Origin of the sequence: Faecalibacter macacae (genome assembly GCF_003687725.1) — a bacterium.
Lineage (GTDB): Bacteria > Bacteroidota > Bacteroidia > Flavobacteriales > Weeksellaceae > Empedobacter > Empedobacter macacae.
Genome location: NZ_RDOJ01000015.1, coordinates 1 through 57,671, shown reverse-complemented (window position 1 = coordinate 57,671; position 57,671 = coordinate 1). Strand labels below are relative to the sequence as shown.

General features: G+C 28.2%; 56 protein-coding genes, 1 tRNA gene, 1 rRNA gene and 1 riboswitch (1 of these 59 running past the window's edge). Of the genes, 29 read left to right on the top strand and 29 right to left on the bottom strand.

Annotation, left to right across the window (positions count from 1 at the left end):
• On the top strand, positions 1-261 hold the final stretch of the coding sequence (locus EAH69_RS10735; protein ID WP_121935207.1) for a helix-turn-helix domain-containing protein. Its footprint begins 594 nt before the window's first position; only the last 261 of its 855 coding nucleotides appear in the window; the start codon falls outside the window, past its left edge; the stop codon is at positions 259-261.
• A 261-nt stretch (positions 262-522) separates the two neighbouring features.
• Positions 523-1,143, top strand: a complete 621-nt coding sequence (locus EAH69_RS10730; protein WP_121935206.1) for a hypothetical protein — start codon at positions 523-525, stop codon at positions 1,141-1,143.
• Between the two features lie 41 nt (positions 1,144-1,184).
• Here EAH69_RS10730 and ccoG read toward each other — a convergent pair whose 3' ends face one another.
• Entirely contained in the window at positions 1,185-2,648 is a 1,464-nt protein-coding gene (gene ccoG / locus EAH69_RS10725; RefSeq protein ID WP_121935205.1) for a cytochrome c oxidase accessory protein CcoG, read from the bottom strand.
• A gap of 182 nt (positions 2,649-2,830) precedes the next feature.
• Positions 2,831-3,715 carry an AraC family transcriptional regulator gene (locus EAH69_RS10720; protein ID WP_121935204.1) on the bottom strand — a complete coding sequence of 295 codons (885 nt, stop codon included), beginning with the start codon at positions 3,713-3,715 and terminating at the stop codon, positions 2,831-2,833.
• A 279-nt stretch (positions 3,716-3,994) separates the two neighbouring features.
• On the opposite strand from EAH69_RS10720, the gene EAH69_RS10715 reads away from it, so the two are divergent.
• On the top strand, positions 3,995-4,420 hold the full coding sequence (locus EAH69_RS10715) for an energy transducer TonB (RefSeq protein ID WP_121935203.1): 426 nt from the start codon (positions 3,995-3,997) through the stop codon (positions 4,418-4,420).
• A gap of 57 nt (positions 4,421-4,477) precedes the next feature.
• On the opposite strand, the gene EAH69_RS10710 is transcribed toward EAH69_RS10715, so the two are convergent.
• On the bottom strand, positions 4,478-6,253 hold the full coding sequence (locus tag EAH69_RS10710; RefSeq protein ID WP_121935202.1) for a MutS-related protein: 1,776 nt from the start codon (positions 6,251-6,253) through the stop codon (positions 4,478-4,480).
• A 108-nt stretch (positions 6,254-6,361) separates the two neighbouring features.
• Positions 6,362-6,458, top strand: a riboswitch (SAM-I-IV-variant riboswitch).
• 46 nt (positions 6,459-6,504) lie between these two features.
• Here EAH69_RS10710 and EAH69_RS10705 point away from each other — a divergent pair.
• Positions 6,505-7,116 carry a hypothetical protein gene (locus EAH69_RS10705; RefSeq protein WP_121935201.1) on the top strand — a complete coding sequence of 204 codons (612 nt, stop codon included), beginning with the start codon at positions 6,505-6,507 and terminating at the stop codon, positions 7,114-7,116.
• Here the strand turns inward: EAH69_RS10705 and EAH69_RS10700 are convergent.
• The 3 genes from EAH69_RS10700 to EAH69_RS10690 all read right to left on the bottom strand — a co-directional run bounded on the left by EAH69_RS10700 (position 7,100) and on the right by EAH69_RS10690 (position 9,624).
• Positions 7,100-8,023, bottom strand: coding sequence for a hypothetical protein (locus EAH69_RS10700; RefSeq protein WP_121935200.1), 924 nt, complete (start codon positions 8,021-8,023; stop codon positions 7,100-7,102). The two genes, EAH69_RS10705 and EAH69_RS10700, sit on opposite strands and share 17 nt — an antisense overlap.
• 31 nt (positions 8,024-8,054) lie before the next feature.
• Positions 8,055-8,378 carry a hypothetical protein gene (locus EAH69_RS10695; RefSeq protein ID WP_121935199.1) on the bottom strand — a complete coding sequence of 108 codons (324 nt, stop codon included), beginning with the start codon at positions 8,376-8,378 and terminating at the stop codon, positions 8,055-8,057.
• A 70-nt stretch (positions 8,379-8,448) separates the two neighbouring features.
• Positions 8,449-9,624, bottom strand: a complete 1,176-nt coding sequence (locus EAH69_RS10690) for a flagellar export chaperone FliS (RefSeq protein ID WP_147439135.1) — start codon at positions 9,622-9,624, stop codon at positions 8,449-8,451.
• 342 nt (positions 9,625-9,966) lie between these two features.
• Here EAH69_RS10690 and EAH69_RS10685 point away from each other — a divergent pair, with 342 nt between their 5' ends.
• The 4 genes from EAH69_RS10685 to EAH69_RS10670 all read left to right on the top strand — a co-directional run bounded on the left by EAH69_RS10685 (position 9,967) and on the right by EAH69_RS10670 (position 13,894).
• On the top strand, positions 9,967-11,199 hold the full coding sequence (locus EAH69_RS10685; RefSeq protein ID WP_121935197.1) for a hypothetical protein: 1,233 nt from the start codon (positions 9,967-9,969) through the stop codon (positions 11,197-11,199).
• A gap of 52 nt (positions 11,200-11,251) precedes the next feature.
• Positions 11,252-12,784, top strand: coding sequence for an MFS transporter (locus EAH69_RS10680; RefSeq protein ID WP_121935196.1), 1,533 nt, complete (start codon positions 11,252-11,254; stop codon positions 12,782-12,784).
• Positions 12,785-12,798: 14 nt separating this feature from the next.
• Positions 12,799-13,026, top strand: a complete 228-nt coding sequence (locus tag EAH69_RS10675; protein WP_121935195.1) for a DUF6814 family protein — start codon at positions 12,799-12,801, stop codon at positions 13,024-13,026.
• A gap of 139 nt (positions 13,027-13,165) precedes the next feature.
• Positions 13,166-13,894, top strand: coding sequence for a 3-ketoacyl-ACP reductase (locus tag EAH69_RS10670; RefSeq protein WP_230466784.1), 729 nt, complete (start codon positions 13,166-13,168; stop codon positions 13,892-13,894).
• Positions 13,895-14,429: 535 nt separating this feature from the next.
• Here the strand turns inward: EAH69_RS10670 and EAH69_RS10665 are convergent.
• Positions 14,430-15,983 (bottom strand): helix-turn-helix domain-containing protein, encoded by a 1,554-nt coding sequence (locus EAH69_RS10665; RefSeq protein WP_121935194.1) that lies wholly within the window; start codon positions 15,981-15,983, stop codon positions 14,430-14,432.
• 110 nt (positions 15,984-16,093) lie between these two features.
• On the opposite strand from EAH69_RS10665, the gene EAH69_RS10660 reads away from it, so the two are divergent.
• The 6 genes from EAH69_RS10660 to EAH69_RS10635 all read left to right on the top strand — a co-directional run bounded on the left by EAH69_RS10660 (position 16,094) and on the right by EAH69_RS10635 (position 22,114).
• Positions 16,094-16,333 (top strand): hypothetical protein, encoded by a 240-nt coding sequence (locus EAH69_RS10660; RefSeq protein WP_121935193.1) that lies wholly within the window; start codon positions 16,094-16,096, stop codon positions 16,331-16,333.
• Between the two features lie 672 nt (positions 16,334-17,005).
• Positions 17,006-18,235, top strand: a complete 1,230-nt coding sequence (locus tag EAH69_RS10655) for a phage integrase SAM-like domain-containing protein (protein WP_121935192.1) — start codon at positions 17,006-17,008, stop codon at positions 18,233-18,235.
• Positions 18,232-19,410 carry a hypothetical protein gene (locus EAH69_RS10650; RefSeq protein ID WP_121935191.1) on the top strand — a complete coding sequence of 393 codons (1,179 nt, stop codon included), beginning with the start codon at positions 18,232-18,234 and terminating at the stop codon, positions 19,408-19,410. Before EAH69_RS10655 ends, EAH69_RS10650 begins: the two co-directional genes overlap by 4 nt.
• A gap of 76 nt (positions 19,411-19,486) precedes the next feature.
• Entirely contained in the window at positions 19,487-19,765 is a 279-nt protein-coding gene (locus tag EAH69_RS10645; protein ID WP_121935190.1) for a helix-turn-helix domain-containing protein, read from the top strand.
• Between the two features lie 113 nt (positions 19,766-19,878).
• Positions 19,879-21,030 carry a VapE domain-containing protein gene (locus tag EAH69_RS10640; protein WP_121935189.1) on the top strand — a complete coding sequence of 384 codons (1,152 nt, stop codon included), beginning with the start codon at positions 19,879-19,881 and terminating at the stop codon, positions 21,028-21,030.
• 220 nt (positions 21,031-21,250) lie between these two features.
• The gene (locus tag EAH69_RS10635) at positions 21,251-22,114 is read left to right on the top strand and encodes a toprim domain-containing protein (protein WP_121935188.1); all 864 of its coding nucleotides are present in this window, start codon (positions 21,251-21,253) and stop codon (positions 22,112-22,114) included.
• A 179-nt stretch (positions 22,115-22,293) separates the two neighbouring features.
• On the opposite strand, the gene EAH69_RS10630 is transcribed toward EAH69_RS10635, so the two are convergent.
• Positions 22,294-23,499, bottom strand: a complete 1,206-nt coding sequence (locus EAH69_RS10630) for a hypothetical protein (RefSeq protein ID WP_121935187.1) — start codon at positions 23,497-23,499, stop codon at positions 22,294-22,296.
• Between the two features lie 474 nt (positions 23,500-23,973).
• Here EAH69_RS10630 and EAH69_RS10625 point away from each other — a divergent pair, with 474 nt between their 5' ends.
• The 8 genes from EAH69_RS10625 to EAH69_RS10590 all read left to right on the top strand — a co-directional run bounded on the left by EAH69_RS10625 (position 23,974) and on the right by EAH69_RS10590 (position 31,698).
• A complete protein-coding gene (locus EAH69_RS10625) occupies positions 23,974-24,720 on the top strand; it encodes a metallophosphoesterase (RefSeq protein WP_121935186.1) in 747 nt (248 codons plus the stop codon).
• A gap of 85 nt (positions 24,721-24,805) precedes the next feature.
• Positions 24,806-25,072, top strand: coding sequence for a helix-turn-helix domain-containing protein (locus EAH69_RS10620; RefSeq protein WP_121935185.1), 267 nt, complete (start codon positions 24,806-24,808; stop codon positions 25,070-25,072).
• 341 nt (positions 25,073-25,413) lie between these two features.
• The gene (dcm, locus tag EAH69_RS10615; protein WP_121935184.1) at positions 25,414-26,694 is read left to right on the top strand and encodes a DNA (cytosine-5-)-methyltransferase; all 1,281 of its coding nucleotides are present in this window, start codon (positions 25,414-25,416) and stop codon (positions 26,692-26,694) included.
• Positions 26,695-26,754: 60 nt separating this feature from the next.
• Positions 26,755-28,152, top strand: a complete 1,398-nt coding sequence (locus tag EAH69_RS10610; protein WP_121935183.1) for a Sau3AI family type II restriction endonuclease — start codon at positions 26,755-26,757, stop codon at positions 28,150-28,152.
• Positions 28,153-28,155: 3 nt separating this feature from the next.
• Entirely contained in the window at positions 28,156-28,392 is a 237-nt protein-coding gene (locus EAH69_RS10605; RefSeq protein ID WP_121935182.1) for a hypothetical protein, read from the top strand.
• Positions 28,389-29,195: a hypothetical protein gene (locus EAH69_RS10600; RefSeq protein WP_121935181.1), complete on the top strand. Its 807-nt coding sequence runs from the start codon at positions 28,389-28,391 to the stop codon at positions 29,193-29,195. The genes EAH69_RS10605 and EAH69_RS10600 overlap by 4 nt, the downstream gene beginning before the upstream one ends.
• A gap of 195 nt (positions 29,196-29,390) precedes the next feature.
• Positions 29,391-30,170, top strand: coding sequence for a hypothetical protein (locus EAH69_RS10595; RefSeq protein ID WP_147439134.1), 780 nt, complete (start codon positions 29,391-29,393; stop codon positions 30,168-30,170).
• A complete protein-coding gene (locus EAH69_RS10590; RefSeq protein WP_121935179.1) occupies positions 30,151-31,698 on the top strand; it encodes an ATP-binding protein in 1,548 nt (515 codons plus the stop codon). The genes EAH69_RS10595 and EAH69_RS10590 overlap by 20 nt, the downstream gene beginning before the upstream one ends.
• A gap of 292 nt (positions 31,699-31,990) precedes the next feature.
• Here EAH69_RS10590 and EAH69_RS10585 read toward each other — a convergent pair.
• Together EAH69_RS10585 and mce are read right to left on the bottom strand one after the other, a co-directional pair.
• A tRNA-Ile gene (locus EAH69_RS10585) sits at positions 31,991-32,064 on the bottom strand.
• A gap of 89 nt (positions 32,065-32,153) precedes the next feature.
• Complete coding sequence (gene mce / locus EAH69_RS10580) at positions 32,154-32,552, bottom strand: methylmalonyl-CoA epimerase (protein ID WP_121935178.1); 399 nt, start codon at positions 32,550-32,552, stop codon at positions 32,154-32,156.
• 76 nt (positions 32,553-32,628) lie between these two features.
• Here mce and EAH69_RS10575 point away from each other — a divergent pair, with 76 nt between their 5' ends.
• Positions 32,629-33,414 (top strand): tetratricopeptide repeat protein, encoded by a 786-nt coding sequence (locus EAH69_RS10575; RefSeq protein WP_121935177.1) that lies wholly within the window; start codon positions 32,629-32,631, stop codon positions 33,412-33,414.
• 58 nt (positions 33,415-33,472) lie between these two features.
• On the opposite strand, the gene EAH69_RS10570 is transcribed toward EAH69_RS10575, so the two are convergent.
• Positions 33,473-33,874 carry a putative periplasmic lipoprotein gene (locus tag EAH69_RS10570; RefSeq protein ID WP_121935176.1) on the bottom strand — a complete coding sequence of 134 codons (402 nt, stop codon included), beginning with the start codon at positions 33,872-33,874 and terminating at the stop codon, positions 33,473-33,475.
• 173 nt (positions 33,875-34,047) lie between these two features.
• Between EAH69_RS10570 and EAH69_RS10565 the strand changes: the two genes are divergently transcribed.
• The gene (locus tag EAH69_RS10565) at positions 34,048-34,386 is read left to right on the top strand and encodes a hypothetical protein (RefSeq protein WP_121935175.1); all 339 of its coding nucleotides are present in this window, start codon (positions 34,048-34,050) and stop codon (positions 34,384-34,386) included.
• A gap of 118 nt (positions 34,387-34,504) precedes the next feature.
• Here the strand turns inward: EAH69_RS10565 and EAH69_RS10560 are convergent, their stop codons facing one another.
• From EAH69_RS10560 to EAH69_RS10535, 6 genes are all read right to left on the bottom strand, one after another.
• Complete coding sequence (locus tag EAH69_RS10560; protein ID WP_121935174.1) at positions 34,505-34,891, bottom strand: hypothetical protein; 387 nt, start codon at positions 34,889-34,891, stop codon at positions 34,505-34,507.
• Between the two features lie 32 nt (positions 34,892-34,923).
• Positions 34,924-35,808 (bottom strand): tetratricopeptide repeat protein, encoded by an 885-nt coding sequence (locus tag EAH69_RS10555; protein ID WP_121935173.1) that lies wholly within the window; start codon positions 35,806-35,808, stop codon positions 34,924-34,926.
• A 182-nt stretch (positions 35,809-35,990) separates the two neighbouring features.
• Positions 35,991-37,022, bottom strand: a complete 1,032-nt coding sequence (locus tag EAH69_RS10550; protein ID WP_121935172.1) for an AMP-binding protein — start codon at positions 37,020-37,022, stop codon at positions 35,991-35,993.
• A gap of 1 nt (position 37,023) precedes the next feature.
• Positions 37,024-37,632: a DUF1684 domain-containing protein gene (locus EAH69_RS10545; RefSeq protein WP_121935171.1), complete on the bottom strand. Its 609-nt coding sequence runs from the start codon at positions 37,630-37,632 to the stop codon at positions 37,024-37,026.
• Positions 37,629-38,666 carry an o-succinylbenzoate synthase gene (locus EAH69_RS10540; RefSeq protein ID WP_121935170.1) on the bottom strand — a complete coding sequence of 346 codons (1,038 nt, stop codon included), beginning with the start codon at positions 38,664-38,666 and terminating at the stop codon, positions 37,629-37,631. The genes EAH69_RS10545 and EAH69_RS10540 overlap by 4 nt, the downstream gene beginning before the upstream one ends.
• 112 nt (positions 38,667-38,778) lie before the next feature.
• The gene (locus tag EAH69_RS10535) at positions 38,779-39,354 is read right to left on the bottom strand and encodes a GNAT family N-acetyltransferase (protein WP_121935169.1); all 576 of its coding nucleotides are present in this window, start codon (positions 39,352-39,354) and stop codon (positions 38,779-38,781) included.
• A 150-nt stretch (positions 39,355-39,504) separates the two neighbouring features.
• Between EAH69_RS10535 and EAH69_RS10530 the strand changes: the two genes are divergently transcribed.
• Entirely contained in the window at positions 39,505-41,901 is a 2,397-nt protein-coding gene (locus EAH69_RS10530) for an outer membrane beta-barrel family protein (RefSeq protein WP_121935168.1), read from the top strand.
• Between the two features lie 60 nt (positions 41,902-41,961).
• Here EAH69_RS10530 and EAH69_RS10525 read toward each other — a convergent pair whose 3' ends face one another.
• From EAH69_RS10525 to EAH69_RS10495, 7 genes are all read right to left on the bottom strand, one after another.
• The gene (locus EAH69_RS10525) at positions 41,962-42,621 is read right to left on the bottom strand and encodes a YggS family pyridoxal phosphate-dependent enzyme (protein ID WP_121935167.1); all 660 of its coding nucleotides are present in this window, start codon (positions 42,619-42,621) and stop codon (positions 41,962-41,964) included.
• Positions 42,622-42,623: 2 nt separating this feature from the next.
• The gene (locus EAH69_RS10520; RefSeq protein WP_121935166.1) at positions 42,624-43,871 is read right to left on the bottom strand and encodes a DUF1015 domain-containing protein; all 1,248 of its coding nucleotides are present in this window, start codon (positions 43,869-43,871) and stop codon (positions 42,624-42,626) included.
• Between the two features lie 18 nt (positions 43,872-43,889).
• Positions 43,890-44,840 carry a D-2-hydroxyacid dehydrogenase gene (locus EAH69_RS10515; protein ID WP_121935165.1) on the bottom strand — a complete coding sequence of 317 codons (951 nt, stop codon included), beginning with the start codon at positions 44,838-44,840 and terminating at the stop codon, positions 43,890-43,892.
• 71 nt (positions 44,841-44,911) lie between these two features.
• A complete protein-coding gene (gene serC, locus EAH69_RS10510) occupies positions 44,912-45,982 on the bottom strand; it encodes a 3-phosphoserine/phosphohydroxythreonine transaminase (protein WP_121935164.1) in 1,071 nt (356 codons plus the stop codon).
• Between the two features lie 162 nt (positions 45,983-46,144).
• Positions 46,145-47,404 (bottom strand): aminotransferase class I/II-fold pyridoxal phosphate-dependent enzyme, encoded by a 1,260-nt coding sequence (locus EAH69_RS10505; protein ID WP_121935163.1) that lies wholly within the window; start codon positions 47,402-47,404, stop codon positions 46,145-46,147.
• A gap of 78 nt (positions 47,405-47,482) precedes the next feature.
• Entirely contained in the window at positions 47,483-48,523 is a 1,041-nt protein-coding gene (locus EAH69_RS10500; RefSeq protein ID WP_121935162.1) for a PLP-dependent cysteine synthase family protein, read from the bottom strand.
• A gap of 134 nt (positions 48,524-48,657) precedes the next feature.
• A complete protein-coding gene (locus EAH69_RS10495) occupies positions 48,658-49,803 on the bottom strand; it encodes a GlmU family protein (RefSeq protein WP_121935161.1) in 1,146 nt (381 codons plus the stop codon).
• A gap of 178 nt (positions 49,804-49,981) precedes the next feature.
• Between EAH69_RS10495 and aroB the strand changes: the two genes are divergently transcribed.
• The 4 genes from aroB to EAH69_RS10475 are packed head-to-tail and all read left to right on the top strand — an operon-like array spanning position 49,982 to position 53,197.
• Entirely contained in the window at positions 49,982-51,034 is a 1,053-nt protein-coding gene (gene aroB / locus EAH69_RS10490; protein ID WP_121935160.1) for a 3-dehydroquinate synthase, read from the top strand.
• A 25-nt stretch (positions 51,035-51,059) separates the two neighbouring features.
• Positions 51,060-51,470: a peptide-methionine (R)-S-oxide reductase MsrB gene (msrB, locus tag EAH69_RS10485; protein WP_121935159.1), complete on the top strand. Its 411-nt coding sequence runs from the start codon at positions 51,060-51,062 to the stop codon at positions 51,468-51,470.
• A gap of 40 nt (positions 51,471-51,510) precedes the next feature.
• On the top strand, positions 51,511-51,885 hold the full coding sequence (locus EAH69_RS10480) for a hypothetical protein (protein ID WP_147439133.1): 375 nt from the start codon (positions 51,511-51,513) through the stop codon (positions 51,883-51,885).
• A complete protein-coding gene (locus tag EAH69_RS10475) occupies positions 51,863-53,197 on the top strand; it encodes an MATE family efflux transporter (protein WP_121935157.1) in 1,335 nt (444 codons plus the stop codon). The genes EAH69_RS10480 and EAH69_RS10475 overlap by 23 nt, the downstream gene beginning before the upstream one ends.
• A 28-nt stretch (positions 53,198-53,225) precedes the next feature.
• Here EAH69_RS10475 and EAH69_RS10470 read toward each other — a convergent pair whose 3' ends face one another.
• From EAH69_RS10470 to rrf, 5 genes are all read right to left on the bottom strand, one after another.
• Positions 53,226-54,038: a GLPGLI family protein gene (locus tag EAH69_RS10470; RefSeq protein WP_121935156.1), complete on the bottom strand. Its 813-nt coding sequence runs from the start codon at positions 54,036-54,038 to the stop codon at positions 53,226-53,228.
• Between the two features lie 81 nt (positions 54,039-54,119).
• Positions 54,120-54,809, bottom strand: coding sequence for an SDR family NAD(P)-dependent oxidoreductase (locus EAH69_RS10465; protein WP_121935155.1), 690 nt, complete (start codon positions 54,807-54,809; stop codon positions 54,120-54,122).
• Positions 54,778-55,761 carry an ABC transporter ATP-binding protein gene (locus tag EAH69_RS10460; protein WP_121935154.1) on the bottom strand — a complete coding sequence of 328 codons (984 nt, stop codon included), beginning with the start codon at positions 55,759-55,761 and terminating at the stop codon, positions 54,778-54,780. The genes EAH69_RS10465 and EAH69_RS10460 overlap by 32 nt, the downstream gene beginning before the upstream one ends.
• The gene (locus EAH69_RS10455; RefSeq protein ID WP_121935153.1) at positions 55,761-56,753 is read right to left on the bottom strand and encodes an iron ABC transporter permease; all 993 of its coding nucleotides are present in this window, start codon (positions 56,751-56,753) and stop codon (positions 55,761-55,763) included. Before EAH69_RS10455 ends, EAH69_RS10460 begins: the two co-directional genes overlap by 1 nt.
• 656 nt (positions 56,754-57,409) lie before the next feature.
• A 5S ribosomal RNA gene (rrf, locus tag EAH69_RS10450) occupies positions 57,410-57,517 on the bottom strand.
• Positions 57,518-57,671 lie beyond the last annotated feature (154 nt).

Here is a 57,671-nt window from a genome sequence, read left to right as displayed (position 1 = left end):
TTTGCTGAAAAACTAAACATAACCCCTAAGCATTTAATTAGTTCAGTAAAAACAATTACAAAAGAAACTCCGCGTAAAATTATTGACAAAATGATTTTAAGTGAAGCTAAAAAAACACTTCAAAAAAACGAACTAACAATTCAAGAAATCGCAGATTTATTAGGCTTTTCGGACGCTTCTTCATTCACTAAATTCTTTAAAAGAAACCAAGGAGAAACACCAAAAAGTTACAAAAGAAAATCTAATCGTAAGGTTAATTAAAAACCATTTTAACCGATGTTTAAACTACTTAAAACAAAATTTTAGCCTTAATTTTGGCAATAATATTTTCCACAAACTATAAAACAATAATCATTTAAAAAAATCAACCTATATAAATGATTACAACCCCAAAACCTATTAACTAAAAAAAACATTTACACAATACATAACAGCTTATTTTTCAATAGGCCGCACTTTCATGCGTCTTATTGAAAAGTAAAACTGTCTACTATTTTAGTATAAAAATTAAGAAATATAAGGATGAAATTTACATTTTTAAGGTACGCTATTTATGCAGCTTTAACTTACGGATTAATGGAGTTAATGAGATATGACGGAATGACAACAACAGATGATGTGAAATTTGCTGAAAGTAGTTTAGTTGAACAAGCACAAAACATTTTTTTAATATTATCATTAATCTCACTTACGTTTACAAGAGGATATCAAGCAATAAAATATATACTAATATTAATTTTAGGATTGTTTTTTATTCGTGAACAAGACGCTTTCTTAGACAGTGCAATTGCAGAACATTCATGGAAATTCATTTGTATTATTTTTGCAAGTTTAGTGGGATATAAAATCTTTCAAATTAGAAAAACTATTGTTTCTGAAATTGAAGAATTTATTAAAACGTCATCATCAGGAATATTATTTTTAGGTTTTACAACTTTATTAATCTTCTCTAGAATGTTTGGACGTAAAAAATTCTGGAAAGTAGTTGAAGGAACTGAAGATTATACTCGAAATGTAAAAAATGCAGCGGAAGAATGTACCGAATTATTTGGGTATTTTTTAATACTAATTGGTATTATAGAATTTTACGTATATGTTTCTTCTAAAATTAGAGATAACAAAAATATTTCATTAGCGGAATAAAAAAAGCACCTCAAAATTGAGGTGCTTTCTTATTATAACTATTATTGAATACCAATATCAAATGGAGCCATAAAGCTAATTTCGTATTGATCAATTGGATTATTTTTTTCATCGATTAATTCGATACGAATCAATTCTTTATAAGACTCTAATTCTGCACGTGGAATTTTCACTTTAATAAATCCTTGCTTCAATTCGCCAGCATTAATATCGATTGTTTTATTACGATCTGAAATCAATTCAATTTCACTTTTAGGATGAGACAAAATCACAGCTTTTAATTTGTGCGGTTGATTAGTCTTATTCATCAAACTATATTGCAATGTATTGACAATAAATACTCCTTCTTCCCTATAATCACTTCCTGGAATTTGTAAAAACTTAGCTTCTACATCACTTCTATTCATCACAAATACAGATAAACCTGCAATCATAGCAATAAGTATCACAGAAAAAGAAACCATACGAAATGAAACTCTAAAAGGTGTACCCTCGCTAATATTTTCTTCTGAAGCGAAACGGATTAAACCTTTTGGTAAATTAATTTTATCCATCACTTCATCACACGCATCCATACAAGCTGTACAATTTACACACTCTAACTGTGATCCATTTCTAATATCAATTCCTGTAGGACAAACGGCAACACATTGTCCACAATCAATACAATCTCCTTTACCTGCAGCTTTACGATCTTCATTTTTACGGAATTTAGAACGTCCTTCACCTCTTTTAAAATCATATGAAACTTGCATAGAATTTTTATCAATTAAAACACCTTGCAAACGACCATATGGGCAAACTAACGTACACGCTTGTTCTCTAAACCATGCAAAAACAAAGAAGAATAACCAGCTAATAATAAACATCCCGATGAATTTGCCGATATGATCAGAAGGAGAATCTGTATACATCGATTTCAAAAAATCCATTCCAACGATATAGGCCATCAAAATATTAATTATAACAAAAGAAATCAAGTAATAAATAAACCACTTAGCTCCTTTTTTCATTATTTTTTCTTCGTCCCACTCTTGCTTATCTAAACGAATTTGTTTGTTACGATCTCCTTCAATTAAATATTCAATTTTACGAAATATAAACTCTAAAAATATTGTTTGAGGACAAAACCAACCACAGAAAATTCGACCATAAACCGTTGTAAATAAAATAACAAATACAACACAAATAATCATCCCGAAAGCCAACAAAAAGAAATCTGTTGTAAAGAATGGATATCCAAATAACACAAACTGCGTATTAAAAACATCAAATTTGAAAATTGGATTTCCGTTAGGTAAAGTTATAAACGGTAAAATAAAAAGTAAAGCTAAAAGTAAAATCGAAACAATCGAACGATAATTTGTATACTTACCCGCAGGCTTTTTTGCATAAACCCATTTTCTTGTTCCATTTTTCTCCATAGTAGCAACAGCATTACGAAAGGCTTCGTTTTCCTGTGCATAATCCCATGAAAAATGTTCTTCTTTTTTATTATTATTCATATGACATCTAATTGTACAACAAAATTAGATAGTCCATAAAGCACAATAATTGTGTTATTCGCTGATAATATGGTACTTTTTACTGATAATATTAGAAGCAAAAAAACAATAATATAAACAAATGAAAATCAATTATTTATTATTTTATTTTGAGTATAAATAAGTTCTAAATTGGGATGAAATTACAAATAATATTGTTTTCTGAATTGTTCTGGAGTAAGATGAGTGTCTTTTTTAAAGAATTTCACAAAATAGGACACATCTTGAAAATTTAATGCATAAGCCACCTCACTTACAGTGATATTTTTATTAACCAATAAGCGCTTAGCTTCTAAAATTACACGATTTCGAATTAATTCGCCAGCTGAAATTCCTATAACATCTTTACATAACGCATTTAGATGATTAGGTGTGATGTACAACATTTCGGCATATTCTTTCGGCAATCTCTTCTCTTTAAAAAATTGCTCGATCAAATCTTTAAAATTATGAATTAATACTGATTGATATTCATTTATAGAAGATTCTGCCGGATTAAAGAAACGATTTACATCAATAAATAATTGCAGAAGTAATGTAGCTATTTTTAGATTAGAAGTAGAATCATTTAAAGCATGTTCTTGCAAAATTTGTTCAAAAATTGAAACAACTTCAACTGATTGATCATTTGTAATCATCGTTACTTGATGCTGTAATTGCATACTTTTAAAAAACGAAAAATGATTTAGTATTCCAGAATGAATACCTAACCAATCAAAAAAATTCGCACTAAAATTAATTACATATCCATCGTATTTATTTTGAAATCGCCATTGATGAACTTGCCCCGGACGCATAAAATACATCATCCCAGATTGCACTGGAAAACTTTCAAAATCTATAATATGCTCACCGCTGCCTTCAGTAAAATAAACTAAGTGATAATAGTGATGATTATGCATTTGTTTTAGATGAGGATTACTATCTACATAACCCTTGAAACGATCAACAGAAAATAATTCGTTGATATTTTTATCCGTATTTAAATTACAAATATCAAATGTTGGAAATTCCTGTTTGTCATTCATTTCAATAGCTTTTAAACTTCTTGCTAAAGGTAAAAATTTGCATTAGAATATATGTTGAAATTTAGAAAATAAACATTGTTGAAGATTAAAATTATAAGTTTTTTCTCATTCTTATATTAGATGAACAAATATCTGAGAACGGTTTTTCAATAAAAGAAACTCTTTTCTTGAAGTACTTTTTATTATTTATAAATATTAATTTAACAAAAAAATTAACAATCTAATAAATCTATTCAAACACATAAATAACTATTTTTAAATAAATTAAACACTTTACATATGAAAGCACTTACATTAACTTTAAGTTTATTTATCGCACAATTTGCATTTGGACAACAAATTTACACTGGAGACCAAGTAGATCAACACGCTATTTACCCTAAAAACTGCGAGAAAGAAAAATCAGTAAAAGATTGTTTCTCTAAAAGTATATCGGTTGATTTAGGAGATTTAATGGGAGATGTAGCAGAACAATTTAAAGAAAAAAGCTACGTAACAAGAGTTAACTTTGTTATAAATGAAGATGGTTCTATTTCTGACATTAGATCATCAACTAATGATGAGTTTGGACAAAAAACTGCAAAAGTATTAGAAATGGTTTTTGCAAAAAATGAATTAAGTGATAAAAAAATTCAGCCAGCTGTATTAAACGGTAAAAACGTTAAAATGAGTTATTCATTACCTGTTAGATTACAAAATATGTAAAATATATAATTAAAAAAAGACCATTTTACAGATTGTAAATGGTCTTTTTTATTGTGATTAATCTATAATCTGATATTGTTTTAAAAGATAAATTGCATTCATCATTTTAGTCGTTCCTTTTCTTAATTTATAATCCGAAAAATAATTCTCGTCTACATTTTTTAATTCGAAACAATAGTTAATGATATGATTCGGATATTCATCTTCCATTTTTGTCAATTCTAAATCATGCGTTGCAATAAAACATGTTAAATTTGTTTTAGAGTTCATCAATTTTTCTAAGAATTTTTGCGAACCAATTAATTTATCTTCTGAATTTGTACCTTTCAAAATCTCATCTAAAATTATGTATTGAGGTTTACCTTCTTCTAAACGATCAATTAAAATTTTCAACTTATTAATCTCGTTTTTAAAGTACGAATCTCCAGAAGAAAGATTATCAACTGTACGGATGCTTGTATAAATATCCATCGGATAAAAAATCATCTTTTCAGCACTTACATTTGCTCCATTCATTGCTAAAACAAGATTTGTCCCAACAGTACGCAAAAATGTACTTTTACCAGCCATATTAGCTCCTGTTACAATTGCAATATTATTCTGACGATTGGATTCGAAATCATTTTTTACCGCAATTTCTTCACTTAATAACGGATGAAAAGCGTTTTTTAAACTTAATTCAAACGGTTGATTAGAAACAATTGGTTTTGAAAATGTATCGAATTTATCATTAAAAATAGCAAACGAAATATACGCTTCTAACACTGAAAGTTTAATGATCCAATCTTGATTATTCTTGATTGCCGTTCCAACTCTATTTTCTAACTGAATGGTGTGAAACAACTTCCAAAGCGTAAAACAATTCAATAAAAAACCTGCAATAGGAATTCCTAAAGCAGAAAAACCATCCATTGTAGATTTTATACCTTTTAATTGCTCTGAGGCTTTAACACCTTCGTTAAACAATCCATTTTTACACTCAATATTATGTTCTTCTTTAAAATCCTCATTTTCTACATGAATCAGTAAATCAATCAAATTATCCAACTGTTCTGCATTAATAAAAGCAAATGAAAGCGATTTATTGATCCGATTTTTGAAAATAAAATTGATAATAAATCCAACAGGAACAGCAATCACAATCCAAAAGAAAACAGCTTTTTTAGGAAAACCTAAAACTGCTAAATAAATAAAAGTAAGTAAATTAATTGCACCTAAACCAATTGGTAAAAAACGTAAACTTTGATTTTGAAACTGATGATTTAATTCACCAAAAATTTCAAAAGATTTTAGATTTGCTTTGCTTGAAAAAGTTAGAAACTTAACAATCCAATCTGGTTTATTTTTAATTTCCTCTAAAGCTGATTGACGTTTTAAGATATTTTCTTTTTCTAAAATAAGATGAGATAAGAAATGTTTTAACTGAACATTTCCGACGTATGATTGTGTTTTATTTAAACGATTAAATAAAGATTGACCTTCTAAAATATCTAAGTCTTTGTTGTAAACGTTAGCAAAATGTTCGTCGTTTATTGCAGCATATTCATCAATTCTGTCATCAGCTTTAATATCTTCTAAGACTAACAATGACTGAGAAATATGCGTGATTTTATTCGTAACATTTGTCGATTTCACTACAAAAATCATAAAGATCACAAATAAAATCCCTGTTGCTAAAAGCATTAAAATATTATCCTGAGAAACATAGAAATAGAATAAAATACATGTGGCAATAAATGCTGCTAAACGTATATTACTTAATAAATTTTTACGAGATTTTAAATTAGAAAATTCTTCTTTTAATTGGTTTTCTATCTGAATATAATTATCCATTTCATTCGTTTTAGTCGCGTAAATGTAAGCATTCTGAATCAAAAGAATAATTTATCATTACTCGATCTGAAATAGGATTTTGAAAATTAAAAAATTAGCTCTAATTTTAACTTGTATTTCGAATCACAGTTTTGTGATACCAACCGAGAGCAGTCTCCACGGTGGTCAAATAATACGGGATTACACTCCAAAATAAACGTAAGATTTCCCCTATTTTTCGAAATACAATAAACATTTTAAATATTTATTGTATGAGCCAGACACACATTGCATCATTAGTCTTTGACAGATTATCTGACGTAGAATTAATTGATTTTATCAATCAATTTATCCCTATTAAAAACGAACAAATTTTAGTGCAAATTGAAGATGAATTAAAAGAAAGAAAATTTAATTATCAACATCTAATCAATCATAAAAATGAGCTACAATTACAACAACCTTTGCGATTGATTGACGGAAACTTGTTCGAATTAAACATTCCGAAACCTCCGATGGTAGGAACTTTTTATAAAAACGTAAGACAATTAATCGATTTCTTACAAAATAGTCCATTTCTGAAAGGTAAAAATTTAGTTACGTTTGATTATATTTTAGATCAATTTTACGCAACGAAGAACGATGTACAAATCATCACAAACGATGATCTTGCAAAATTATCTAATGATAATGTTTTTATAGGTTTTAAAAACAGTTTACAAACATTTCCTAATAAAGAAATATTAGATCAAATTAGCCATTTAGACACGCTTATTTTGATTGACAAAGGGCCTTTTTATCGAGGAATAAAACAAGCTACGGTTTACAAAAACAATAAAATTGTAGACCAATGGCAACCTCTACCAATTAAAGATATTGATTAATTAACCTTGTCATTTTAGCTGCGCCTTTTTCACTTAAATGATCCGCATTCTGAAAATCATCACTTGTAAAAAAATTATTATGATCTAAATAGTTTAACCAAATTACATTTGAATATTTATCAGTTATATACTTAGTTGTTTTTCGCCAATGATCAAATTGCTCCATATCCAATTTCTGAACATATGCATCAGTAGTTGGCGAAGACACTAAGATGACTTGTACCTGATTTTTTTGGCACCAAGCGATGATATTTTCTAATGATTTTTGATTTTGAATGATGCGTTTTTGAGTTAAATTTTCATTCATATTTTTTGAATGAGAATTTGTTGCATGTATCGCACTTTCTTCCCAATCTAAATTCGTTTTTATATAGCGCTTGTTAATAAATCCTGTAGAATCTATTGTTATTTTACCGTTAAAAGATTTATTAAATCGTTTTAAATCAATTAAATTCTTATCTATAGATTGAAAAAAAATTTCAAATTGATTTTTTAGCTGAAACGTATGCGAAAATAATCCATAATAAATGTTATAATCCTTTATTTTATAATTAGAGACACCATCCTCCAAAGCCAAAACATAACTAAAATATGAAACCGGAATTATTACAGTTTTTAATTGTGGTAACTCATTTTTATAACGATTAAAGAGCTTTTCGTCTAAATCTAAAGTCTGTGAAGAATAAGCCAAATTAAAAGCTTTTTGATCTAATTCATTAGGATTGATACCTACAAAAGCATGTGAACTTCCTAAGATTAAAACCTGTATATTATCTCTGTTATTATTTAGAAAAAATTGCTTTGTATTAAAATCATTAGGAATGGCTCTTAAAAAATATTCAAAAGAAGTAATTAAAAATAAAAAACAGAATGAAATTCCTAAAACGACGATTAGTACTTTTTTCATTCTGTAAATTTATAGTGAAATAACAAAATTGTTACTTATTTCTTACGTAAATGTAAATTTCGTTGTCTTTATTTAAACACCTATAATCAATCATACTTTCAATACAATCTTTAGCCGAAGTTAAATCACCTTCGCCATTATAATTTTTATATTTACCACTTGCTAGTGAAGACACGTTATTTTTCAATACCTCATCAGTTAAAATTTTACGTTCACCAACTAAAGTATAGACATATTCCATACCAGACTCGTCTGTAAAGTTTCGTACACGATAAATCTCCGAAGTGTCATCAGGTTCAGTAATTACAAATAAATAATCTTTTTTAGGATCTTTTTCAAAAAATACTCTCTTCATAGCGTTTATTTTACACCTATTAAATTTAAATCATTCTGAATTAGTAAGCAAAAATTTAAAAGTTAATATTTCATTTTTTAGCTTTTTTATTAAACCAATATAAAGAAGAAACAATAGCTATAAATGCAAAAAATATCAATAATTTTTCACCTATTTTATTAGGCTTAACAAATTTTATTTCTGGATTAATATTTATTTTATTCTGATTAATTAACTTCAGTAAAGTTTCATCCTTTCTCTTCACTTTTTCAAGTCGATTTATACATATTGGATAATATTTCTGTAAATTTCCTTCATCTAATTTCAAACTGTAACTATCTGTCATATTACAATATAATTTTGCATTTAAAGAAACTGATGAATCTGCATTTTTTATTAATTCTTTTGCTTTAAATGAATAATTTAAAGATTCATTAAAATCACCTTTTACATTATATACATAAGCTAAATTATTGTATACAATAAATGTAGAAAATGCACTTTTTCCTTCATTAAACCTTAGGGATTGCTTAAAAACCGAAATAGCATGATTAATTCTATTTTCATCATTTTCTTTTAAGTTTCCTTCAACTACATGTTCTAAATATGTAATTGCTAAAAAATTATATGTTTTGGTTTTTGCAATCAAATAATCTTCTTTAGTTAGAATATCACTTAATTCATCTAAAATTCCAATGCTTTTTTGTAACGCATCACGACTAACATTTATATTTTTTTTGTTAAATGATAAACTCTTTTTTAGTAATAAAATTGACTCTACATATTTTTTTTCATCGCCTTTTAAATGCTCATTTACAAATTGAATTCTATTTAAAATAGGACTTTTGTAATCAGTATAAGAAATTGCATTAAATAAATCATAAAACTCACTTAACAATAATATATATGATAATTTACTATCAATATTTTTTCTAGCAATCTCTTTTACAAAAATCGAATAACACTTTTCCATTTGGCCTGTTAAAGTGTAATACTGTACCAGCAGCGCATTAAATTTATTGGAATAATAATCATTAGTAACACTTTTCTCTACCCCATGTAAAAGTTTTATTTCTAACTCTTTGTTAATTTTTAAATCTTCTAATAAAAAAGAAGCTTCCTTTAATTCAATATTTAATTGCTTATCATAAAAACGTTTTTCACTTTCAAATTTTGGAAAACCAAAACAAGAAAAAGAAAGGAAAAAAATGAGAATATTATAATTTTCTTCACTATCAAAATAGGCTAATTTGATTAGAAGATACAAAATTAATTTTGAAATTATAGTGTATAATATTAACATCAATTATTACAAATGACTTGATATATTAAATAAATAGAATCTTATCCATTAACTTCAAAAATAAATGTTTAACTATTTAATTATAAGCATTTAAAAACAATAATTATGTAATATTATTATAAAAAACTATTATGATTTTTATCAATTTTATATTTTTATTAGCGTATTTTTAACACTAATAAAATAAAAACAAAATTCTTTATCAAATAAAACACAACTATAAGTTAAATATCTATATTAGTTAAACACAAAAAAAGAAGATTATAATTATAACCTTCCATTACACAATTAACACTACAAAAAATTATGAAGAAACTTCTTATAGCATTAGCTGTACTTACTACGGTAGGTGCATCTAATGTTGATGCCCAATTTGCATCTGAATATGACGGAGGTCTTGTTGTAAAACTAAACCCAGAAGGAAATAAATACATACGTTTTCTATTATGGGGCCAAACTTGGTTTCAAGATTACGAAGGCACAAATGCAAATGATGGATTTTCCATTAAAAGAGCTAGAGTTTTAGCTTATTCACAAATTAATGATCGATTTATGATTTTGACTCATTTTGGAGCAAATGGTATATACGATAATAATTTACACCCAACTGGTAAAAGCACTGATGTATCTTTCTTTTTACACGAAATGTTTTTACAATATAAAGTCACAAATAATCTAGCTATCGGAACAGGAGTTCACAATTTTGGAGGTATTTCAAGAGGAAACGGCCAAGGCTCAATTAATATGCTAACATTAGATAATAATCGTGCTGATTGGAGCACTTTAGGTTTATCTGACCAATTTGCTAATCACTTAGGAATTTTTGCCAAAGGTCGTATTGGAAAATTAAATTACCGAATGGCTGTTAATGATGCTCTTACCAATACTTTAGACGGAAATGTTAATACAGCGATAGCTAACGGACAAGAAAAATACCTTGGAAAAGCAATTTTAGGAAAAGGTAAATATGTTGTTTCAGGATATTTTGATTATCAATTCTTAGATCAAGAATCGAATGCATTACCTTATAGAGTTGGAACTTATTTAGGAACTAAAAAAGTATTCAATGTCGGAGCTGGATTCTTTAATCATAATGATGCAATTGTAAGAAACGAAAACGACGTTTTAGTAAGTGATAATGTTTCGCATTTTGCTATAGATGCTTTTTATGATGCTCCTATCGGAGAAAGCTCTTCTATAACAGCATATGCAAAATTCCAAAAATCTAATATGGGTGAACATTACGTACAAGGAAATGTTGTTGGAGACGGAAATCAATTTTCTGGACATGTAGGTTATTTATTACCAAAAACTGTAAAAGAAGGCGAATCAAAATTCAGAAACAGAATTCAACCTTATGTTGGATATTCTTACCGCGATTTTAAAGGATTAACAGAAGCTGCTAACGAATTAAAAATTGGTGGAAACTGGTATATCGATGGACAAAATGCAAAAATATCAATCGAATATCAAAAATCTTTTGATCAACCAAGTCATTTAGACGATATGGTAACTATACAAGCAATGATATTATTATAATATGAATTAAAACAAAAATCAAAACACTAATAAACACAAAACACACAAATTTATGAGCGAAACTACTAACAAAAAAACAATCTGGAAAGTGATTGGAGCTTCCTCTATGGGAACGCTTATTGAATGGTATGATTTCTTTATCTTCGGAAGTTTAGCCGTTGTATTATCTACAAAATTTTTCCCTGCAGATAACCCAACAGCTGCATTTTTATCGACACTTGCAACTTTTGCTGCAGGATTTGTTGTTCGTCCTTTTGGAGCCTTATTTTTTGGCCGATTAGGAGATATTATTGGACGTAAGTACACGTTCATGGCAACATTAGTTCTTATGGGAGGAGCTACATTTTTAATAGGATGTATTCCATCATACGAAACTATCGGATTTATAGCTCCTTTTTTAGTTTTAATCTTAAGACTTTTACAAGGTTTAGCTCTTGGTGGTGAATATGGAGGTGCTGCTACCTATGTAGCTGAACATGCTCCTGACGGTGAAAGAGGATATTGGACTTCTTGGATCCAAACAACTGCAACTGTAGGTTTATTCGTTTCTTTATTGGTTATTTTATTAACTAAGTCTTTCTTAACTGAAGAACAATTTGATGAATGGGGATGGAGAATTCCATTTATATTATCAATTTTTATGGTTTATGTCTCTTACTTAATTCGTAAAAACATGGACGAATCGCCTGCATTCAAAAAAGCAAAAGACGAAGGAACAACTTCTACTAATCCATTAAAAGAATCTTTTGGTAACCGCTACAATATGAAGTTTGTTTTACTTGCCTTATTTGGTGCAGTTATGGGACAAGGTGTAGTTTGGTATACTGGTCAATTCTATTCAATGAGCTTCATGAAAACCGTTATGAATATTGAATCTGATCAAGTAGACACACTTTTAGGAATTGCATTACTACTAGGTACTCCATTTTTCGTTGTATTTGGATGGTTAAGTGATAAAGTTGGTAGAAAATGGGTTATGTTAATTGGTATGTTATTGGCATTATTATCTTATCGTACGATTTATGATAAAATGTATCAAACAACCAACATTGAAAACAAACAAGAAATTACTGAAAAAACAATTATAAAAGCTGAATATAAAGTTGATGGCAATAAAACAGATTCAATCTACACTGTTCAAAAATCTTTTGCAGACGGAACTGAATTCAAACAAGTAACAACAAGACATCTAGAAAATGGTACAGCTAAAATTGTTGACGGAAAAATTAGTGAAAACATTAAAAAAACTACCCACATTAACAGTAGTGATAAATGGACATTAGTAGGTTTAATCTGGATTCAGATTATTTTCATCACAATGGTTTATGGTCCAATTGCAGCATTCTTAGTTGAAATGTTCCCTGTAAAAATACGATATACATCGATGTCGTTACCTTACCACGTAGGAAATGGAATTTTCGGTGGTTTATTACCAGCAGTTTCTACATATTTGGTAACAAATGCTAAAAACGGTGGAAATCCAGAATTCTATTTAGAAGGACTTTGGTATCCTATCGGAATTGCTGCTGTATGTTTTATAATTGGTGCAATTTATATCAGTAACAAAGACAGAAATGTTAATTAAAATTAATTTGAATTATGGAAGGAATTAAAAAAATATTAGGAATAGTTTGGATTGCTTTAGCATTAGTAGTAGCCTACTTTTGTATTGTCATTTTTGGAATTCCAAAACTTACATCCGGATCGCAAGATGATCTTGTTTTCGGTATTATTATTTTATTTGTATTAACACCTATTATCGTTTTAGGATTAGCTCTTTTTGGGTATTACGCCCTAATAGGAGAATATAACGACGATAAGATGTAAAAAAATAAACTCAACATAAAAAGCTCTTAAATTCGATTTTAAGAGCTTTTTTATTTCAATTTAATTAAAAACTATTTTTTAATCCAAAACATTTGAAGATTAATTTAAAATACACAAACTTTGTATAAAAATTATCGCAATGGAAATGCAATCATTACAGGGAAAAACTGCCTTAATTACAGGAGCAGGAAAAGGATTAGGAAAAGCTATGGCGCTTGCTTTAGCAGCAGAAGGAACTAATTTATTATTAATTGGTAGAACTACTTCTGATTTAGAAAATGTAGTAATAGAAGCAAAACAAATCAATAACGAAATTACAGTAGCAATTTCTACTGCTGATGTTAGCGAATTGGCTCAAGTACAAAATTCTATAAAAGAATTAACGGTTAACAATGGTACAATTGATATTTTAATCAATAATGCTGGAATTTTAAGAGTAGGCGGAATTTTAGATTTACCTATTGAAGATTTCGAAAATTCGATTAAAACAAATGTATTAGGAACTTATTATATGATGCACGAAGTCTTACCATTTTTAACACAACAAACATCAAGCGATATCATTAATATTGCATCAACTGCAGGTCAAAAGGGTAATGCTAATTTAAGTGCTTATGGAGCTTCTAAAGCTGCAGTAATTAATATGAGTGAAGCTGTAATGCAAGAGTTTCGTAAAAAAGGAGTACGTGTAACTACAATTAATCCAAGTACAATTGCAACTGAGATGACTTTAAATGCAAAATTTACTGACGGAAACGAAGAACGTGTTTTACAACCACAAGATTTAGCATATTTAATTGTAAGTCATTTAAAACTTCCGCAACGTGCTTTTGTAAAAGATTTTGGTTTATGGTCTACAAACCCATAAAATGTATATCATATAAAAAGCCCTAAGATTAGGGCTTTTTTTTGTACATAAAAAAACGTTTACTTTTAAGATAAACGTCTTTTAAAAAAAATGCATAAAATATTAAACTAAAAGAAAATTTGTATAGTAGTATATGGGATAATAATTTCAAATTCTATATCAATTTTTAGGTTTAAAAAGAAACATGGTAGCTTAACTAAAAAGCTACCATGTTTACTAACCTAACTAACTTAAAACAATTTATTTCATGTCAAGACTAATGGTAATATATAACATTAGTAAATTAGCGTCTTGACATTACCTATAAATATGTCGTAATCCTTGAGGTAAAAGTATAGTAGATTTTATAGTAACACAAGTTATTGTAGTCAAGCAACGTCATATGCTACATCTTTTGACGTAAAGAAATATAAATTTTCTTATTTTTATAAACATTAACACTTGTATTTCAATTATATAAACAAAATATAAATATTTAATTAATTATTGAAAATTAAAATTAATTAAATATTTATTTTCCTTTATTTAAAAAAAACTATTCTTGTTTTAATGCTTTTTCACTTAAATTTTTAATAAAATCCTTAGGCCGTATACTTGTTGTATCTAAAAATGCATCTGAAAATTTCTGTCTTGAATTAAATCCACACTCTTCCGCAAGCCCATCCATTGTTAGATTTAAATACTTTTTATCACTTACTAACATTTTGATAATGTAATTTATCCTAAGATCATTTAAATATTTTCTAAAATTTTTATGCTTATACGTATTAATAAATTTAGATAAACTTGATCTATTAGTATTTAAATTTTTAGCTAATGAATCTAATGATACATCAGAGTTGATAAAATCTATATTATCTTCAAAAATCCTAATCTTTTCCTCAAGTTCTTGAAATAAAAATTTATCTGAATCCGATATCGTTTCTACCTTTGCTACCACTATATCTTCAGTACTATCTTGACTTAATTTATCTAAATATTCTTCAACTTTAATATTTAATAATTCATTTTTCTTTTTCAATTTTTTATAAACTAGAAAAGAAGTAGTGGCAATTATGATAATTATAATTAATAAGATGACTTTTTGATTGTTAAGAAATTTGACCTCTTTCTCTAATTGATTTTTTTCTAAAGTCAAATTACTTTTTATATAATCATTAAAATAATGTTGAGAAACATCTTGATTAACGACATAATTAACACTATCAAATTCAATTAAAGTATTAATCACTTCTACTTGGCTCTCTTTATCCCCTTGTTCCTTATAGTAATTGTTAAGTTTTAAAAAATTATCACGTAAAACAATATCTGTAATTCCCGTTTTTTGGTATAAAGCCTTAACTTTTTTGTAATACTGTATGGCTTTTAATTGATCCCCCTTATTATAATAATTTTCACCTAAGTAATACAAAACAAACATTTCCCAATAAACATCTTTATTATTTATTATAGTTTGAAGTGAGTTATTTAATAAGTCTATTGATAGATCATAATTACCCTTATAAAATTGAATTATTCCTTTATTTTTTAAAGCGTAATCTGTATCAATTTTATCATTAGAACCTTTTAAATGTTCTAGATTATATTTTTCAGCACTAATGATATCTTTATTTAAAATATTCAAGACCGTTAATCGACCTAACACTGCAGCCAAAGCTTTTTTATTGTCTTCAACTTCTGGGTTAGCCTTAAAATAATTATAACATTCTAATAAAATTATTTTAGCCTCTTCTATATTTCCTATTTGTTGATTAGCTAAAGCTAAACCATATTGAATTGTATGATATTGTGAACTATTTATCTTAGAATTTAAATATTGAGAAGATTTTAAATAATTTTCTAAAGAAGATTTATATTTCTTTTGACCATATAAAAACGTTGCTTTTTCTAAATAAGCTTTCGAAATTAATTCAGAATCATTTGTTGCAATGGCAAGATTTATTGCTTTATCTAATCTATCTACAATAACATCATATGATAAATCAATTCTATCATTCATTAATTCTTTGATAGATTCATTTTTAATATTTGTTTGAGCAAAAGTATATATACTAACAAAAAACAAGTGAAAGATTATTTTAAACTTCATTTTTAATTACTTACAATCAATTAAATATATTTTTTTGTCATATAATATAAAATATGACTACATTTATTTCCAAATATAAACTACAATATATAGTTTTGAAAAAAAAACACATGAATATTAAAGGAATTTCTACAAAATTATCAGCTGCAACTGTAATAGCTTTATTATTATTTTCTTGCGCAAATGATGATGATAGCAAAGAATACAACTCTGCTTATCCAAAAATTGAATCTAAAAATACTAATGATACGATTATTAAATTGAATGATAATCCTGATGTTAGAACTTTTAACAAAGAAAAAGATAGACCACAACATTGTCAGGGATGGAATTGCGTTCAATTTGATTAAAAATATCACATAAATAATTTTCAAAAAACGGAAAATCTTAAGATTTTCTGTTTTTTTTTATTTCAATTTTTACTAATTTATAAAATTACGAAACATGAAATAAAATCCTATTGAGTTCAATTTTAAAAATGACAATTAATTTAATTATTATAAATAGTCTTTTAAAAGAAAACTAAAATATCTTGTTTAAAACTCTTATTTTTCTCTATTATGGGTAATCTTACATTTAAGTGGATACAATGTATTCTTATTTATCCTCAACACATAAAAAGTCAAAGAAATAATTGTTTTTAGTTATAATAATTTTACAGCTAAAAATATGCACACTTTTTTTGAGGTAAATTCCCCTTTTTGTAAGCCTTTTATTTAGTTATTAAACAATCTTTTTCCGTGATTGCTCAACTAATTATGGAAGTGGTAACAACGCATATACTACTGTATAACAACAATATAACAAAAGTTATAAACACTAAAAAAGCCTTTACATTTCTGTAAAGGCTTTTAATTTGTGGTCCCACTTGGAGTTAACTTTGTTTATATCAATTTTTAATGTAGTTTTACTACCTAAACATCAGTTAGTTAGGTATTTAAATTAATTTGTTTTAATAATTTTTAACTCATTTTAATTTCAAAATCACCCCCTTTCTGACCCCCTAATTAAAATTTGTTATAATGAAATATCATTTTGAATTAAGAAAGGATAAAATCACAAAAGATGGACTTATTCCTATTAGACTAGTTGTTACACATGGAAAAATAAGAATTCGAAAAAATATCAATGCTAAAACCACTGTTGTTGATTGGAATAGAGAAAATCAGTTGATTAATAATTACAAAAAGTGTCCATTTTACGATTACTATATTTCTTGTAATAAGGAGATTACCAATATCACAGAGAAAGTAGATTATATTTTTAAATTTTTTGAATACAATGAAATTGTTTTTTCTGAACAAATTTTTAATGAGAGATTTGATGAAGATAATACTAAAATTTCAATTGATTTTTTTGAAGCCTTTCAAGAATTTATGGATGTATCAAAATCAACTAAATCAGAAGGAACAATAAAAAAATATAAAACAGTCCGAAATTTCTTAAATGACTTTAAATCTTTTACAAAATATCCTTTACGTTTTGATACAATTAACACCAAATTTGAGGAAGTATTTATGCTTTATTGTTTTGATGAACGTGAAACATTAAATAACTATTATGGCAAATTAATTTCTATCATAAAAACTTTCATGCAATGGAGTTTTGATCGTCAGTATCATAATTGTTATGAATTTAAGAGATTAAAAAGAGTTGAAGATGAAGTAGAAGTAATTTACTTAAATATAGATGAATTAATGGAATTGTATAATCATAAATTTGACAATAAATCGAAGGAAAGAGCAAGAGATTTCTTTTGCTTCGCTAGCTTCACTGGGCTACGCCACTCAGATGTTTACAATTTAGGTAATGCAAATATATATGAAGATCACATTAATTTATCATTAATCAAAACTAAAACAAACGATCATATTGTCCCATTAAATGATTTTGCAAATGAAATTTTAAATAAATATAAGGATACTATCTATTATCCAATTCCTAAAATTTATTCACAAAAACTGAATAAAAAAATTCAAGAATGTTGTGAAGATCTAGAATGGTTTGATGATGTTAATATTGTTCGTTACATAGGAACAAAACGAATTGATAAAAAGTTTAAAAAATATTTATTAATCACTTCTCATGTCGCTCGTAAAACTTTCATAACAAACAGTTTAATCCTTGGAATGAATGAACGAGTACTAAGAAACATCACAAATAGTAAAGATGAAAAATCATTCAGACGTTATGTAAAAATAGAAGAAGTACATAAGCAAAGAGAAATGAACATTTGGAATAATATAAAATGAGAACTTTTAATTTAATAAACAACGTTGATCAAATTTTGGGTGTTTTAAAACTTGATCTAAATCTTCAAAATATTCATGATATATCATTAGAGATGATTGAAAAATTAGATTATTTTGAGCTATTAGAACTTTTTCCTGCTTTTTATATAAATGAGAATTTCAAAAAAATCATCCATCTAATTGATTCTGAAGGTTACTATAATATTATTGATAATTCATTAGAAAAGATCAAAGAAACTGAAAAAAGTTTGTCAATAGTTCACTTTATAGCTTATTTAATTGGTCTAAAATTTAAGGCAATTTCTTTTGAATGTCATCCACCATTATTTGATGATTTTATAGAAATTATTGACAACAAGATAATTAAACACAAAGCAAAACTAAATACTGAGCTGAATGATAATTTTTCAATTAAAGATTCTTTTGGATTGTTTTTTATTCATGACAAGGAAGTTGCTTTAAACATTTTTACAAAATTCGTAATTAGTAAATTAAAAAAATATGATTTTGACACTCTTGCAATAGAGCTAATAATGAGTAAAGATGTAATTTTTCATAAAATTGGTATTAATCATATTCCAAATTTTGATCATTCAAATTATAAAGATGTTTCACTCTTAAAAAATGACGATCAATTATTCATTGAAAAACACGAATTATCTAAAATATTACGTGAAAAAGAATATTTTAATGCTGATTATCCTTTATCAGAATACACTGAAAAAGATTTACTAAATACAAACACACATTTTTCAAATTTCAATTCATTTCAAAACGAATTTATAGAGTTTTTAAATAGAGAAATTGGTAATCGAGCTTATTATAATAAGATAAATATAGGAGAAATATTCATAGATAATATTTGTAATAAGATTCCAAAATATGATATATATAGTTTAATTCATGCAAAATATATTTTATTAATCGATATAATAAACCATGATAAATTAAAGAATCGTTTCATAGCATTTTTTATTTATCAATACGAAGTAGATAACCTAACGGGCATTACGAATATTTTGCCTGCATTACTTTCAAAATATTTTGATATTGAAAATTTAAACAAAAATACAATCGAATCATATTTTAAAAGGCCATCAAAGAGACCAATTAGCTTAATAAAAGAGATTGAATATTTTTATAAATATTATCAAAACCTTGATAAACAGAGCTAGTGTACACTAGTGTAATTTTAAAAAAATAATTTCTTGTAATCTTTGCTTCAGTTAAAAACAATTAAAAATTATAAAAATGAGCAAAAGATTTGTAGATCGTGGTGTTGAGAACTACATCACTCGTAAAGTAGTTAGAGATTCAGATAAAGTTATTGAAAAAATGAATTATCCAATCAAGGAGGATCGACTTAAACAAAAAGAAGTAGCTGAAATGTTTGACACCACTGTTCAAACCATTATTAATTGGCGCAAAGCAGGAAAAATTCCATTTTATAAAATCGGGCGAAACATTATTTATTCTAGAAGCCAATTAATTCAAATTGCATCTAAAAATCAAGAATTAGTAAAAGCATAAAAAAAGTGTTTATTCCCCAATAAACACTTCAAATATTATTAACAAAGTTTTCGCCTTGTCTTATCATAATCCTAGGTCAAAGATAAGGCAAAAACTTATAATCACAACTATTTATGAGTCAAAATTATAAGTCGAAATCTATTTTCGACCAGCTAGAGTATTATCTAAACTCTAAATACGAAATTAGATTTAACAGCATCAAATTAGTGTACGAATGTTCAGAAATAAGCAATTCTAATTTCACTGAACTTAATATCGAACGATTATACGTTGAACTAGAACGAAACGACATCAAAATATCTTTCGATAAGCTTTTAATCTATTTAAAAGCCTTTAGCACGCATTACAATCCTATTAAAAATTACTATCATAATCTTTTACCCAAATGGGATGGAAATGATTACATAGGAAGTTTAACGGCTAAAATTAAAATAAACGATCATCAAGAATACTTTAATATCCAATTTAAAAAATTTTTGGTCAGAACAATTCTATGTGCTTGTGAAAAGAAAATAGTAAATAAAAATGCAATCATTTTTTACAGTCCGAAACAAAATATCGGCAAAAGTACTTTCATTCGATATTTATGCCCCTCAATACTTGAAGATTATATTTCCGAAAATATTAGCAATGATAAAGATTCTATCATCAAGATTGCTAAAAACTTAATAATCAACTTGGATGAAATGCAAAACTTTATGTCTAAAGACCTTGAATTTATTAAATCATTAATTTCTAAAGAGAATATCAACGAGAGAATGCCTTATGGTAGAAAAGCAGAACGTATAGATCGAATTGCATCTTTCCTTGGTTCAACTAATCAAACTGGAATTTTAAAGGATAATAGTAATGTAAGATGGCTAGTATTTGAAGTTGATCATTTTGATTTCTCCTACACTACAATCGATATTAATAAAGTTTGGTCACAAGCTTATCATTTAGCTTATCACGGTAACACGTTTAATCCATTTTTAACTCCTGAAGAACTGAAGTACAATGATTCAAAAAATAGCAAGTTTAGATCATTTACTCGTGAAGAAGAAGAAATTATTGCATTTGTAGAACATAGTGAAAACGAAGAGGATTTTATGACTGTAACTGAACTTTGTTTTGAGTTAAAAAAAGTATTTGTAAATAAGAATCCTATTGTCTTAGGAAGACTACTATACAATATAGGTTATAAAACAACAAGAATCGGAGAAGAGCGTACAAAGAAATACAAAATAAAACTATCAGAATATTACTATAAATATTTTAGGAATTAAAAAACATCCCGTTCATCCCGTTCATCTTATTCAAACCTTCTATTTATGCACCTTTTTTCTGGATAAGATAAGCAATTTATCCTATTCAATCCTATTCAGAATTGTATTTTATGAAAAGGATGAATAAGATTGGATTGGATAGTTTTTTATACTCAATCCCTCTAATAGAAAGGAATGAATATGATGAATAAGATTATTAATAACTTAAATTAGCAGAAAAATGAATCTAAATGATATAAACAGCCTTGATTTTGTTCAATTGTTAATTAAACAATTTGAATTAAATCCAATACAAAAATCAGAAAAATCAATATGGGTTAAATCACCTTTTAGAACAAATGAAACCACTCCATCATTTCACATTTCTAGAATGTATAAATACGATATCTGGTTCGATCATGGAAATGGATTGGGTGGTAAAATCGTAGATTTTTATTTGTATTACTTAGAAACCGATTTAAAGGGTGTTTTAAATTATTTCAACGATAATTCTTTTTCTTTTCAACAGCAAAAAAATAATTTTTCAATAAATAAAACTGAATCAAAAACTGAATATGAAATTATAGAATTGAAAGAAATCACTTCATTTCCTTTAATTCAATACTTAAAAAATAGAAAACTGTCTTCGGAAATTGTAAAGAGATATTGTAAAGAGATTCATTACAAACTAAACCAGAAAACATATTACGCCATCGCATTTCCAAATATTCAAAATGGATTTGAAATTAGAAATAAATATGTAAAAATGTGCTTAGTTAAAAAAGATATTTCATTGATAAAAAATAATCAAAACCAATTAAGAATATTTGAAAGTTGGAGTGATTTTTTAAGTTATATTATTCTATGTCCAAATGAGGAATTTCAATCAGATTATTTAATTCTGAATTCAATTTCTTTACTTAGAAAAAATATAAAACTAATTAATTGTTACGAAAAAATTGAAACATATTTAGATCACGATGACGCTGGAAGATCTGCAACAATTTTCTTAAAAACTGAATTAAATAATAAAATAAATGATAGATCATTTTTTTATAAAGGTTACAAGGATATTAATGAATTTCTATTTCAAATTAGAAAATAAAATGAGTAAATTATTAAAATTAAAGAAATCTTAAAATATTAAGCGATAATTGTTAAAGAAAATGGTCTAGATGCAAGATGTGATTTTGTACGTACAAACCTCAAAACACTATTTTGCTTTTTTTACAAAAAAGGATCTTAACGGAACTTAAATTTTCAAATAATTAATTTAAAATCGTGTTAGAAAGAATCTTTAAAATTTAATTTAGAATAGGTAATTTCTTCTTTAATTTTTAAAACTTCACCTAGAATAAATTGATGAATAAGTAAAGGTTTTAAAATTGATGGAAGATTAAAATCTTTCATTAAATGAATTTGATTTTTGTTTTTCTCAATAGCTTCTACAACTCTATTTCTAAAATGTGTATTTATTTTTTTAGGATCAGAATATTTGTATTTATTCATATTAAAATGAGTTGAATTTATACTATAGTAGCAAATATTCAATGTCTTTGAAATAGAAAAATCATCTCTTAAATCGTCAATAAATAAATCAATTGTGAAATCAAAAATTTTATCATCCAAATACATTTCCGACAGACTTTTTATATATGATTTAATTAAATAATCATAAACTTCTTTCCAAAGAAAATCACATTCCAAACTTGTATATTTTTTTTGATTTAAATAAAAGCTTAAATTTTTAAGTGAACTGATTTCATTAGCATCTGGAATTCTAATATTCAAATTCCAATCTGTTAATTCAAAATTCATTGTTTCTAATCCCTTTTTAAAATCTTCAAATGTTTCAGTATTCGGTTTAATATTTTTGACAGGAATAATTATTTTTCTAGCTATAAAAGCTAAAATCTTTTCTTTTAGATCTCCTTCGATATTAAGATTTCCTGAAGGATAAACATTTTTTTCCAATTTAGACTTTTTATAGAAACTTAAATATTCATCATTCACAGCATATAATCGAATAATCAATTGTAGATAAACGAGATCTAAAACAGATAAACTGTTTATATCATAAGATCCACTGTAATTTTGTTCATAATATTTATTCCACTTTTCTATGAAAGCCAATTTATTTAAAAGAACATCTTGATTTCTTTTCTCAACACATCTGCTACACTTACAGTTTTTATCATTCGTATGATTACAGTTTATACAGTAAAATAATTCCATTTTACGATTATTTTTCCTTGGGATTTTCTTGAATATATAAGCATTACAATATTCACATTTTGACGTAGTACATTGATATGGTATATGCGAATATATACTTGAATTAATGAAAATTGGATAATATTGACTAGAGATATCCCAAGCAGAAGCTTCCGACTTATATAATTCAATGAATTTTAGTATTTCTTCTTCTGATTGATCAATTAAAAAAGACTTTGCATCTTTAAAATAGAAGGTATCGTATTTAACACACATACTTATGAATCTCGATCAAATATATTCTTATTTCTCCCTTTTAAATCTCACTTAATAGACTTTAATCGAAAAGCCAATGGTTTTATTTAAAAACTATTTTTGACCGATTAATTAGCTTTAAAAAGCTTTATTTTCTTTTCATTAGCTTATATCGAAATGAGATAGGAAGTCAAAAGTTATTGATCTAGTTTGTTTTGAATTAAAAATTTAGAAAATGCCATTTAGAAGTAAAAAAGTTGGCGTGAAACTAAAATCAATCCGTTCAAGAGGTACTCGGATACCTTAAACCCAGAAAGACTCAGCCCACGCCAATATATGGCATAGGCGTAAGTCTATCGAAATTTTGGGTTTATAAGAAGATTCCGAGTTTTCTTGAACCAAATAACGATAGCTTACGCGTACGTAATTACTATTTAATTGATGTAAATATAGAAAATGATTACTAAATTTATCCTATTAATTGCACACATAATCATGAAAATTCAAATCCTTAGCGATCTACATTTAGAATTTGGAAGCACTTCTCTTTCTTTTGAAAATGCAGACTTAATTATTTTAGCTGGTGATACTCATCTAGGTATCAAAGGAATTGAATGGTGTAAAAAATATATTCCAAATAAAAAGATTATTTATCTACTTGGAAATCATGAATATTATAAAGGATCCTATCCTAAAACATTATTAAAAATAAAAGAAGCTACATTAGGTACTAATATTACAGTTTTAGAAAATGATTTTATTGATATAGAAGGAATTCGTTTTCATGGATGCACATTATGGACTGATTTTTCAATATTTGGAGATCCAATGAAATATGGTATGATTTGTCAAAGTCAAATGAATGATTACAAATATATTAAACGTGATCCTTCTTATTCAAAAATGCGAACGATTGATATTTACCGAATTCATAATAAATCTATTACATGGCTTGAACAAAGTTTAAAGGATTCCGTAGGCTTAAAAAATATTGTTATTACACATCATGCGCCAAGTATTAAATCTGTACCTGAAGAGTATAAAAATATTTCTGTAACAGCAGCTTATGCTTCAAATTTGGAAAATTTTATTTTAGAACATCAACCTATGTATTGGATGCATGGGCACATTCATACACCTTGTAGATATAAAATTGGTGAAACAGAGGTCATCTGCAATCCTCATGGATATATTGATGAAAAAGACAATGGATTTATAAAAGAGTTGATTATTGAAGTGTAAAATTAGATAGAATCACTTCAATATTGTTTATTATAATGCACAATATATACAATTATCTTAATTTTGTTTAATATAACTTACATTTATGTTTGATTTTATTACAATTAAAGATGTAAAAAATAATATTGGAGAATGGTGTAAGAAAATGCGCAAGTCCGAAAAATTAACGCAAGAACAATTAGCAATTGAACTTGGACTTTCTCGTTACACAATTGTTAATCTTGAAAATGGAGAAAATCCAACACTAGATACACTTTTAAAAGTTTTACAATATTTTGATAAAATGAATACTCTAAATCAATTCGTATCAAATAAAATTAAAGATTTAGATATTAGTAAATCAATGTATTGATTATGATAAAAATCAAATTATTTTAGATAGTTCTGTTTCTAACTTAAAATTTCAAAAAAAAGTGATTGATAAAATCGAATCTGAGTTTTTAAAGTTTTAATATAAAATACCTACTAAACATAATTAATATTATAGTCCACTACCCTAACTTATAAATCACTGATTTTCTGCTAATGCCGTTTTGAATAAATAAATTTTAAAATTCTTCACCTTTCAAGCCCTCTATTTTAGCTGAAAGCTGGTTATTCAGAATGGACAATTTTTTTAATTTAAATAAATTTATCAGGGAGACATTATTTGACGTCTAACTTTGTATTTTTGCAACCAGAATATTTTTTAAGATGAAACAGATTAAAGTAGTTGAATTATTTGCCGGTGTAGGTGGTTTTAGATTAGGCCTTGAAGGTTGGAATAACAAATCTTGTTGTTCAAATTATTCAGAGGAATTTAAAACACCATTTAAAGTTGTATGGAGTAACCAATGGGAACCATCAACTAAAATTCAACACGCTTCTATGGTATATGAAAATCGTTGGGGAAGTGAAAATCATAGTAACGAAAACATCGAAGAAGTAGTAAAAGATTGTTCAGTAATTCCTAACCACGATATGTTGGTTGGGGGATTTCCTTGTCAAGATTATTCTGTTGCAACTACATTAAAAAATTCTAAAGGTTTATTAGGTAAAAAAGGAGTACTATGGTGGTCTATTCATAAAATATTATCAGATAAAGAACAGAAACCAAAATACTTATTTTTAGAAAATGTAGATCGTTTATTAAATTCACCTTCAAAACAAAGAGGTCGTGATTTTGCTATCATCTTACAAAGTTTAAATGAATTAGGATATATAGTTGAATGGCGTGTAATTAATGCAGCTGAATATGGATTTCCTCAAAGAAGAAGAAGAACATTCATTTTAGCTTATCACAATACATCTGAAATTTATAATACGATTAAAAATGAAATTCCTTCGAATTGGATTTTAGAAAACGGTACAATTGCAGAGGCATTTCCAGCTACGAACGCATTAGGTTTAAATCCAACAGTATTTAAACTAGAAGATGATATTGTAAAAATTTCTGAAAACTTCAATGTAAACGGTAAGAAAACACCGTTTGAAAATTCTGGAATTATGATTGATGGTGAAGTAACTTCTATTAAGACTTTACCTAATTATGATGGAGAATATACTGTATTAGGAGATATTTTAATTGATGTTGCTGATGTAGATAAAGAATATTTTATCGATGCAGAAGATTTTCCAAAATGGGAATATTTAAAAGGTGCTAAAAAAGAAATTCGTAAAAATTCAGATGGATACGAATACAATTATAGCGAAGGTGGAATGGTTTTTCCTGATGCTTTAGATAATGCTTCTCGTACTATAATTACTGGCGAAGGTGGTAAATCAGCGTCAAGATTTAAACATGTAGTTAATACTTCAAAAGGTCCAAGAAGACTTACGCCTATTGAATTAGAAAGACTAAATATGTTTCCTGATAATCACACAGAATTAGATAAAGTAACAGATACAAAACGAGCGTTTTTTATGGGAAATGCTCTAGTTGTTGGAGTGATTGAAAAAATAGGACAATCTTTAATAAATAAAATTTCAAAGTAGCCATTGGCTACTTTTTTTATATCCTTATATTTACTTTTAAACTATATTTTATTTTTTTTAATGTCTACTAACTATAACCAATCAAATAAACAATCAATTCTTGACTATGCATCAAAATTGGTTGACAAATCACTTAAAGATGTTTTAGATATAAATTCAATCGATAATTTTTACGGAGGTAAAGGATCCTTTGGGCAATTCGTAGAGGAATATTATTTCGGTTATAAAATTAATTCTGTTTCAGAACCAGATTTTAAAGAAGTGGGTTTGGAATTGAAATGTTCTCCTCTTAAGGAAATTAAGAATGGTGATATTAGAGCTAAAGAACGTTTAGTTTTAAATATTATTAACTACATGAATGTAGTTCAAGAAGATTTTGAATCAAGTTCATTCTGGAATAAAAACGCAAATTTATTGCTGATATTCTATTTGTATGAAAAGGAAAAATTACCTTTTGAATACATTATAAAATTAGTTAACGAATGGAAATTTGATAATCAAGATTTAGAAATTATAAAGAATGATTGGTACACCATTGTTAACAAGATTAAAGAAGGTAAAGCACACGAACTTTCAGAAGGTGATACTTTTTATTTAGGTGCTTGTACAAAAGGTGCTAATGCTAATTCAGTACGCGAACAACCTTTCTCTACTATTCCTGCAAAACAACGTGCATTTTCGTTTAAAACTGGCTATGTTAACCATATAATTGCTTCAATTGCTGGTAATAAAAAAGGTTTTGGCAAGCTACTACATAATACAAAAGAACTAGAGGAGCAAACGCTAGAAAATTATATTTTAAATAAGTTTGATAAATATAAAAATCAAGCGGTAAGCAATATTATTAATTCTTTAGGTATAGTAATAAATACTAATTCTAAGGGCTTTACGGCTAGTTTTACAAATGCTTTATTAGGGATTGAATTAGATCAGAAAATTGAAGAGTTTGAAAAAGCCGAATTAATTGTAAAGACAGTTCGTTTAAAAGAAAATAATTTACCCAAAGAAGATATTTCGTTTCCAACATTTAAATATACTGATATAGTTAATGAGGTGTGGGATGATTCTGATTTCAAAGATATACTCGAACATAAATTTCTTTTCATTTTCTTGAAATATAAAGGTGATGAATTATACTTTGAAAAAGCACAATTCTGGAACATGAATTATGAGCATCGCTTAGAAGCTAAAAGAGTATGGGAAAATACCAAGGAAATTATTGCCAATGGTGAAATCGTAAAAGGATTCAAAACGAATAAAAATGGTGAGATAAGGCGTGAAACTAATTTTCCTTCTAAAAAAGATAGTGTTATAGCTCATGTTCGACCTCACGCACAAAATGCAGACGATACATATCCATTGCCTATTCCTGATCAATATTCAGGTTATACAGAATACACAAAACATTGCTTTTGGCTTAATGCAAGTTATGTAAGAGACGAAATTTATTTTAAATAAATTATGACACAATTTATAGATCCGAAGAAAATTCTTACCGCTACTGATACTTGGAGTGGATTCATTTATCAAGTTAAACTAGCCATTTATCATATGTTAAAATTGATTAATAAAAAGAGCTTTAATGACATAGAATTATCTTATGAAGATATTTTCTTTTATAATAAAATCATTGTTGCCCTTACAGAAACAGATAAATTGATGAAGGAGATTGATAACAATTTAAAATTTAAGTTATGAATACAATTGAAAAAGTTAATCATTATACCAGTATTGAATCATTAGATAAAATTTTAGAAAGCAAAAAAATATTATTCAAGAGATTTGATTTAATGGATGACCAAACTGAGAATAGTGGTGTACCTGAAATTCTAAAAAAGAATTTTTTTCTGTCTTGTTGGTCTAAAGAATCCAAAGAAATGATACCTCAATGGGAAATGTATGCAAAAAATGGTATCAGAATAGAATTACCTGTAAAATGGTATATTAAACATCCTATTCTAGATAATGATGGTAATTTAGTTACAGATTTTTCCGAAATTGTGGATAAAGATCATCCATATAAGTACTCTTTCTTTCCGATACCTTTTAATGAACTTTTAAGTGGAAAAAATTATGCTATTTCTCCAGCTATTAATGAAACGAATGGTTTTATTTTAGAAGTTGAATACTGTAATAATTTTATTGAAAAAAAACAACAGGCTTGGGTTTATGATTCAGAAACGAATACCACACATTTACAAAATTTACATTCATTAATTGCATATAAAGACGAATATTGGGATTTTCAAAAAGAAATAAGGTATTATTTAACAACTATATGTAAAGATAGTTTGCACGAATATTTACCTGAATTCATTTTAGTTCCAATTAGTTGTGATGCTTTAAATCAAATTATAATTACATTATATCCAAACTGTACACAAGAAGATGAATTAAAAGTAATCGAAATTTGTGAAAAACATTTAGATATTTTTAATCCTGATATTCAGATTAAAAGAAGTGATTTAGACGGAAAATTTAAACCAAAAAATTTAACATAATTTACCTACCATTTTCAGCTTCAAATTTCAATTTTATTCTATTGTAAACAAAATTGAATAGAAGTTATAAAATGATTTTATACATAACTAATATTTTAAGTTTTAATTTCTATCAATTATTATTTAAAAACTTCAACGACATCTGTTGTCTTTAATAAATAGTATGTTAATAAATAATTAAGTAAACATTCATAAATGACCGAAGAAGAACTTGAAAGCCATTATTTATATAATTTGAAAATTTTGTCTGAATATAACATGGAAAATCTTCAACAATATATTAAAAGCAAAAATTATAATGAAAATGTTCATCATAAGAATATGCCTGATAACTTAAAAATGGGTCTTAATACCCTTAATTATATAATACAATTAGATGATTTACATAATGATTTAAAAAAGTGTTTAATATTTATTAAAAGATTTCCTTTAAGAAAGTATTATGAAGAAAATGATATAATAGAAATAGATTTTATTAAATATCATCATGAAGTTTTAATTCATAAAATTCATACAATTTTAGAGGTTATAAAGATTGCAGTTAATGATATTCTTAAATTAAATATAAAAAGTAAAAATTGTAATTTGAATTCTATGAAAACTAAATCAGCTTTTGTAAACTCTGAATTTCATAAACTAATTGATGCATATTATAAAACATTTGAAAATCAAATTAATCATAGACACTTAAATACACATAGAGCTATATATTTGGATAATGTAAATAAAGATTTAAATACTAAACTTGGATTATATAAATTATATAAAAAGATGAATATAGAAGTCGATGATGAAATTCAAAATTTAATACCTGAGTTTATATTAGAATCAAAAGTAAAACAATATAAAAGGGAAAAAGTTAATTTCTTCAAAGAAGTGATAAATCTAACTGAAGATTTCATTAAAAAATTTAATATACTAATAATTGATTACTTTTTAAAAAATAACTTAAACAATGAAGCTACACTCAATTAAACTAAAAAACTTTAGAAGTTACAAAGAAGAAACAGAAATTAATATTGATAATTTAACAGTATTTGTAGGTAAAAATGACATTGGAAAATCAACAATTTTAGAAGCTTTAGATATTTTTTTTAATGACGGAAAAGGTGATTATGTAATCAAATTAGATAAAGATGATATCAACAAGTCATCATTTGAAGAGGGGGACAGAGATATATTTATTACCGCAATATTTACAGATTTACCAGATTCAATTACTATTGATGCCACAAATCCTACTACATTTGAAAATGAGTATCTTTTAAACTCTAGTAATAAGTTAGAAATTATCAAAAAATATCCAAATGCAGGGTCAGCGAAGGTATTTATTAAGGCAAATCATCCAACAAATGAAAATTGTTCACAGTTACTAATTAAAAAAAACACTGATTATCGAAGAATTATCATTCAAAATGAAATTGAATGTGAAAATCAAACAATTAATGCTATTATGCGAACTGCTATTTGGAAACATTTTGAAGAAGATTTGCAGTTAGAAGAAATTGAAATAGACACTTCTAAAGAAGATGCGAAAAATATTTGGGAAAAAATACAAACATATCTCCCAATATATTGTCTGTTTCAGTCAGATAGAAAAAATAGCGATAATGACAGCGAAGTTCAAGATCCTTTAAAAAAAGCAGTTTCACAAATTTTAGCAGATCAAACTGTTATCTCAATGTTTGAAGATATCGCAGAACGCGTTTCTATTCATTTAAATGCTGTTTCCAATGCAACTTTAGCGAAATTAAGAGAAATGAATCCTGATATCGCAAATTCTTTGAATCCAATAATTCCTACAGCAAGTTCATTAAAATGGGTAGATGTTTTTAAAAATGTTTCAATAACTGGTGACGAAAACATTCCAATTAATAAAAGAGGTAGTGGTGTTAAAAGATTAATTTTATTAAACTTTTTTAGGGCTGAAGCCGAAAGGAGAATGCAATCTGGTAATTCACAATCTATCATTTATGCAATTGAAGAACCTGAAACTTCTCAACATACTGATCATCAAAAATTATTAATTAAAGCTTTTAAAGAATTATCTCAAACCGATAAAACACAAGTTTTATTAACAACGCATAGCTCTATAGTTGTTAAAGGATTAGAGTTCGAAAATTTAAGATTAATCAATAAAGATGAAGAAGGAAATAAATCTATTTCAGAGGTTTTACCTAATCAATTACCTTACCCTTCTTTAAATGAAATTAATTTCATTGCTTTTAAAGATTTGACAGAAGAATATCATAATGAATTACATGGTTTTCTTGTAGCTGAGGAATTATGGAATAATTTTAAAGTTGGAAAAGAGTTGATGGATTATATCAAAATTTTCAATAATGGTTCTACTAGAAAAGAACAAATTGTCTTGACGGAATATATTAGACATCAAATTCACCACCCTGAAAACACTTTGAATCTGAGATTTACACCTATACAATTAGAAGAATCTGTAGATTTAATGAGAGAATTTATATTAAATAAAAGAAGTGAGTTATAAAACTCACTTCTAAAATAATCGTAATTGACCTTGATAAGGTAAAGAACGACAATGTTGTGTTACATTTTCAAGTCTTCCAAAGCGAATTCTTGTATATGATCTCACAAATACAGGTTTTAAACCTGCGCAACTAATGCATTTCATAGCATTTAAACTTTATTGTTAATAACCGATTAACTAAAAGTGCTCAATACATTAGTTGTGTAAATATACAAATAAATATAATTACCCCCTACTAAACCCCCAATAAAAAAATAATCCCGATAAACAGTGCGTTTATCGGGATTTTCTGTGGTCCCACTTGGGCTCGAACCAAGGACTTGCTGATTATGAGTCAGCTACTCTAACCAACTGAGTTATAGGACCGGAATGTAAGCGATAATTTTGTTCCTCTAAGCCGAGGTTTACTGCTCAATTCGAATGCAATATTAAAGCATATTTTTTAAATAACAAAATTATTTTACATCTTCGCAAAGCTCGACCAACACTCCGTTCGTAGTTTTTGGGTGTAAAAACACTATTCGCTTATTGTCTGCTCCTAATTTTGGTGTTTCATTTATAAAAATAAACCCCTCATTCTTAAGTCTTTCGATTTCTTTATCTAAATTATCTACACCAAAAGCTAAATGATGAATTCCTTCTCTATTTTTTTCTAAATATTTTTCAATTGCACTATTATTTTTTGTCGAACCTACTAATTCTACCTTAGATTCTCCCGCAGAAAAGAACGATGTTAACACTCCTTCCGACTCAACAGCTTCTTCTTTGTATGCAGATTTACCTAATAATTTCGTAAATAAATCGTTTGAAAAGTTCAAATCTTTTACTGCAATACCAATATGTTCTAATTTCATTGTGATTTTTTAATATTGTTGATAAATTTAGCAAAAAGTTTAAAATAGATATTAATTCTTATTGTAATATTGAATTATGAGTTTTTACGAACAAGGAAGAGCCTATCTTCACAAAGGACAATTTAGAAAAGCTTCAGAATACTTTTCTTTATCAATTAAAAGAAAAATCGAGGTAACAAATTCATATTTCCACCGTGGATTATGTCAGTACCAGATGAAACAATATACAGATGCTATACAAGATATTGATAAAGCATTAATTGATCAACCAGAAAATATTGATTTCTTGTTTTATAAAGCGATGTCTTTATATAACAGATTCAATCCAACACAAGCGAATGAAATTTTTGATCAAATTTTATCTATAAAGCCTGATCATTATGTTGCGATTCATCAAAAAGCATTTATCCAAATGAATATGAAAAATTACGATAAAGCTATTGAGTTGTATAATGAAGCTTTGGCTATAAAAGAAGATTATGATTCATGCTACCATAATCGTGCATTCTGTTATGATCAATTAAAAGAATTTGATAAAGCTATTGCTGATTACACAAAAGTGATTGAACTTAATCCACATTTCTTATCTTTTTATAATCGTGCTAATACTTATGTATTATTAGAGCGTTATGATGAAGCTTTACTTGATTACGAAGAATCTTTAAAGATAAATCCTAATTACTTCTTAACACATTACGGAAAAGGTGTTTTATTAGAGAATAAAGGTTTAATTAACGAAGCTATTCAATCATTTCAATACGCTTTAATGATTAATCCTCAATTCGATTTAGCTCAGCATAAATTGGCATTTTACCAACAATTAGCTGAAAAGCAAAACGGAATAGAAACGACAGAAAACTAATATTAAAATAAAAGCCACTCGTTAGAGTGGCTTTCTTATATCTACAATATTGTATTTATTATTTTACTAAGCTTGAAATTACAGCTAATGTAGCATCAGAAACAGTTGTATTCTTTGCTTTACCTGTTGCTTCTTTTAAAGTAGAAATAACTTCACCGTACTTAGATTCACCTACACCTGTTTTGATTTCTGCTAAGGCTTTAGTTTTATAACCTTCTAATAAAGTTTGGTAACCTTCTTTTGAAGTATCAACTGTGTTGTAGTTAGAAATGTAAGATTTTAAAGCAGATGAAACAACAGATGTTTGTGCACTTGTTAAATTTAATCCTCCTAATAATCCTGTAATTTCTGAAATAGCTGTTGAAATTTCAGCTACTTTAGTAATTGTCCCTACTGTTCCAGTAGATGCACAACTTGTTAAAGATAACACTACTCCTAACGCTAATACTAATTTTTTCATATTCTCTAGTTTATCGCGCAAAAGTAATAGGATTACTGACTTCTTGATAATAATTAACATTTTTTAAGACAGAAATAAATATATTTATTAAAAACAGACGAGATAATATTTTAACATATATCAATTATTTAGAGTATATTTATATTTTACTTTGATAAACTAATAATTCAGTAATGAAATTAAACATTTTAGTTTACGGTAAAAACAATGAAATTATTGAAACTCTTAAAAGAATTATCAATAAAAATAAAAACTGGCATGCTTTATGCTTTAACAATCAGCGTGATTTAAAAAATCATATTAAAGTCAATTCCATTGATATATTATTATATAGTAGTAATATTGGTAAAATAGAAACTGAAGAAATTGAAAATTGGATTACGAATAATTTTCCTTCAGTAAAACAAATTCATCACTACGGAGGTGGCGGTGGATTATTAAATTCAGAAATACAATGTGCCATCTTGGGCATTGATACAATAAAAAAACCTGCATTAAATTGCACTTTGTAAATATCAGGTTTTAGTTTAGTTAGTTAGATTGCATCCATTTTTTAAATGGATGTTTTTTTTTACACAAAAAAAGTGCCTCTAAATAGAAAGCACTTTAAAAAATATATTTATTACAATATTATAAGTTTTTTAATATCCAATATTCTCTAGAAAGACCAACATCATTTCTATTAACTTCAATTTCATCACAAAAATCTAAGAAAAACTCATCCATTGTTTTATCAATTTTTGGTGTCGATCCTATAATTTTAGTTAATAATTCATTAACCTCATCTTCTTTTTTGTGTTTATTTTTATCATAGGCTGCTAATGTTTGGTCTGTATAACCAACAAAAGAACTTGGGACAAAAATATTTACATCTTCAGTAATAATTACCAAAAATGTATCAGCAGCTTTTACTAATTCTACAGCTGTATTAATTTCTTTTTCAGATCCCGTTTCAAGACCTTCTAAAAAAACCTCAACATTATCTAAAACGTCATCTAACGTTGATACGATTCCCATCTTATATTAATTTTTCACAAAGTTAAAAAATCCTACAAATCCTCTTTCATTAAATTTTCAACTTCTTGATATTCCTCAAAAGTTTTTACAAAATCGTGTTCAAAATCAATAGAATTAAATAATATTTTCACTTTATTTTCCTCAATTTTTAAATAATGTAAAATCGTATTCACGTTATAATCATTAAAAGAATTAAAGTTGGGATATTGCGTAACCTGTTTTAAAATAACACCGTACACAAAGCAAGTTATCATATCATAATTAATTCCAAGCTCGTTATATTGACGAAAAAAATGTATTAAATTAGTTTTTAACTGTAAATTGTAATTGATACTTTTTAATTTAAAATTCTTTAGAACCAATCTATTAGACGTATTTAAAACAATTTCTTCTGTTATTTTTAAATTATGATTTAATAATTGAATCAAATCTTTTTCATCAGAAATCTGATATAATAAATTCAAATATCGTTTTGCTTCTTCAAAATTAAATAATTCTAAATTCACTAAAACTAACAAAAAAGTTACACGAAGATTTGAAGGATATATTTCATCAACTTCTTTTAAATATCGTAACGATTCATCAAATTTCAGTTTATAAAAATAGTATTCAGCCAAATAAATATTATTCGCTAATAAGTAGTAATCGTTATCTTTTACTTGATGCAAGTATAGGATAGATTCCTCATTATAATTAAGATTTCTCTTAACCATTGCTTTTAAAAAAATTGCTTTTGTATAATTTGGATCATCAAGAATAATTTGATCTAATATTTTTTCAGCGTCAATTAAATTTTGGGTAGGATGATTTTTAAACGAAAAAGCTTTCCATATCGGAAAAGGATCCACTATCTCTTGGTTATCTAACAGCAAGAAAAAAGCATCATTAAATTTCTGATTCGAATCCGTCCAGACCATATTTGAATTGATTTTAGTAGTTAAATTGATTTGGTTAAAATAGATATTATTTAGAATTCAAGTCCGTTTTAAAAACGAAAAATAACAATATTTATCAATAAATTATAAACAAGCATAACTTATTTAATTTTCAATAAGTAAACGAAAAAAAGAGATTCAAAAATTGAATCTCCTTCAAAAAATTATAAAATTTCTATTTTATTTCTTTTAATTTTTCCGCTTTCTGTACGTTCAAATTCGGGTATAAATATGATTTCCTTTGGAATTTGATATTTGGAAAGATTAGCTTTTGTTAGATCAATCATTCGCTCCTCGCCTTCGATTACTAAAATTAATTTCTCACCCAATAATTCATCTTTTTTTGAAGTAATAAAATAATCTGAAGCGATAAATGGTTTAATTAAATCCTCAATTTGTTCTGGAAATAACTTAATTCCACCCGAATTAATCACATTATCCGCACGTCCGATCCAATTGAAGTTTCTGACATCAATTAATTCAACTAGATCATTCGTCGTAACAATCAAACCATCGTAAGGCGTCTCGATAACCAAACAACCACGTTCGTCCTGTTTAATCTTAACCTCATCAAAAGCCTCAAAATATGGATTAACTTTTGGATATTTTTGATTAGGAACTTGCTTAAAAGCGATGTGAGTAATCGTTTCTGTCATTGCATATGTTTCATAAACTTCATTCGAAAGCGAAAATAAATCTTGTTTCACTTTATCTGAAAGTGGCGCACCTCCAATTATTAATTTATCACAATACGAAACAAAATCCAACGATTTCTCAACCTGCATTGGCGTAAGCGCAACGAAATTTATCGACTTTAAATCTGGTCCAAATTCGGTTGTAAAATCTGCCCAATTAAAGGTTGAAGTTGGTTCATGACAAATTATTTTCAGTCCTTGTTCAATGGCACGAATCAACATCAATTTTCCTGCAATATATGTTACAGGCATTGCTAATAAAGCCGAATCACCTTTTTGTAAACGTAAATATTTACATGTCATCCGAGCACTTTTTCGCATATTTTCCTTCGTTAGGCGAATTTGTTTTGGCATTCCAGTAGAACCCGATGTTTGCACCATCATAAAATCAGTATCATCAAACCAATTAATTAAAAAATCGATAATTGATTGTTCAAATTCATTTGAAACAGTTAATTGATTTACATCGAAATTCGGCTGAGAAAAATCTAGAACTAACATTTTACTTTTTATAAGTTACACCTGCTTTTACCTCAACATCTAGCGAATTATTTCCAGGAGGAATTGGGCAATTGTAGCGTTTACTGTATGCACAATATGGATTATATGCTTGATTGAAATCTATTACAACTTTTCCGTCATCAGTTAACATGTCATTAATTGATAAATCGATATATCGACCGCCACCATAGGTTGTTTCACCATTTGTTTCGTCAGTAAATGGCAAAAATAAATGGTCTGCATATTGCTCCTGAATTGGATTTGATTGGTAAATTGTCAATGTCTGCTCTTTCCCTTCTAACTTAAAATTAATCAAAGCATACTCTTTGTAATGTTTAATTTTTCCTGCTGAAGTTGGAAAAGGAATAACATTTCCATCATTAATTGGAATAAAATCGGCTTTTATCTTGTATATTTCATCTACAGGAAAAAACGTAATTCCTTTAAAAATAGCTTTTTCTTCAGCATTTAACGGCGTTGTTTTAGAATCAGAATAAAAATCTACTAACTCTTTTTGATATTTTTCTATAGCTGTTAATTCAGTCATGTTTTTTGTTGCACAACTTGTAATTAACACCAATATAAAAGCAATTAAACTTATATTTTTCATATTTTATTTCGGTATAAAAATTCGCCTTTCACCTCTAAACGAGTCGGGAAATTATTTGTAAACAAACCTCCAGTTCCTAATCCTTGTGGCATTTCTGGATACAAAATCGCTGTCCATTGCGCTATTGCATTTAATCCTACATTACTTTCTAAAGCAGATGTTATCCAAAAATCAACTTCGTTATAATCACATGCGTCAATCCATTCTAACGAACCACGAATTCCGCCAACTAAACTAGGTTTTAAAATCACAAATTGCGGTTTAATTTTTTCGATTAATGCAATTTTATCCTCACGATTATAGATTCCAATTAATTCTTCATCTAATGCTATTGGCGTCGGAGTTGTAGCACATAATTCAACCATTTGATCAATTTGACCAGCTTTAATTGGTTGTTCAATTGAATGAATTTTTAAATCTGCTAATTGTTGTAAAACTATTTTTGCTTCTTCAAAAGAAAATCCACCATTTGCATCTACACGTAATTCTAATTGTTCTGCTGAAAATTCTTCACGTAATTGTTTTAAAACTTCATGTTCAGACTCCCAATTTACTCCAATTTTTATCTTAATACATTTAAAACCTTGAGCTAATTTTTCTTGAATTTGTTCACGCATAAAATCCACATCACCCATCCAAATTAGTCCATTAATTTGCATTCCTTGTTCACCATTTTTAAAAGCTGATTCAAATAAATCTGGATTATATGGATCTAGATACTCGTCTTTGTAACGATTAAAATTATACGCTTGAAAAGCTTGTTCAATCCCAAACTGAATTGAAGGCCATTCACGTAATTGATTCCAAAGTTCTTGTACTCCTAAATCAATATGATCACAAGCCCATTGTAATTTTTGTTCGTAATCTTCGCGATCATCTGCACTTAAGCCTTTAAATAAACCGCATTCACCAATGTATTTTCTTCCATTTTCTTCTATGGTAATTAAATACGTTAATTTCTCCGTTAATACACCTCTCGAAGTTCCTCCTGGGCGTTTAAATTTCAAAACGTAAGGTTCATATCTTGCTTTCATACTTCAAATTTACGCTATCGATCTAATATTTCAATTGATTTATGTGATGATTTTTTTATTCCTATTTAATGAAAAAAGATTTAATAATAATTAATATGTCTTTTTCTTTATTTCAGATAAAAATCTTTCGTTCTAAAACTATTTTCACTTCGTTTTCCCATTCTTCTTTTAGTATACTAAAAACAATGGTATCGCGTTTAAATCCATCAGGTAAATAGGTATGTTTACGAAGAATTCCTTCTTGTTGAAATCCTATTTTTTTCATTGCAGCAATACTTCTCTCATTACGTAAATCTGCATTTAATTCTACACGTTCTATTGATAGATTTTCAAAAGCATAATTTAATATCAAGTATTTACAATGTGTATTAACTCCTGTACCTTGAGCTTGAGTTGCATACCAAGTGAATCCTAATTTTATAGATTTATTTTTAGAATCAAATCCATATAACCTCGTCATACCTACATATAGATCGTTTTCAATGTCATAAACGACAAATACAAAATGAGAAATTTGCTTAGACCACAACAGAGCTTGATTAAAATAATCTTTAAAATCCTCTTTGTTATTTATTTTAATTGTAGAATATGTCCATAATTCTTTTTCAAGAGCAAAATCTCTTAATTTTTCATAATGAAATTCGCTTAGTGACTCTAACTGAAACCTTTTAGTAGACAGTGTTTCCATAGATTATTAAATTTCTAAAATTAATTGAAAAAACAATATAATTATTGATAATTCAAAGAAACGAAAATTAAATATTTATTAAATTATAATATTATGCTATTCATAACGTTTTTACTATTAAGTATATTGAAAAATATGTAAATTCATAAAATGAGAAAACTAGGAATTTCTTTACTTTTTTGCTTTACATCTATTAACGCTTTTAGTCAACAAGAGGTTAAAGGCGCATTATTATATGAGGATAATTCACCTGTAACTTATGCAGATATTTTAATTTTAGATAACGATATTCTGCTTCAAGAAACATCTACAAACGAGGAAGGTATTTTTTCTACTATATTAAAACAAGGGAAATTTACAATTCGAATTGAACAATACGGATCTCTTTTATATACACAAGAAATTGATGTAAATAATGATAATCTTGGGATTATTTTAATTCCTAAAAATGATAACATCACATTAGCTGAAACAGTAGTTAGTGGGCAAAAAAAATTAATCGAAAAGAAAGTTGATCGATTAATTTTTAATCCAGATCAAGCAGAAGGTGCTAAAGGAGGAAATGCTTTAGATGCACTAAAACTTGCCCCACGAATTAAGATTGATGAAAATACTGATGAAGTTTCAATTGTAGGAAAAGGAGCTGTTTCTATTTTAATTAATGATAGATTGATGCAAATGGATCCTACACAATTATCTAATTATCTAAAAACAATACGAACAGAGGATATTGATAAAATTGAAATTATTACAAGTCCACCTGCAAAATTTGATGCTTCAGGAAACAGTGGTGTAATTAATATTGTACTTAAAAATTCAAAACAAAATAGTTATAACGGTAGTCTTTCTACTGCAGCAAGTCATGCAAATTACACTGGCTTAAATTATAATGGTAATATCAATTACAGAAAAGGTAAATGGACATTATCTGCCCGTGTATATCATGGCGAAAATGAATCTGGATTAGGTAATAATAATACAGTTTTATACGAAACAAATCGTTGGGAAAGTAATCGTGTTAACCATTCTAAAAATAATAATTTCGGAACTGGTCTTGGTGTTGATTATAATATTACTGAATCTTTAATTACTGGATTTAACTTCGATTATTCAATCGGTGAAGGAAAAAATTTATCACAAGCAAAAGATAATATTTACGATCTACCTTCTAATAATTTAAACAGATATTTAACAACCGATCACAATGGTACACAATGGGATTGGAATTACCTTGGTTTAAACTACCATGTAATTAAAAAATTTGATGACAAGGGCAAAAAATTAACTTTTGATTTCGATTATTCAAATAATTCTTCGGATGCAGATAACTTAGCTACATCAAACGAATTTTATCCAGACCATACGCCTATTGATGGGAAATTTCAGAGTAATTTAACCGAGAATGATTATCAATCTGATCGTTTTAATTTCAGTTTAGATATGGAACATCCGGTTAATTCGTGGAAAATGAATTACGGAACAAGAATTCGAATCGGAAAAGATGAAACAAAAAACAAACGTTTTACAAAAACGGATGCAGATTTTATTGAAGAAGACGAATACAGATATCAATTCAAATACGACGAAAATATATATGCTTTTTTCTACTCCGTAGAAAAACAAATTTCTGAAAAATGGAGTGCTAAAACTGGTTTACGTTATGAACATGCAAAAGTAAAAGCGTTTGCAGATAAAGAAAATATAAGTTATACAAAAACTTACGACGATTTATTTCCTACAGCTTATGTCATGTATCAGGCAACAGAAAATCATTCGTTTAGTATTAATTATTCAAGGCGTATTAATCGACCTTCTATGTGGCATTTAAATCCACTATTAATTAAGTTAAACGATTATTATTACCAAACAGGAAATCCTGATGTTTTGCCTTCTTATTCGAATAATTTCGAATTTGAACATGCATATAAAGATTTATTCGTTACAAGTATTTATATGAGTTTAACGAATGATATTGTAGGTCAAATTTCTGAACACAACCCTACAAATCAGGTTATGATTGCAAAGCCATTTAATTTTGCAAAATCGACTAGTATTGGTTTAAGTGAAACTATAAATCTAAAACCTATAAAATGGTGGAAAATTAATGCTACAGCAGATATTTACTACATCAAAACTGTTGGTCAAATTCCTAGTATGAATTATTCTTTAGACGGAATTAATGGTGATTTTACGATTACAAATAATTTTGAACTGAATAAAGCTAAAACACTTTTTGCGAATTATACGTATGCATACAGCACTAAAGGATCTGACTCTGATTTAGACGAGTATAACGATTATTTACAACATAATGCAGGTATTAGAGCGATGATATTTAATAAAAAATTACAATTATCATTTAATGTAAATAATATTTTCGAGAATCATAGACCTACGTATACATCGAGAACTAACAATGTATATTCAACTTGGACAAATGAATCTGTCCGTACATTTCGTTTTAGTATTGCTTACAATTTTGGAAAACAATTTAACATCGAACGTTCAAAATCTAATCAAGAACAAAGCTCTTCAGGAGGCGGATAATAAAATTTAGAAATTCACTATATAAAAGAAAACCCTACAAAATTGTAGGGTTTTAACTTTTTAGATATTATAATTACGATGTCCGAAAATCGAACTTCCGATTCGTACCATTGTACTACCTTCTTCTATTGCCATTTGGTAATCTCCACTCATTCCCATCGAAACGACTTTCATTTCAGGATGATTATTTTGATGTTGATCAAAAAGTTGTTTTAAGGATTTAAACTCTTCACGAATTTGATTTTCATCATCAGTAAAAGTTGCCATTCCCATTACTCCAACTACTTTCACATTTGGTAAATTCTGAATTTCATTTGATAAAATATCATTTAATTCTTCAGCATCTAAACCAAATTTAGTTTCTTCATCAGCAATAAAAACTTGCAATAAAACATCAATTACACGGTTATTTTTTTCAGCTTGTTTATTGATTTCTTTCAATAATTTCAAACTATCAACCCCATGAATTAAATGTACAAAAGGCGCCATGTATTTTACCTTATTGGTTTGTACATGCCCAATCATATGCCAACGAATGTCTTTTGGTAACACTTCGTATTTATCGCACATTTCTTGGATTTTATTCTCACCAAAATCACGCATTCCAGCATCATACGCTTCTTGCAAATCTTCAACCGGTTTTGTTTTAGAAACTGCAACTAATGTTACATGCGAAGGAATAGTTTGTTGTATTTGGTTTAAATTATCTTTTATGCTCATAATTAATCTTTCAAATCGAAAATAGTAAATCCACTCAAAGGTTTTGGTTCGATATACGTTGATTTTGGAGGCATTTTAAGCCCTAAATCTGCAATTAACTGTAAATCGTTTACACTAACAGGATAAAATGCAAAACCAGCTACAAAATCACCATTATCAACTTTTTGTTTAATAGCTTCGACACCTACTTTATCTTTCGTTCCAGCTACAAAACCAATTCGTTTATCATTACGTGTATCGTGAATGTCTAAAATCGGTTTTAATAAATGCTCTTCGAAAATATACGTATCTAATTCTCTTAATCCTTCAACATCTAAATCTGTATTTTTTGGATAGATACTATAAAACTCATTATCGATATACATCAAAATATGATGTTTTTTTGTCGGAATAAAAAGATCTTTTCCTTTAGAAATTACTTCAAAATTCTCTTCTACCTTTCGGATAAATTCGTCTTTAGATAAACCATTTAAATCTCTAACCACACGATTATAATCATTAATAATTAATTCGTCATTAGAAACCAACATTGCTAAAGTGTAATTAAACGTTTCGTTACCATACACTTCTTCATCATATTCCGAAGCTATTTTCTCTGTGTACAACGCCGATGATGACATACGATGATGTCCATCTGCAATGTAAAGATCATCTAACTTCTCGATAGAATCTTTAAATTGTTTTAGGTTTAAACGATTATCTACTCGCCACAATAAATGCTCTACACCTTCTTCATCAACAATTTTAAGTGTTGGCTTGCGCTTCATTTCCGTTTCTAACAACAAATCTACGCGCTGTGCAGGTTTGTATGTTAATAAAACAGGCTCGGCATGAAAGTGAGATCCTTTTAAATAATTAGCGAATAATTCGACACGACGATGAATTGTTTCTTCGTGTTTTTTAATCGTATTTTCGTTGTAATCATTAATATTTACCAATCCCAACAAACCTTTAACTTGACGTCCGTTTGGCTGAATTAATTGATAAATATAAAATGATGCTTTATCTTGAATCAAAACGCGATCATCAACAAAATCTTCAAACTTAGATCTGACTTTTGTAAAACGATCATGAATACTTTCAATCGTATTATCCCACGTTGGTTCAATAACGTGTAAAAATGATTGATTTCTTGAATTTATATTTTCTTCTAATTCCTCCTGCGAATAACGATCTACCGATTTTGTTACAAAATCCTGAGCTGTTTCTTCGGTTGGGCGAATTCCTTTAAAAGGTCTAAATTGAGGCATTTGGTTGATCTTAAAATTTTATACTCCGTAAAACTCCGCAATTTGCGATGCTAATTCTGTACCGATTCTGCTTTGTGCTTCTTCAGTTGAACCAGCGATATGTGGAGACAAAGATAAACTTTCATTCATTAATAATCCCATTTCTGGTTGAGGCTCTTTTTCGAAAACATCTAAACCAGCTCCTAAAACTTTACCAGATTCAATTGCTTCAGTTAATGCTAATTCGTCAATAACCCCTCCACGAGCAGTATTTACGATTACAACACCATCTTTCATTTTAGCTAATTCTTTCACTCCAATAATGTAACCATCTTGTGCAGGTACGTGTAATGTAATGAAATCTGCTTTTGTAATTACCTCATCAAAATCTGTTGAAGTTAAAGTAAATTTAACGGTTTGACCGTCGAAGAAATCTAATTCGATTTCACGAGTTGCTGGGAATTTATCATAAACAACAACGTTCATACCTAAACCGATTGCAACACGAATTACTTCTACTCCGATACGTCCAAATCCAATAACTCCCATTGTTTTACCACGTAATTCGTATGCTTTAGCATATGCTTTCTTTAATCCATTGAAGTTTGTATCTCCTTCTAATGGCATATTACGATTTGCGTTGTGTAAGTTTCTTACGATTGAGAAAATGTGAGCAAATACAAATTCTGCAACTGATTGAGAAGATGATGCAGGTGTATTAATTACTTGGATTCCTTTCTCGCGTGCATATTCCACATCGATGTTATCCATTCCTACTCCACCACGTCCAATCATTTTTAAGTTTGTTGCATCAATTAAATCTTGACGAACTTTAGTTGCTGAACGAACTAATAAAACTTCAACACCTTTTTCGTTGATGTAATTTGCTAATTGTTCTTGAGCTACGTGTGTAGTAATTACTTCGAAACCTTTTACTTCTAATGCTTCTTGTCCTGCTTTAGAGATTCCGTCGTTTGCTAATATTTTCATTGTAATTATAGTATTGAGATGTGTGAAATTAGAAGTTAGAAAGAATCTAACTTCTAAAGTCTAATTATTTTTTATCCGAATTTTTGTTCAAATTGTTTCATTACTTCCACTAAAACCTTTACAGATTCTAATGGTAAAGCGTTGTACATAGAAGCACGGTATCCACCAACATCGCGGTGACCAGCTAAAGAAACAACACCAGCTTCTTTTAACATCGCATCAAATTCAGCTTTTACATCTTCATTATTTAAAACGAAAGTTGCATTCATTTGCGAACGATCTTCTACATTTGCAGTACCTGTAAATAATCCGTTACGATCAATTTCAGCATACATAGCTTCAGCTTTTGCAGTATTAATTTTTGCAATCGCATCAACTCCTCCTTGCTCTTTTAACCATTGTAAGTTTAACATTACACCGTAAATCGCAATTACAGGCCAAGTATTAAAAGAAGATTCTTTCGCAATATGTGTTGCATAATTTAAATAATCAGGAATATTACGTCCTGTTTTACCTAATAAATCTTTTTGAACGATTGCTACAGCAGAACCAGCAGGTCCCATGTTCTTTTGAGCCCCAGCGTAAATCACTCCAAATTTAGATACATCAACATGTTTTGATAAAATATCTGATGACATGTCACAAACTACTGGAACGTTTGTCGTTGGAAACTCTTTCATTTGAGTTCCGAAAATGGTATTATTTGACGTACAGTGGAAATAATCTACATCTGTAGGAATTTCATACCCTTTTGGTACATAATTGTAATTATCTTCTTTTGATGAAGCTACAACATTAATTTCTCCGAAACGTTTTGCTTCTTTAATTGCGTTAGCAGCCCATTTACCTGAATCTAAATAAGCAGCTTTTCCTCCTTCCTTTAATAAGTTGTAAGCTACTGTTGGAAATTGTAAAGAAGCACCACCTTGCATAAATAAAACATCGTGAGTTTCCGGAACATTCATTAATTCCTTCACTAAAGCACGTGCTGTATCCATAACTTCTACCGCATCTTTACGACGGTGAGAAATTTCTAAGATTGATGTACCTGAGTTGTTAAAATTTAAACATGCTTCTGCCATTTTATCAAAAACCACTTGTGGTAAGATACATGGACCAGCACTAAAATTATGAACTTTCATAAGAGTTGTTTGTATTTGTTTGTGTGAAAAATGTGTTTAACAAATATATGAAATGTGATTTGGATATTCTTTTAAAAAACTATTGACTTTTTAACAGGTTTTTAAACAAAAAAGCCTTAAACAATAATATGTTTAAGGCTTTAAATATTTTATTGCAAAATATTAATATTGAACGAAATCAATGTTTAATTCTTCTGCTTTTCTTTTATAGTAACCATCAGCTAATTTATCTTTAATTTCAGCGAATGAATTTAAAGTGTACTCGATGTGTTCATCTTCGTGAGCAGCTGTTGGGATAATACGGAAAATAATCATTCCTTTTGGAATTACTGGGTAAACTACCACAGAGACGAAAATTCCGTACTCTTCACGCATTTCTTTTGCTAAAACAGTAGCCTCAATTGGAGATCCATTTAAAACGATTGGAGTAACACAAGTATCAGATCCTCCAATGTCAAATCCACGATCTTGTAAACCTTTTTGGATTTTCTCAACATTGTGCCATAATTTATCTTTTAATTCTGGCGATTTTCTTAATAATTCTAAACGCTTTAATCCTCCGATAACCATTGGCATAGTTAAAGATTTTGCGAAGATTTGAGAACGTAAGTTGTATTTTAAGATACGGATAATGTCTTTATCACCAGCAATAAATGCTCCGAAACCAGCCATAGATTTAGCGAAAGTAGAGAAGTAAATATCAATTTTATCTTGACATCCTTGCTCTTCTCCAGCTCCAGCTCCAGTTTTACCTAAAGTACCGAATCCGTGTGCGTCATCTACTAATAAACGGAAGTTATACTCGTCTTTGTAAGCAGCGATTTCTTTTAAGATACCTTGTTTACCTGTCATACCGAATACACCTTCTGTAATAACTAAAATTCCTCCTCCTTGCTTATCAGCTAATTTACGAGCACGAATGATAGTTTTTTCAAAAGATTCGATATTGTTGTGTTGGTAAATGAAACGTTTACCAAAGTGTAAACGTACACCATCAACGATACAAGCGTGACACTCTGCATCATAAACGATAACGTCATTTTTACCTACTAAAGCATCAATTGTAGATACCATACCTTGGTATCCAAAGTTCATTAAATATGAAGATTCTTTCTGAACGAAATCAGCTAACTCTTGCTCTAATTGTGCGTGGTAATCAGTTTGTCCTGACATTGCACGAGCACCCATTGGATAAGCCATTCCATATTCAGCAGCAGCGTCAGCATCAGCTTTACGTACTTCTGGGTGATTTGCTAATCCTAAGTAGTTATTAATCGACCAAGTGATAACTTTCTTCCCTTGGAATTCCATTACTGGACCGATTTCACCTTTTAATTGAGGGAATACGTAGTATCCTTCTCCGTAATCAGCAAATTGTCCTAATGGACCTGGATTTTGTTTTAATCTTTCAAAAATATCCATTGTAGTATCTTGTATTTAAGTTAAAAAGCAGAAACCAAACAAAGTTGATTTCCACTTTTCAAATATATTTAAAATATTTTATTTATTGATGTATTCTACAGTTGCACGAGATTCTAAGCCATTTAATTTACTATTACTAAATCCTTGCTCAGCCATCCATTCGTCGCTAAATACTTTAGTTATATAACGAGAACCGTGATCTGGGAATAAAACAGCTACGACAGAATTTTCATCAAATTCGCCAGAAGCAGATAATTGTTTTAAAGCTTGTGTTGCTGCACCAGAAGTATAACCAACCATTAAACCTTCTTTTAAAGCTAACTCGCGAGTAGTGTAAGCAGACTCTTCATCAGAAACTTTTACAAATTTATCTACTACTGAAAAGTCTAAAGCTCCAGGAACCAAATTTTTTCCCATACCTTCAATTTGGTATGAATAAATTTCGTTTGGATCAACTTCTCCTGTTTCGTGGTATTTCTTTAAAATAGATCCGTAAGCATCTACGCCAATAACTTTAACATCTGGATTTTGTTCTTTAATAAAACGTCCACTTCCTGTTAAAGTACCTCCTGTACCTGTACACCCAATTAAGTGTGTAATTTTACCTTCTGTTTGTGCCCAAATTTCTGGACCAGTAGTTAAATAGTGCGCCTCAGTATTTCCTAAATTAAAATACTGATTAATATAAATTGAATTTGGTGTTTCTGCAGCGATGCGCTTTGCTACCTCATAATAAGAACGAGGATCATCTGCAGGTACATTTGCAGGACAAATAAATACTTTAGCTCCTAATGCTTTTAAATAAGCAATTTTTTCTGCTTTAGTCTTATCTGATACTGCTAAAATACACTTGTATCCTTTAACTATACTAACCATAGCTACCGCAAAACCTGTGTTACCAGATGTTGTTTCTACGATTGTAGCTCCAGGAGTTAATAAACCTTTTTTCTCAGCCTCTTCAATGATATGTAATGCTATCCTATCTTTGGTTGAATGTCCGGGATTAAAACACTCTAATTTGGCATATACCTCACCTGGAATGTCTTGGTTAATTCTGTTTAAACGTACAAGTGGAGTGTTTCCAACAAGTTCTAAAACGTTGTTATACTTACCAGTCATTATCTACTAATATTCTTTTCTTACAAATGGCAAATTTAAGAATTTTTAATCAATTGCTAAAAAATAAGCATGTATATTTCATCTTTTAGAAATTTTTCATTGATTTCTTAGCTATTTGTCAAATGAATTTTTAGTTAATTATTTATGTTAAAAATATATTCTAATATTTTCTTATCTTCTTCTGTAAACGGAATTTTACGACGTTCCATCATTTTTTCTGCTGCTTCATACGCACGATCCAAAGCAAAAACTGGCGCATCATTTGGTCCTCCCCAACTAAAATGTTTAATTAAATTTGGTGGAAAACCTCCTTGGAAAAGATTGGCAGAAACTCCAACTACAGTTCCTGTATTAAATTGTGTATTGATAGCAGATTTTGAATAATCTCCCATAATTAAACCACAAAATTGTAAACCAGTTTTGATAAATCTTTCAGCTGGATAATTCCAAACTTTAACTTCAGAATAGTTATTTTTTAAGTTAGAATTATTTGTATCAGCACCTAAATTACACCATTCTCCTATTACTGCATTTCCTAAGAAACCATCGTGTCCTTTATTAGAATATGCCATTAAAATTGCATTATTCAATTCACCACCAACTTTACAGTGTGGACCAATTGTACAACCAGAGTAAATCTTAGCTCCCATATTGATCTTTGCATATTCACATAATGCTAAACCACCACGAACCATAGATCCTTCCATTATTTCAGCGTCTTTTCCGATGTAAATTGGACCTTCTGAAGCATTCAGAATAGAGAATTCTACTTTTGCTCCTTCTTCTATAAAAATACGTTCTGGGTGTAAAACGCGATTAGTTTCAGAAATTGGTTGTGAAGTTCTTCCATTAGTTACTAATTCGTAATCAAACTCAATCGCTTTGAAATTGTGTGTAAAAATATCCCATGGATATTTAATCTCAGTTAGATTATCATTAAAAATAACCTGATCAGTAGCATCATTTAAACTCTTAGCTTTTGCAGCAATAATTTCTTCGTTATAAACAATTGCTTGATTATTTGTTAAATTATTAATTGCTAGAACTAAAGCTTTAGTAGGAAAAAAAGCCGGATTAATATAAACATTTTCTTCTTTTAGATTTACTTGAAATTTTCCCTGTAAATAGTCTTGTGTTTGATATGATACAGACCCTTCTAAAAGTTTTTCCCAACGTTCTGCAAAAGATAAAATTCCCATTCTTAACGCTCCTACAGGCTTAGTAAAAGTTAAAGGAAGTAAATGATCTCTTTGCGTACCGTCAAATAATATTATATTCATTGGCTTTAAATTATCCAACAAATTTAAAAATTAATCTCTATATAATAGTGTATAAATAATCATCAAATAACATCAATTCTGATTTATTTCAGTTCTAAGCCAAATATCGCCCCTATTTTTTGGTAGTTGCTCTTTATTCGCCGTACTTTTATAGACATTTTTGTAAATACATTCCCAGTTGAAATCTGCACCTATACATTTTGGTTATATTGCTCCAATTCTGGATCAATATCTAAAGGAAAATTCTTTTTCATCTATCTTATTTTTGGTAGATGAAAATACGCATGTTCATTGTTTACCTATTTTATTAGCCGATTTAGATAATCTTACTACTTACGAGATTTTAGAAATTGATGCAGGTGAAGAAAATAAGACAATTGAAACAGTTAATAACTTATGGTTATCATTAGCCGAATTAGGAGCTGATCGTAATACGTTAGTGATAAATGTTGGTGGTGGCGTTTTAACAGATATGGGTGGATTTATGGCTTCTACATTTAAACGTGGCATTAAATTCATCAATATTCCTACAACATTATTATCTCAAGTGGATGCTTCTGTTGGTGGTAAAAATGGAATTGATTTAGAAGGAATGAAAAATATGGTTGGGACTTTTACTCAACCTGAAATGGTTTTAATTGATCCTAAATTTTTAAAAACGTTAGAACAACGTCAAATAAAATCTGGATTAGCAGAAATGTTGAAACATGGTTTAATTCAAGACCGTGATCATTGGGATAACTTAGTGCAATTGTTAGCACACAATGCTGAAGATTTAGCTCCGTTTATTATGGATTCTATCGAAATCAAAAAGCAAGTTGTAGAAACTGATCCTTTAGAAAAAGGTTTACGTAAAATCTTAAACTTTGGTCATACAATTGGACACGCGATTGAAAGTGAATCTTTAGAGACTGAATTTCCTTTGTTACATGGCGAAGCAATTGTTATAGGTATGATTATTGAAGCATTTTTAGCTGAACAAAAAGGAATCTTATCTACCGAAGATCGTGAAGAAATTTGTGACGGTTTTGCTAGTTTATATGCTCTAAGTACAATTGATTTAAATCTTTTCCCTCAATTGCTGACTTGGATGAAACACGATAAAAAGAACGAAAAAAATGCAATTAACTTTAGTTTAGTTAATAAAATTGGAGCTTGTTCTTATAACGTGGTTTGCAACGAAGATGAAATTAAAACTGCTTTTATTAGTTTTAATCATTGGATAGGATAATTCCCCTTATTTTAAAAATCATCAAATGAATCAAGAACATAAATTTAACGTAATTAAAACAGATGAAGAGTGGAGAGAACAATTAACTCCAGATCAATACATCGTTTTAAGACATGCCGGAACTGAACGTCCTTTTACAGGTGAATTTAATATGCATTTTGAAAATGGTATTTACGTTTGCGCTGGTTGTGGAGAAGATTTATTTGATTCTACTTCTAAATTTAACAGTCATTGTGGTTGGCCAAGTTTTGACCAAGAAATTGAAGCTGGTAAGATTGTAGAAATACGTGATGAATCACACGGTATGATTCGAACTGAAATTTTATGTGGCAATTGTGGTGGACATTTAGGCCATGTTTTTGACGATGGACCAACTGAAACCGGAATTAGATATTGTGTTAACTCACTTTCTTTAGATTTTAAAAACGAAAAATAAATAGTAACTTGGATGACAATTAACACATCATCCTTTTTTTATGCCTATAAAAAATTCGTACATAAAATCGTATTGTATTATTTTAGCAGCAATTAGTTTTATATCTATTTACTATTTTGTACACCATCAATTGGTTATAAAAGACGATATTCAACCAGCTATTTTAGCATATTTTATTATCAAATCTTTTTTAATTTTTGCTAATTTCACTCGTGCTTTTAAAGCATTTCATTTTAATCCAATAATTTTTAAAGCACTTTTCAATTTAGGAATCGGTTTATTATTAGCATTTTTGTACTTACAATTATACAACGATTCAATATTGATATTAACCGATTGTGGTTTATCCCTAATCACCGTGTTTTCTTTAATGAAAATGCATCAAAACAAAAATGAAAAACAGAATTACATTTAAACAAATCAACCAATTAGCAATTCCTGCTATTTTATCTGGAATTGCAGAATCTATTATTACATTAACAGATATTGCTATGGTTGGTAATTTAAAAGACAATTCTGTCGAAGCTTTGGCAGCTGTAGGATTAGTTGGTTCTTTTCTGTCTGGATTGCTTTGGATTTTAGGACAAACAAAAACTTCAATTTCTTCTATTGTTTCACAACAGTATGGTGCTAATAATCTCAATTCAATAAAAACGTTAGTTCCACAAGCTTTATATCTAAATATCGCGATTGGATTATTTTTATTAGGCACAACAGTTTTATTTGCCGAAAACATTTTCAATTTATACAATGCATCAAATCTAGTACTTCAAAATTGTATTGATTATTATTCGATTCGCGCTTTTGGATTCCCACTAACTTTAATTTCTCTTACGTTATTCGGAACGTTTAGAGGTTTACAAAACACAGTTTGGGCAATGCGATGCGGAATTGCTGCAGCTGTAATTCATGTCGGATTAAATTTTATTTTAATATATGGAGTTGAAGGTTTTATTCCTGCATTTGGAATTAAAGGAGCAGCCTATTCTAGTCTGATTGCACAATGCATCATGGTTGCCATGGCGTTCTATTATTATATTAATAGAACCAATTTTAGATTTAATCCTGGAAAAGAAATTCATCCATTAATCAAACCTTATATTTCATTAAGCTTTAATTTTATCTTACGTACAGCCACATTAAACGTGGCATTTTTCGTAGCTAATGCATATGCAACAGGTTATGGAGCAAATTACATTGCAGCACAAAGTATTTTAATGAATATCTGGTTATTTTTCTCTTTTTTTATCGATGGATATTCTGGAGCAGGAAACGCAATGGCAGGAAGATTAATTGGCGAAAAAAACTATCAACAATTATTGTATTTAAGCAAGGATATTGCGAAATACTCAGTTATTATCGCCTTAATATTAGTCGTGATTTCATTTGTATTTTATCGTCCAATTGGAGAAATATTCAATAAAGATGAAGAAGTTTTACACGTTTTTACAAGTGTCTTTTGGATTGTTCTTTTAATGCAACCAATAAATACATTGGCTTATATTTTCGACGGATTTTTTAAAGGAATGGGCGATGCTAAATTGTTACGTAATAATTTGATTATTTCTACATTCTTAGGTTTTATTCCTACTTTATTAATCACTGATTATTTTGGAATGAAAATTCACGGAATTTGGTTAGCTTTTGGAATTTGGATGATTATGAGAAGTTTTCCTTTGATGTATATTTTCAATCAAAGAATGAAATCAAAAATTTCAATTCAATAAAAAAGCTACTTTTTCAAGTAGCTCTATTTTATAAATCAAACTGTAAGCCTTTTTCAATCGAATTATTTTTTGCTTTCAATTCGTGTTTTCTTTTTTCTAATAATTCAGTATCACGCTTAGTATCATCACCAGTTCGCATATTTATCTTCACTGGATTTTCTTTATACGCTTTTATTGCAGTTTCAAATTCTATTCGCTTCGAATTAATTTCATTATACTTTTCATAAATTGGATAATTCGCCGTGTCTTTCACAACAGAAATCGCCTCGTAATGAAAGTAATTTTTATCATCATTCAGTTCTAAAATCAAACCTGGTAAACCATTAAATTTATATGGACCGTATGGAACTTTAATATCTTCAGCATACCAAGCTATCCAATTTCTACCAAATAAATTTGTAGTCGCTTTTTTTACATCAAACTCATTTATCTTTTTCGTTTCATTAATTAATTCCCATTTGATTTCTGGCACTTCATCTTTAAAATTATACCAAAAACTATTCGCTTGAGTTTTAAAGAAATAATGTGACGAATCTTTTTCAAAATAAATTCTGTACTTATTAATTTCATTATTTTTTAGTATTAAATCTCTTGCAGATAATTTCCCTTCAGTTATTAGAGTCGTAATATCATCTTTAATAGTATCAGAAGAAAACGCATTATTCGTCATAAAAACAAAACCTTTATCATTTGTTCGTAAAACCATTTCTTCAGTCAATTTATACGATTGATTCAACGAATCTGGCGAATACCTAAAATTATATTTCACCAAATAATCAGTTTCTTTTTTACAACTAAACAAAGTTGTAAAACATATAAATGTTAGTAGTAAGTATTTCATAATTGTGGATTTAAATTCTAAGATATAAAAAAAGCTACCTAAAAAGGTAGCTTGAAAAAAATATTATTAAACAAAATTCTATTATGGTGTAGAAATAGAAGCTTGTTGTGTTTTTCCGTTAAAATATTTCCAACCATTTAAACCAAAATCAACTAAATAAGCTGCCATTTCGTTTGGTTGTGTTGGTGCTATATAACCAGGGAAAGCTTCCTCTAACATTTCTGTTTGTACCGCTCCTAATGCAACTGCATTAATGCGTGGTCCATTCTCTTTTAACTCTTCAGCTAACAATTCCGTCAAATTAACAGTTGCAGACTTTGATGATGAATAAACTGATAAACCAGGAAATTTAACCGATCCTTGTACAGCTCCCATTGTTGATACATTTACCACATGTGAAGTTTTATCTAATTTTGGTAATAATACCTGAATTAAACGATAAGGTGCCATAAAATTCACTTGCCAAGAACGTAATAAATCTTCTTCTTCCATTTCTGCAAATGGCTTGTTAATACATAAACCTGCGTTGTTGTATAAAATATCAACTTTATCCCAAGTCGATACTGCATCTAAAACTTTTACTATTTCTTCGAAATTAGTTAAATCTAACCCTAAAAAATCGTACTGACCTTCTTGTGCAAAATCCTTTAATTCTGCTAATTTATCTTCATTACGAGAAATCGTTAAAACACGATTACCTAAAGCCAAATGTTGCTTTGCCAATTCGTAACCAATTCCTCTACTTGCTCCTGTTATTATTATATTTTTCATGTTCTAAATAGTTCAATACTGATAAAATCGAATTAAATTTTTGCTCATCAAAGATGATACAATTTTCTGTGACTTCCATAGATTTCATAGCATTTTCATCAATCTGAAATCCATTTCTAATTAAAGCTCTTTTCATCCAATAACTAAATTCTGATTTTCCTTTTACATTGATTTTATTTTCCGATATTTTAAAGTTTTGATATGAATCTGAATTCAAATTGTATTTTAAAAAATTACCAGAAAGTTTCTCAAATATTTGATGTTCAAAAGCAATTTCTTCTGGAATTCCGTCATATAATTTCTTATTTTCTATCCACCAAATTTTATCAGCATAATTCAATGCTAACTCTGCATCATGTGTAATCATTACAAAAGATTTATTCGTTTTTGATTTTAAATGAGTAATCAATTCATAAATCTTAAATTGATTTTCTAAATCTAAATTTGCAGTAGGTTCATCCAAAATAATCAAAGAAGTATCCTGACAAAGTGCTCGCGCAATCATCACCAATTGCAGTTGTCCTTCACTGATTTCTGTTAAATATTTATTCTTTAAATCTGAAATTCCGACTAAATCAATCATTTCATTAATAAAACAAATTTCATCATCCGAATATTTTTTTAAAACACGATGATGAGCAATTCGGGCTGTTGCAATTGTATCGAAAACAGTAATTTTTGGAATCAAATTTAATTTCGGAAAAACAATTGCTACTTCTTTCGCTAATTCTACTGCAGCAAAATCAGATTGTTTTCTATCATTAAAATAAATCAAACCATTTAAAACTTTTTCAAAACCTAAAATAGTGTGAATCAAAGTTGATTTACCTACTCCATTTTTACCTAAAATAACGATCAATTCATTTTCAGAAACAGAAGTTGAAACGTTATTAATTAAATCTGTTTTACCAAAACCTATCGTTAAATTATCAAGCTGTAAAATCGTTTTCATTATCTAATTTCGTATTTATTATTTAACAAAATACTAATCACAATAGGCGCTCCAATTAATGATGTGATGATATTGATTGGCAATGTCCCGAAGGGAAATAAATCTGTTAAAATTGAAAACAACAACATAATACATACTCCAGCTAATAATACCCAACGAAATAATAAACGCATATTTCCTGTTTTTAAAACTGATCTACAAATGTGTGGCACTGCTAATCCTACAAAAGCAATAGGTCCGGTAAATGCAGTAGCTGATGCAGTTAATAAAGCTGCTGAAACTAATATTAAAATCCTTAATTTTCTAATGTCAATTCCTACAGATTGCGCATATTTTTCGCCTAGTATTAAAGCTGAAATTCCTCTCAAGGTAAATATAGAACCTATTAATCCAAAGCTTACAAATAATGCAAATACACCTACTTGTTCCCATGATAATCCACTAATAGAACCAAATCCCCACATCAAAAATGTTTTAATTTTATCCGAAGTCGAAAAATATTGCATTAATCCTATAAATGCTACCGTTAATCCAGACAACATAAATCCAAGAATTACTAATGAGGCTGATGATTTAACTTTATTTAAAAATAGAAGTATAAAAAATAAAGCGAAAATTGAACCAATAAAAGATGCAAATATCAAGAGCCATGGATTATTTAACCATGTATCTAATCCTAATGTTGTAAATAGAAAAACGACAATTGCAACTCCTAAACTTGCCATTGATGTTACACCTAATACAGATGGTTCAGCTAAAGGATTTTTAAATAATTCTTGCATTAAAAATCCTGCTATAGGCAATGATAGACCTATTAAAACAGCAGTTATACTTTTAGGTAATCTGAAATTTAATACCAAATTACGATTTACTTCATCCGTCGAACCAATTATTTCTTTAATCGGTATTTCAACTTTTCCTATTGTTAAACTATAGAAAAATAGAAATATCGTTAAACAACAAATCAGGTAAAAAAGTGGTTTTTCTTTCATCAAGGCAAATATAATTAAACTATTAGCTTATGTCATTAATCTAATTATACTTTAGAAGTAAATATTTTATTAGGGCGTTCCCTTCGGTCGGGCTATCCGTTCCAATCTTTGCTTCTCCATAATTTTTTAAGTAAAATTAATATCCTATTGTCATTCTATGTTTATAAAAGAATCTAAGATAAAAAGCAAAGGATTTCCACTGCTATCCCTAACGCAATTTGCGTTATGCGTTATGCGTTATGCGTTATGCGTTATGCGTTATGCAAAAATAACAAGCCTTGTCACTTCGAGCTTGTCGAGAAGTCTTTTATTTCTATAAACAACTTTAGCCAGTTCGAATATTTAAAAAACAAATTATAAAAAACGCCATCCTGAATTTATTTCAGGATCTCAACAAAACAAACAACTCAATCTTCCTTATATATCCTTATTAAAAATCATAATCTATTCGTCATTTCGAATGTATAAAATGATTGATTTTAAATTTATCGAGAAATTAGACGATAAAACATTGTCAAGCTGAATTCATTTCAGCTTCTCATAACACTTTTACTACTTGTCACATATAACATATAACATAGAACTTACAACGTAATACATAACATCCGAAAACAAAAAATCCCCAATCAAATAAATGATTGAGGATTCTTTTTAAAGACTGGCGGCGACCTACTCTCCCGCAATAGCAGTACCATCGGCGCTGAAAGGCTTAACTTCTCTGTTCGGAATGGGAAGAGGTGAGCCCTTTCGCTATAACCACCCTAATTTCTTAGATATTTTTAATTAGGTTTGATTCCTAATATATTATTAACATTATTAGATACTTGAATACAAGTGTTTGTTTTATTTATTTTGATACAATCCAGTACACAATTCAAATAAGATTAACTAACCTTCTCTATGACGGTTAAATTAATA

Coding starts and splice junctions, on each gene's coding strand:
- EAH69_RS10540 (WP_121935170.1), bottom strand. CDS start 38,666: ATGAAAGCAAGATATGAACCTTACGTTTTGAAATTTAAACGCCCAGGA.
- EAH69_RS10530 (WP_121935168.1), top strand. CDS start 39,505: ATGAGAAAACTAGGAATTTCTTTACTTTTTTGCTTTACATCTATTAAC.
- EAH69_RS10665 (WP_121935194.1), bottom strand. CDS start 15,983: ATGAAGTTTAAAATAATCTTTCACTTGTTTTTTGTTAGTATATATACT.
- EAH69_RS10630 (WP_121935187.1), bottom strand. CDS start 23,499: ATGTGTGTTAAATACGATACCTTCTATTTTAAAGATGCAAAGTCTTTT.
- EAH69_RS10455 (WP_121935153.1), bottom strand. CDS start 56,753: ATGAAAGAAAAACCACTTTTTTACCTGATTTGTTGTTTAACGATATTT.
- EAH69_RS10520 (WP_121935166.1), bottom strand. CDS start 43,871: ATGCCTCAATTTAGACCTTTTAAAGGAATTCGCCCAACCGAAGAAACA.
- EAH69_RS10700 (WP_121935200.1), bottom strand. CDS start 8,023: ATGAAAAAAGTACTAATCGTCGTTTTAGGAATTTCATTCTGTTTTTTA.
- EAH69_RS10600 (WP_121935181.1), top strand. CDS start 28,389: ATGAATACAATTGAAAAAGTTAATCATTATACCAGTATTGAATCATTA.
- EAH69_RS10715 (WP_121935203.1), top strand. CDS start 3,995: ATGAAAGCACTTACATTAACTTTAAGTTTATTTATCGCACAATTTGCA.
- msrB (WP_121935159.1), top strand. CDS start 51,060: ATGAATCAAGAACATAAATTTAACGTAATTAAAACAGATGAAGAGTGG.
- EAH69_RS10475 (WP_121935157.1), top strand. CDS start 51,863: ATGAAAAACAGAATTACATTTAAACAAATCAACCAATTAGCAATTCCT.
- serC (WP_121935164.1), bottom strand. CDS start 45,982: ATGAAAGTTCATAATTTTAGTGCTGGTCCATGTATCTTACCACAAGTG.
- EAH69_RS10730 (WP_121935206.1), top strand. CDS start 523: ATGAAATTTACATTTTTAAGGTACGCTATTTATGCAGCTTTAACTTAC.
- EAH69_RS10720 (WP_121935204.1), bottom strand. CDS start 3,715: ATGAATGACAAACAGGAATTTCCAACATTTGATATTTGTAATTTAAAT.
- EAH69_RS10685 (WP_121935197.1), top strand. CDS start 9,967: ATGAAGAAACTTCTTATAGCATTAGCTGTACTTACTACGGTAGGTGCA.
- ccoG (WP_121935205.1), bottom strand. CDS start 2,648: ATGAATAATAATAAAAAAGAAGAACATTTTTCATGGGATTATGCACAG.
- EAH69_RS10680 (WP_121935196.1), top strand. CDS start 11,252: ATGAGCGAAACTACTAACAAAAAAACAATCTGGAAAGTGATTGGAGCT.
- EAH69_RS10695 (WP_121935199.1), bottom strand. CDS start 8,378: ATGAAGAGAGTATTTTTTGAAAAAGATCCTAAAAAAGATTATTTATTT.
- EAH69_RS10670 (WP_230466784.1), top strand. CDS start 13,166: ATGGAAATGCAATCATTACAGGGAAAAACTGCCTTAATTACAGGAGCA.
- EAH69_RS10565 (WP_121935175.1), top strand. CDS start 34,048: ATGAAATTAAACATTTTAGTTTACGGTAAAAACAATGAAATTATTGAA.
- EAH69_RS10500 (WP_121935162.1), bottom strand. CDS start 48,523: ATGACTGGTAAGTATAACAACGTTTTAGAACTTGTTGGAAACACTCCA.
- EAH69_RS10590 (WP_121935179.1), top strand. CDS start 30,151: ATGAAGCTACACTCAATTAAACTAAAAAACTTTAGAAGTTACAAAGAA.
- EAH69_RS10570 (WP_121935176.1), bottom strand. CDS start 33,874: ATGAAAAAATTAGTATTAGCGTTAGGAGTAGTGTTATCTTTAACAAGT.
- EAH69_RS10575 (WP_121935177.1), top strand. CDS start 32,629: ATGAGTTTTTACGAACAAGGAAGAGCCTATCTTCACAAAGGACAATTT.
- EAH69_RS10525 (WP_121935167.1), bottom strand. CDS start 42,621: ATGAGCATAAAAGATAATTTAAACCAAATACAACAAACTATTCCTTCG.
- EAH69_RS10460 (WP_121935154.1), bottom strand. CDS start 55,761: ATGAAAACGATTTTACAGCTTGATAATTTAACGATAGGTTTTGGTAAA.
- EAH69_RS10560 (WP_121935174.1), bottom strand. CDS start 34,891: ATGGGAATCGTATCAACGTTAGATGACGTTTTAGATAATGTTGAGGTT.
- EAH69_RS10635 (WP_121935188.1), top strand. CDS start 21,251: ATGAATCTAAATGATATAAACAGCCTTGATTTTGTTCAATTGTTAATT.
- dcm (WP_121935184.1), top strand. CDS start 25,414: ATGAAACAGATTAAAGTAGTTGAATTATTTGCCGGTGTAGGTGGTTTT.
- EAH69_RS10710 (WP_121935202.1), bottom strand. CDS start 6,253: ATGGATAATTATATTCAGATAGAAAACCAATTAAAAGAAGAATTTTCT.
- EAH69_RS10505 (WP_121935163.1), bottom strand. CDS start 47,404: ATGGATATTTTTGAAAGATTAAAACAAAATCCAGGTCCATTAGGACAA.
- EAH69_RS10620 (WP_121935185.1), top strand. CDS start 24,806: ATGTTTGATTTTATTACAATTAAAGATGTAAAAAATAATATTGGAGAA.
- EAH69_RS10650 (WP_121935191.1), top strand. CDS start 18,232: ATGAGAACTTTTAATTTAATAAACAACGTTGATCAAATTTTGGGTGTT.
- EAH69_RS10515 (WP_121935165.1), bottom strand. CDS start 44,840: ATGAAAATATTAGCAAACGACGGAATCTCTAAAGCAGGACAAGAAGCA.
- EAH69_RS10495 (WP_121935161.1), bottom strand. CDS start 49,803: ATGAATATAATATTATTTGACGGTACGCAAAGAGATCATTTACTTCCT.
- EAH69_RS10595 (WP_147439134.1), top strand. CDS start 29,391: ATGACCGAAGAAGAACTTGAAAGCCATTATTTATATAATTTGAAAATT.
- EAH69_RS10660 (WP_121935193.1), top strand. CDS start 16,094: ATGAATATTAAAGGAATTTCTACAAAATTATCAGCTGCAACTGTAATA.
- EAH69_RS10535 (WP_121935169.1), bottom strand. CDS start 39,354: ATGGAAACACTGTCTACTAAAAGGTTTCAGTTAGAGTCACTAAGCGAA.
- EAH69_RS10640 (WP_121935189.1), top strand. CDS start 19,879: ATGAGTCAAAATTATAAGTCGAAATCTATTTTCGACCAGCTAGAGTAT.
- EAH69_RS10610 (WP_121935183.1), top strand. CDS start 26,755: ATGTCTACTAACTATAACCAATCAAATAAACAATCAATTCTTGACTAT.
- EAH69_RS10655 (WP_121935192.1), top strand. CDS start 17,006: ATGAAATATCATTTTGAATTAAGAAAGGATAAAATCACAAAAGATGGA.
- EAH69_RS10545 (WP_121935171.1), bottom strand. CDS start 37,632: ATGAAAAATATAAGTTTAATTGCTTTTATATTGGTGTTAATTACAAGT.
- EAH69_RS10675 (WP_121935195.1), top strand. CDS start 12,799: ATGGAAGGAATTAAAAAAATATTAGGAATAGTTTGGATTGCTTTAGCA.
- mce (WP_121935178.1), bottom strand. CDS start 32,552: ATGAAATTAGAACATATTGGTATTGCAGTAAAAGATTTGAACTTTTCA.
- EAH69_RS10555 (WP_121935173.1), bottom strand. CDS start 35,808: ATGGTCTGGACGGATTCGAATCAGAAATTTAATGATGCTTTTTTCTTG.
- EAH69_RS10480 (WP_147439133.1), top strand. CDS start 51,511: ATGCCTATAAAAAATTCGTACATAAAATCGTATTGTATTATTTTAGCA.
- EAH69_RS10705 (WP_121935201.1), top strand. CDS start 6,505: ATGAGCCAGACACACATTGCATCATTAGTCTTTGACAGATTATCTGAC.
- EAH69_RS10470 (WP_121935156.1), bottom strand. CDS start 54,038: ATGAAATACTTACTACTAACATTTATATGTTTTACAACTTTGTTTAGT.
- EAH69_RS10465 (WP_121935155.1), bottom strand. CDS start 54,809: ATGAAAAATATAATAATAACAGGAGCAAGTAGAGGAATTGGTTACGAA.
- EAH69_RS10625 (WP_121935186.1), top strand. CDS start 23,974: ATGAAAATTCAAATCCTTAGCGATCTACATTTAGAATTTGGAAGCACT.
- EAH69_RS10550 (WP_121935172.1), bottom strand. CDS start 37,022: ATGTTAGTTCTAGATTTTTCTCAGCCGAATTTCGATGTAAATCAATTA.
- EAH69_RS10605 (WP_121935182.1), top strand. CDS start 28,156: ATGACACAATTTATAGATCCGAAGAAAATTCTTACCGCTACTGATACT.
- EAH69_RS10645 (WP_121935190.1), top strand. CDS start 19,487: ATGAGCAAAAGATTTGTAGATCGTGGTGTTGAGAACTACATCACTCGT.